The organism is Glycomyces amatae (assembly GCF_020991375.1).
In the GTDB taxonomy this organism is placed as follows: domain Bacteria; phylum Actinomycetota; class Actinomycetes; order Mycobacteriales; family Micromonosporaceae; genus Glycomyces; species Glycomyces amatae.
On record NZ_JAJLQZ010000025.1, the window covers coordinates 1 to 55,748 of the forward strand.

General features: G+C 72.4%; 52 protein-coding genes (1 of these 52 running past the window's edge). 23 read left to right on the plus strand and 29 right to left on the minus strand.

Translation table 11 applies throughout. The features are described from left to right. The first annotated feature begins 663 nt into the window (after positions 1-663). Both LO763_RS24890 and LO763_RS24895 read left to right on the plus strand, forming a co-directional pair. Positions 664-1,089, plus strand: a complete 426-nt coding sequence (locus tag LO763_RS24890; protein ID WP_230790439.1) for an OsmC family peroxiredoxin — start codon at positions 664-666, stop codon at positions 1,087-1,089. Positions 1,090-1,294: 205 nt separating this feature from the next. Beyond that, positions 1,295-2,587, plus strand: coding sequence for a KamA family radical SAM protein (locus LO763_RS24895; protein ID WP_230790441.1), 1,293 nt, complete (start codon positions 1,295-1,297; stop codon positions 2,585-2,587). 69 nt (positions 2,588-2,656) lie between these two features. On the opposite strand, the gene LO763_RS24900 is transcribed toward LO763_RS24895, so the two are convergent. Further along, positions 2,657-3,400, minus strand: coding sequence for an NAD(P)H-dependent oxidoreductase (locus tag LO763_RS24900; RefSeq protein ID WP_230790443.1), 744 nt, complete (start codon positions 3,398-3,400; stop codon positions 2,657-2,659). 131 nt (positions 3,401-3,531) lie between these two features. Between LO763_RS24900 and LO763_RS24905 the strand changes: the two genes are divergently transcribed. Further along, positions 3,532-4,383: a helix-turn-helix transcriptional regulator gene (locus tag LO763_RS24905; protein ID WP_230790445.1), complete on the plus strand. Its 852-nt coding sequence runs from the start codon at positions 3,532-3,534 to the stop codon at positions 4,381-4,383. 21 nt (positions 4,384-4,404) lie between these two features. Here LO763_RS24905 and LO763_RS24910 read toward each other — a convergent pair whose 3' ends face one another. Beyond that, the gene (locus LO763_RS24910) at positions 4,405-5,418 is read right to left on the minus strand and encodes an NAD(P)-dependent oxidoreductase (protein ID WP_255672994.1); all 1,014 of its coding nucleotides are present in this window, start codon (positions 5,416-5,418) and stop codon (positions 4,405-4,407) included. Between the two features lie 9 nt (positions 5,419-5,427). Beyond that, positions 5,428-6,294: an NAD(P)-dependent oxidoreductase gene (locus LO763_RS24915; protein ID WP_230790449.1), complete on the minus strand. Its 867-nt coding sequence runs from the start codon at positions 6,292-6,294 to the stop codon at positions 5,428-5,430. Positions 6,295-6,434: 140 nt separating this feature from the next. Between LO763_RS24915 and LO763_RS24920 the strand changes: the two genes are divergently transcribed. Then, positions 6,435-6,788: a winged helix-turn-helix transcriptional regulator gene (locus LO763_RS24920; RefSeq protein WP_369432082.1), complete on the plus strand. Its 354-nt coding sequence runs from the start codon at positions 6,435-6,437 to the stop codon at positions 6,786-6,788. A 7-nt stretch (positions 6,789-6,795) separates the two neighbouring features. On the opposite strand, the gene LO763_RS24925 is transcribed toward LO763_RS24920, so the two are convergent. From LO763_RS24925 to LO763_RS24945, 5 genes are all read right to left on the minus strand, one after another. Continuing rightward, positions 6,796-7,335 (minus strand): DUF2087 domain-containing protein, encoded by a 540-nt coding sequence (locus LO763_RS24925; protein ID WP_230790453.1) that lies wholly within the window; start codon positions 7,333-7,335, stop codon positions 6,796-6,798. Between the two features lie 40 nt (positions 7,336-7,375). Beyond that, the gene (locus LO763_RS24930) at positions 7,376-8,050 is read right to left on the minus strand and encodes an HAD family hydrolase (protein WP_230790456.1); all 675 of its coding nucleotides are present in this window, start codon (positions 8,048-8,050) and stop codon (positions 7,376-7,378) included. Positions 8,051-8,259: 209 nt separating this feature from the next. Continuing rightward, positions 8,260-8,817, minus strand: coding sequence for a thymidine kinase (locus tag LO763_RS24935; protein ID WP_230790458.1), 558 nt, complete (start codon positions 8,815-8,817; stop codon positions 8,260-8,262). A 90-nt stretch (positions 8,818-8,907) separates the two neighbouring features. Next, entirely contained in the window at positions 8,908-12,498 is a 3,591-nt protein-coding gene (metH, locus tag LO763_RS24940) for a methionine synthase (protein WP_439650319.1), read from the minus strand. Beyond that, positions 12,495-13,166 (minus strand): TetR/AcrR family transcriptional regulator, encoded by a 672-nt coding sequence (locus LO763_RS24945; protein ID WP_230790462.1) that lies wholly within the window; start codon positions 13,164-13,166, stop codon positions 12,495-12,497. Before LO763_RS24945 ends, metH begins: the two co-directional genes overlap by 4 nt. A gap of 243 nt (positions 13,167-13,409) precedes the next feature. Here LO763_RS24945 and LO763_RS29475 point away from each other — a divergent pair, with 243 nt between their 5' ends. Genes LO763_RS29475 through LO763_RS24960 form a run of 3 tightly spaced genes read left to right on the plus strand, consistent with a single transcriptional unit; the run spans position 13,410 to position 14,879 of the window. Beyond that, positions 13,410-14,015, plus strand: a complete 606-nt coding sequence (locus tag LO763_RS29475) for a GNAT family N-acetyltransferase (protein WP_304608878.1) — start codon at positions 13,410-13,412, stop codon at positions 14,013-14,015. A 52-nt stretch (positions 14,016-14,067) separates the two neighbouring features. After that, the gene (locus tag LO763_RS24955) at positions 14,068-14,214 is read left to right on the plus strand and encodes a hypothetical protein (protein WP_230790464.1); all 147 of its coding nucleotides are present in this window, start codon (positions 14,068-14,070) and stop codon (positions 14,212-14,214) included. A 26-nt stretch (positions 14,215-14,240) separates the two neighbouring features. After that, positions 14,241-14,879, plus strand: coding sequence for a pyridoxamine 5'-phosphate oxidase family protein (locus tag LO763_RS24960; RefSeq protein ID WP_230790466.1), 639 nt, complete (start codon positions 14,241-14,243; stop codon positions 14,877-14,879). A 165-nt stretch (positions 14,880-15,044) separates the two neighbouring features. On the opposite strand, the gene LO763_RS24965 is transcribed toward LO763_RS24960, so the two are convergent. From LO763_RS24965 to mshC, 3 genes are all read right to left on the minus strand, one after another. Continuing rightward, the gene (locus LO763_RS24965) at positions 15,045-15,932 is read right to left on the minus strand and encodes a phenylalanine 4-monooxygenase (RefSeq protein WP_230790468.1); all 888 of its coding nucleotides are present in this window, start codon (positions 15,930-15,932) and stop codon (positions 15,045-15,047) included. 72 nt (positions 15,933-16,004) lie between these two features. Next, positions 16,005-17,660 carry an enoyl-CoA hydratase-related protein gene (locus tag LO763_RS24970; protein ID WP_230790470.1) on the minus strand — a complete coding sequence of 552 codons (1,656 nt, stop codon included), beginning with the start codon at positions 17,658-17,660 and terminating at the stop codon, positions 16,005-16,007. A 70-nt stretch (positions 17,661-17,730) separates the two neighbouring features. Next, positions 17,731-18,972, minus strand: coding sequence for a cysteine--1-D-myo-inosityl 2-amino-2-deoxy-alpha-D-glucopyranoside ligase (gene mshC / locus LO763_RS24975; RefSeq protein ID WP_230790472.1), 1,242 nt, complete (start codon positions 18,970-18,972; stop codon positions 17,731-17,733). A gap of 116 nt (positions 18,973-19,088) precedes the next feature. Between mshC and LO763_RS24980 the strand changes: the two genes are divergently transcribed. Next, on the plus strand, positions 19,089-20,063 hold the full coding sequence (locus tag LO763_RS24980; RefSeq protein ID WP_230790474.1) for an aldo/keto reductase: 975 nt from the start codon (positions 19,089-19,091) through the stop codon (positions 20,061-20,063). Between the two features lie 34 nt (positions 20,064-20,097). Here LO763_RS24980 and LO763_RS24985 read toward each other — a convergent pair whose 3' ends face one another. Continuing rightward, positions 20,098-20,592 carry a VOC family protein gene (locus LO763_RS24985; protein WP_230790475.1) on the minus strand — a complete coding sequence of 165 codons (495 nt, stop codon included), beginning with the start codon at positions 20,590-20,592 and terminating at the stop codon, positions 20,098-20,100. Between the two features lie 73 nt (positions 20,593-20,665). Between LO763_RS24985 and LO763_RS30145 the strand changes: the two genes are divergently transcribed. Then, positions 20,666-21,502 carry an AraC family transcriptional regulator gene (locus tag LO763_RS30145; RefSeq protein WP_230790476.1) on the plus strand — a complete coding sequence of 279 codons (837 nt, stop codon included), beginning with the start codon at positions 20,666-20,668 and terminating at the stop codon, positions 21,500-21,502. Here the strand turns inward: LO763_RS30145 and abc-f are convergent. The 10 genes from abc-f to kdd form a co-directional block, all read right to left on the minus strand. Beyond that, positions 21,486-23,090, minus strand: a complete 1,605-nt coding sequence (gene abc-f / locus LO763_RS24995) for a ribosomal protection-like ABC-F family protein (RefSeq protein WP_369432083.1) — start codon at positions 23,088-23,090, stop codon at positions 21,486-21,488. The two genes, LO763_RS30145 and abc-f, sit on opposite strands and share 17 nt — an antisense overlap. 263 nt (positions 23,091-23,353) lie before the next feature. Then, positions 23,354-24,676, minus strand: coding sequence for a M20/M25/M40 family metallo-hydrolase (locus tag LO763_RS25000; protein ID WP_230790479.1), 1,323 nt, complete (start codon positions 24,674-24,676; stop codon positions 23,354-23,356). 202 nt (positions 24,677-24,878) lie between these two features. Further along, positions 24,879-26,069, minus strand: coding sequence for a cation:proton antiporter (locus tag LO763_RS25005; RefSeq protein WP_230790481.1), 1,191 nt, complete (start codon positions 26,067-26,069; stop codon positions 24,879-24,881). After that, on the minus strand, positions 26,069-26,554 hold the full coding sequence (locus LO763_RS25010; protein WP_230790482.1) for a cation:proton antiporter regulatory subunit: 486 nt from the start codon (positions 26,552-26,554) through the stop codon (positions 26,069-26,071). The genes LO763_RS25005 and LO763_RS25010 overlap by 1 nt, the downstream gene beginning before the upstream one ends. Positions 26,555-26,692: 138 nt before the next feature. After that, entirely contained in the window at positions 26,693-27,697 is a 1,005-nt protein-coding gene (locus LO763_RS25015; protein ID WP_230790484.1) for a serine hydrolase, read from the minus strand. 77 nt (positions 27,698-27,774) lie between these two features. Beyond that, complete coding sequence (locus LO763_RS25020) at positions 27,775-29,121, minus strand: glutamate mutase L (RefSeq protein WP_369432084.1); 1,347 nt, start codon at positions 29,119-29,121, stop codon at positions 27,775-27,777. Between the two features lie 19 nt (positions 29,122-29,140). Next, positions 29,141-29,521: a 3-aminobutyryl-CoA ammonia lyase gene (gene kal, locus LO763_RS25025; RefSeq protein WP_230790489.1), complete on the minus strand. Its 381-nt coding sequence runs from the start codon at positions 29,519-29,521 to the stop codon at positions 29,141-29,143. Further along, a complete protein-coding gene (kamE, locus tag LO763_RS25030) occupies positions 29,518-30,276 on the minus strand; it encodes a lysine 5,6-aminomutase subunit beta (protein WP_230790492.1) in 759 nt (252 codons plus the stop codon). The genes kal and kamE overlap by 4 nt, the downstream gene beginning before the upstream one ends. Then, positions 30,273-31,862 carry a lysine 5,6-aminomutase subunit alpha gene (gene kamD / locus LO763_RS25035; RefSeq protein ID WP_230790494.1) on the minus strand — a complete coding sequence of 530 codons (1,590 nt, stop codon included), beginning with the start codon at positions 31,860-31,862 and terminating at the stop codon, positions 30,273-30,275. Before kamD ends, kamE begins: the two co-directional genes overlap by 4 nt. Next, on the minus strand, positions 31,859-32,935 hold the full coding sequence (kdd, locus tag LO763_RS25040) for an L-erythro-3,5-diaminohexanoate dehydrogenase (RefSeq protein WP_230790495.1): 1,077 nt from the start codon (positions 32,933-32,935) through the stop codon (positions 31,859-31,861). The genes kamD and kdd overlap by 4 nt, the downstream gene beginning before the upstream one ends. Before the next feature lie 189 nt (positions 32,936-33,124). Here kdd and LO763_RS25045 point away from each other — a divergent pair, with 189 nt between their 5' ends. Together LO763_RS25045 and LO763_RS25050 are read left to right on the plus strand one after the other, a co-directional pair. Continuing rightward, positions 33,125-34,576, plus strand: coding sequence for a KamA family radical SAM protein (locus LO763_RS25045; protein WP_255673002.1), 1,452 nt, complete (start codon positions 33,125-33,127; stop codon positions 34,574-34,576). Continuing rightward, complete coding sequence (locus LO763_RS25050; RefSeq protein WP_230790497.1) at positions 34,573-35,412, plus strand: beta-keto acid cleavage family enzyme; 840 nt, start codon at positions 34,573-34,575, stop codon at positions 35,410-35,412. The genes LO763_RS25045 and LO763_RS25050 overlap by 4 nt, the downstream gene beginning before the upstream one ends. Positions 35,413-35,458: 46 nt before the next feature. Here the strand turns inward: LO763_RS25050 and LO763_RS25055 are convergent, their stop codons facing one another. From LO763_RS25055 to LO763_RS25070, 4 genes are all read right to left on the minus strand, one after another. Further along, positions 35,459-35,845, minus strand: coding sequence for a type II toxin-antitoxin system death-on-curing family toxin (locus LO763_RS25055; RefSeq protein ID WP_230790498.1), 387 nt, complete (start codon positions 35,843-35,845; stop codon positions 35,459-35,461). Continuing rightward, positions 35,842-36,039 (minus strand): hypothetical protein, encoded by a 198-nt coding sequence (locus LO763_RS25060; protein WP_230790499.1) that lies wholly within the window; start codon positions 36,037-36,039, stop codon positions 35,842-35,844. The genes LO763_RS25055 and LO763_RS25060 overlap by 4 nt, the downstream gene beginning before the upstream one ends. A gap of 45 nt (positions 36,040-36,084) precedes the next feature. After that, entirely contained in the window at positions 36,085-36,540 is a 456-nt protein-coding gene (locus tag LO763_RS25065) for an SRPBCC family protein (RefSeq protein ID WP_230790500.1), read from the minus strand. A 99-nt stretch (positions 36,541-36,639) separates the two neighbouring features. Continuing rightward, the gene (locus LO763_RS25070; RefSeq protein WP_230790502.1) at positions 36,640-36,942 is read right to left on the minus strand and encodes a hypothetical protein; all 303 of its coding nucleotides are present in this window, start codon (positions 36,940-36,942) and stop codon (positions 36,640-36,642) included. A gap of 158 nt (positions 36,943-37,100) precedes the next feature. On the opposite strand from LO763_RS25070, the gene LO763_RS25075 reads away from it, so the two are divergent. From LO763_RS25075 to LO763_RS25095, 5 genes are all read left to right on the plus strand, one after another. Next, positions 37,101-38,756, plus strand: a complete 1,656-nt coding sequence (locus LO763_RS25075; protein WP_230790504.1) for an ABC transporter transmembrane domain-containing protein — start codon at positions 37,101-37,103, stop codon at positions 38,754-38,756. A gap of 61 nt (positions 38,757-38,817) precedes the next feature. Beyond that, the gene (locus LO763_RS25080; RefSeq protein WP_230790506.1) at positions 38,818-40,557 is read left to right on the plus strand and encodes an ABC transporter ATP-binding protein; all 1,740 of its coding nucleotides are present in this window, start codon (positions 38,818-38,820) and stop codon (positions 40,555-40,557) included. A gap of 41 nt (positions 40,558-40,598) precedes the next feature. Then, the gene (locus tag LO763_RS25085) at positions 40,599-41,237 is read left to right on the plus strand and encodes a hypothetical protein (RefSeq protein WP_230790508.1); all 639 of its coding nucleotides are present in this window, start codon (positions 40,599-40,601) and stop codon (positions 41,235-41,237) included. A 236-nt stretch (positions 41,238-41,473) separates the two neighbouring features. Beyond that, positions 41,474-41,878, plus strand: coding sequence for a hypothetical protein (locus LO763_RS25090; protein WP_230790510.1), 405 nt, complete (start codon positions 41,474-41,476; stop codon positions 41,876-41,878). A gap of 74 nt (positions 41,879-41,952) precedes the next feature. Further along, entirely contained in the window at positions 41,953-42,879 is a 927-nt protein-coding gene (locus LO763_RS25095; protein WP_230790512.1) for a hypothetical protein, read from the plus strand. 685 nt (positions 42,880-43,564) lie between these two features. Here LO763_RS25095 and LO763_RS25100 read toward each other — a convergent pair. From LO763_RS25100 to LO763_RS25110, 3 genes are all read right to left on the minus strand, one after another. Further along, positions 43,565-43,966, minus strand: coding sequence for a hypothetical protein (locus LO763_RS25100; RefSeq protein ID WP_230790515.1), 402 nt, complete (start codon positions 43,964-43,966; stop codon positions 43,565-43,567). A gap of 1,239 nt (positions 43,967-45,205) precedes the next feature. Next, positions 45,206-46,408 carry a serpin family protein gene (locus tag LO763_RS25105; protein WP_230790517.1) on the minus strand — a complete coding sequence of 401 codons (1,203 nt, stop codon included), beginning with the start codon at positions 46,406-46,408 and terminating at the stop codon, positions 45,206-45,208. 125 nt (positions 46,409-46,533) lie between these two features. Continuing rightward, positions 46,534-47,736: a serpin family protein gene (locus LO763_RS25110; protein ID WP_230790519.1), complete on the minus strand. Its 1,203-nt coding sequence runs from the start codon at positions 47,734-47,736 to the stop codon at positions 46,534-46,536. A 212-nt stretch (positions 47,737-47,948) separates the two neighbouring features. On the opposite strand from LO763_RS25110, the gene LO763_RS25115 reads away from it, so the two are divergent. From LO763_RS25115 to LO763_RS25145, 7 genes are all read left to right on the plus strand, one after another. Further along, on the plus strand, positions 47,949-49,871 hold the full coding sequence (locus LO763_RS25115) for an elongation factor G (RefSeq protein ID WP_230790521.1): 1,923 nt from the start codon (positions 47,949-47,951) through the stop codon (positions 49,869-49,871). Positions 49,872-49,882: 11 nt separating this feature from the next. After that, a complete protein-coding gene (locus tag LO763_RS25120) occupies positions 49,883-50,215 on the plus strand; it encodes a hypothetical protein (RefSeq protein ID WP_230790522.1) in 333 nt (110 codons plus the stop codon). Between the two features lie 130 nt (positions 50,216-50,345). Beyond that, on the plus strand, positions 50,346-51,431 hold the full coding sequence (locus LO763_RS25125; RefSeq protein WP_230790523.1) for a LacI family DNA-binding transcriptional regulator: 1,086 nt from the start codon (positions 50,346-50,348) through the stop codon (positions 51,429-51,431). Further along, the gene (locus tag LO763_RS25130) at positions 51,428-52,780 is read left to right on the plus strand and encodes an ABC transporter substrate-binding protein (RefSeq protein WP_230790524.1); all 1,353 of its coding nucleotides are present in this window, start codon (positions 51,428-51,430) and stop codon (positions 52,778-52,780) included. The genes LO763_RS25125 and LO763_RS25130 overlap by 4 nt, the downstream gene beginning before the upstream one ends. After that, a complete protein-coding gene (locus LO763_RS25135) occupies positions 52,777-53,697 on the plus strand; it encodes a carbohydrate ABC transporter permease (RefSeq protein WP_230790525.1) in 921 nt (306 codons plus the stop codon). The genes LO763_RS25130 and LO763_RS25135 overlap by 4 nt, the downstream gene beginning before the upstream one ends. Beyond that, on the plus strand, positions 53,694-54,575 hold the full coding sequence (locus LO763_RS25140; protein ID WP_230790526.1) for a carbohydrate ABC transporter permease: 882 nt from the start codon (positions 53,694-53,696) through the stop codon (positions 54,573-54,575). The genes LO763_RS25135 and LO763_RS25140 overlap by 4 nt, the downstream gene beginning before the upstream one ends. A gap of 51 nt (positions 54,576-54,626) precedes the next feature. Beyond that, a protein-coding gene (locus LO763_RS25145; RefSeq protein ID WP_230790527.1) for a beta-galactosidase crosses the window boundary here: on the plus strand, positions 54,627-55,748 show its 5' portion. Its footprint extends 987 nt past the window's final position; only the first 1,122 of its 2,109 coding nucleotides appear in the window; its start codon is at positions 54,627-54,629; the stop codon falls past the right edge of the window.

A 55,748-nucleotide genomic window follows, 5' to 3' on the forward strand; every position in this document is an offset into this window, starting at 1 on the left:
CTTGTTGCGCACCAGACCCCAAAAGGACCCAGCGACTTCGGTATGTGTCGAAGCATGTCCTGACCGATTTTCTACGGGACACCGAAGTGCCCCAAGGAAAAGACAGTCAAAAACAGTACCGATCAACTACCACCAGGACCTAGCCCAGCCAATAGCGATCAGCCCGCACGCTGACCATCCAAACACCCTGTTGAGTTCTCAAACAACACGCCAACAGAAGCAACCATCCATATCAGGATTCGACCTCAGTCGGAGCAACCCGAACAACGTTACTCGTCTCGAACCGCGCTGTCTAACCCGGGTCGATTGACCCTCGTCACAAGCGATTGAGCCTCTATAAAGTCTCAGGTGATCCCCGCGCTTCGATCCGGGCCGCGCCATGGCTTCAAGCCTGTCGCGTACTTCCGTGATCTCCGGACCGGCTTCGTTTTCCTCGGCCGTTCCGTTCCCCCGCGGGCAGAGACAAATATACACACCCTCGAGGGGGCCGAAACCAGGGGGGTCACCCGAGTTCTGACGATACGCCTGACCTGGGAAGACGTCAAGGAACCCTCAGCGGAGCGGCCTCCGCGCCACGGACCGGACCCTCGCCGCGGACGCTCTGCCGGGGCCCGCTCCGACTGTTAGCCTGCGAGCGAAGGAACTCCGATCAAAGGAGAAGGCATGTCAGTCACTCGCAATGCACGCACCCGCTGGACCGGCGGACTCCAGGACGGCGGGGGTGTCACCAGCTTCGTGTCGTCCGGCCTGCCGGACACTCCGGTGACCTGGGCGTCGCGCGCGAACGACCCGGAGGGCAAGACCAGCCCCGAGGAGCTCATCGCCGCGGCCCACGCCTCCTGCTACTCCATGGCGCTGTCGGCCGGCCTGGGCAAGGCCGGTTACACCGCGGAGGAGATCGTCACCGAGGCCGGCGTGGACTTCAAGCCGGGCACCGGGATCACCGGCATCGCGCTCACCGTGCGGGCCGTGATCCCCGGGATCGAGAAGGACGAGTTCGACCGGCTCGCGGCGGAGACCAAGGACGCCTGCCCCGTGAGCCAGGCGCTCAAGGCGGTCCCGATCTCGCTCGAGGCGACCCTGGGCTAGGGTCCTCAACAAACGCTGAGAATTTCATATTCACGCACAGTGTGCGCGAAAGCATCGGATGCACCATCCGTGGCCGCAGGGCCACGGTCCGAACGCGGGCGGTCCGTTCGCGAGCGGCGCGGTGGACGTTGGTTTCGCGCACTTGTTTGTAGCCAGGCCTGCCTGCCCAGTTGCAAACCGATATCGCGAAGAGGAGGGAGTTCTCGTGACTGCTCCTGACAGCACTGGTAGGCGGTTCACCGCCTACACCATCCGGCATCTCGACGAGTTGCTCCAACGAGCGCCGCTGACCGAGGAGCAGCGGCTCCGAACGAGGGCCGTGGCGTCGGTCCTCCCGTTCCGTACGAACGCCTACGTGGTCGATGAGCTCATCGACTGGGACCACCCCTTCGACGACCCGATGTTCCGGCTGGTCTTCCCGCAGGAGGACATGCTTCCGGAGGCGGACGTCGACCACATCGCCGGCCTGCTCAAGGCGGACGCCCCGAGGGCGGAGGTGACGGCCGCCGCCAACGGGATCCGGTACAAGCTCAACCCCCACCCCGCGGGGCAGCTGGCGCTGAACGTCCCCAAGGCCGGCGCGGAGCCGATCCCCGGGCTCCAGCACAAGTACCGCGAGACGGTGCTGTTCTTCCCGCAGCAGGGCCAGACCTGCCACGCGTACTGCACGTACTGCTTCCGCTGGGCGCAGTTCGTGGGGATCGCCGACCTGAAGATGGCGAACAACGACGTGGACCAGCTGGCCGGCTACGTGCGGGACCACCCCGAGGTGAGCAGTGTGCTGCTGACCGGCGGCGACCCGATGATCATGGGCGAGCCGGTGCTGCGGCGGTACATCGACCCGCTGCTGGAGATCGACCACGTCGAGTCGATCCGGATCGGGTCGAAGGCGCTGGCCTACTGGCCGCAGCGGTTCGTGTCGGACCCCGACGCGGACGACACGCTGCGGCTGTTCGAGCGCGTGGTGGCGTCCGGGCGGAACCTGGCGTTCATGGCGCACTTCTCCCATGAGAAGGAGCTCGAGTCGGAGGTCGTGCGGGAGGCGGTGCGCCGCATCCGGTCCACCGGCGCGGTGATCCGGACGCAGGCGCCGCTGATCCGGACGATCAACGACGACGCGGAGCAGTGGGAGGGGATGTGGCGGACCCAGCACAAGCTGGGGATGGTCCCTTACTACATGTTCGTGGAGCGGGACACCGGTCCGCGTGACTACTTCTCGGTGCCGCTGTGGCGGGCCTGGGAGATCTACCGCGACGCGTTCAGCCGGGTCTCGGGCCTGTGCCGGACGGTGCGGGGCCCGTCGATGTCGGCCACGCCGGGCAAGGTCACGGTGGACGGGGTCGTGCAGATCGGCGACGAGAAGGTGTTCGCGCTGCGGATGCTCCAGGCGCGGGACCCCGCGATCGTGGGGGTTCCGTTCTACGCGAAGTTCGATGAGACCGCCGTGTGGGTGGACGATCTGAAGCCCGCGTTCGCGGACAGGTTCCCGTTCGAGTAGACCCGTCCTTCGTCGGCTGGACGTGTCTGTGAGCCGGAGCGGCCTCGCGCCGCTCCGGCTCTTCGCGTGTCAGGCGGTGTGGAGGGCGAAGCCGGTGGTGCCTTCGGGTTCGAGGCCGGGCTTGAGGCGCTTGTGCTCGTCGTAGTCGTCGGTCTGCCTGCGGTAGGCGATCGGTTCGGTCTCGGCGAGGGTCTCGAGGCGTTCTTTGAGCTGTTTGACCGTGTCGGCGTAGTCGGACTGCCAGCCGGCGCCGGTGATCACCGTCGGCGGGAGGACCTGCATGCCGGTGTAGAAGAGGACGCCGTGCTGGATCGGGAAGAGCAGGTCGTTGATGTCGCCGTTGACGCCGCGGTCGGAGAGGTGGGCATCGGCGGCGCCGGTGGTCACGACGATCATGGCGCGTTTGCCGGCGAGGACGCCGTCGCCGTAGCGCTTCCAGGTCCGGGAGGAGCCGTAGCCGAAGCCGTGGGTGAAGACCCGGTCCATCCAGCCCTTCATGATGGCGGGGACGGTGAACCACCAGAGGGGGAACTGGAGGATGACGGCGTCGGCGGCGAGGAGGCGTTCCTGCTCGGCCTTGATGTCGGAGGCCAGGGTGCCCTTCTCCCACGCCTCGGCCGTGGCGGCCATGAAGTGCTCGTTCTCGGTGGGGCCGAAGTCGTCGAAGTCGGCGACGGCCTTCCAGTTCATGGCGTAGAGGTCGGAGACGGTGACGGTGTGGCCGAGGCCTTCGAGGGTGCCGACGGCTTCGTCGCGCAGGGCGGCGTTGAACGAGGCGCGGTGGGGGTGGGCGTAGACGATGTGGATGTTCATGCGGACCATCGTGCGGCGGATGCGCGGGGGCTGCCAGACGTCTGTTCGACCTGGGGTCGTTCGACCCTAGGACTGACAGACCTAGGCATCGGGGCTTCGCGGCGGCGATACTTGCCGCGGAGGTTCGAGTGATGTCATCTGATGCGACCGGGGTCCACAGGCTCGAGGACGTCGTGGACTTGGGGAAGTTCCTACAGGCGCGGCGCGCTCGCGTGAACCCGGCCGAGGTGGGGTTGCCCGACAACGACCGGCGGCGGGTGCCGGGGCTGCGCCGGGAGGAGCTGGCGCTGCTGGCCGGGGTGAGCGTGGACTACTACACGCGCCTGGAGCAGGGGCGGGCGAAGCGGCCGTCGGAGCAGGTGCTGGACGCGGTGGCGCGGGCGCTGCGGTTGGACGAGACGACGCGGGCGCATCTGCACCGGCTGGCGGGGAACGTGCGGCTGGGTCCGCGGCGGATCGGCGCCAAGGTGCGGCCGTCGCTGGAGACGATGCTGGCCGCGGTGGAGCACTTCCCGGCGCTGATCATGAACCACCGGCAGGACGTGCTGGCCTCGAACCGGCTGGCGCGTCTGCTGTACGGCGGGTTCGGGTGGGATCTGGAGTGCGGGCCGAACTTCGTGCGGATGCTGTTCGACGAGGACACGCACCCGTTCTTCCCGGACTGGGAGACGGTGTGCGCGCCGGAGGCGGTGGCGCAGCTGCGGAAGATGTCGGCGCTGTTCCCCGACGATCCGGAGCTGGTGGCGCTGATCGGCGGGCTGTCGGTGGAGCACCGGTACTTCGCGGAGCTGTGGGCGCGGGCCGAGGTGATGGACTGCAACATCGGGACGGTGCGGTTCGACCATCCGATGGTGGGTCCGTTCGAGCTGTACAAGGACCAGTTCCGGGTGGCCGACGGGTCGGGCCAGATGCTGGTGACGCTGACGGCGGCGCCGGGGACGGACGGGTACGAGAAGCTGGCGCTGCTGGGGGCGGGCGGGTAGCCTCCCGCCCCCGGCGGCGCGTCAGGCGATGGGCAGCTGGTCGGCGACGCTGATCCAGTCGGCGGTGCCGCGGCCGGTGGCGGCGAGCTCGTCGAGGTGCCGCATGAGCGGTTCGAGGAGGTCCGCGCCGACCCCCTGCTCGCGGGCGGCCGTGATGAGCGCTCCGACCGCGGCCCGGGCGAAGTCGACGTCCTGGCCGCGGGCGGGGTCGTGGTCGCCGCTGTTGTGGGCGGCTCTGTCGAGTTCGGCGCCGAAGCGGCCCAGGTGCGGCAGGATCGCGCCGAGCCAGCCGCCGACCTCGCCGGCGGTGTCGGCCGCGGTGGCGCCGACGGTGCGCATCATGGCGACGGCCTGGAAGAGCCCGCCGAACATCTGGTACATCGCGGTCAGGAGCGCCATGTCCTTGAGCGAGGCGAGTCCGGCGTCCTCCCCCTGGTAGTCGGCGGCGCCGAGGGTCTCCAGCAGGGCGCGGGCGGTGTCGTAGGCGGACCGGTCCCCGGAGTAGAGGAGCCGGGAGGCGGGGGTGCCGATCATGTCCGGGGTCGCCATGATCGCGCCGTCGAGGTAGGTCAGGCCGTGCTCGGCGGCCCAGGCGGCGGTGGCGCGGGCCTGGTTGGGCGTGGTCGTGGTGAGGTTGACCAGGGTCCGGCCCTTGAGTTCGGCGGCGACCGGTTCGAGGTGCTCGCGGACGCTGGCGTGGTCGAAGAGGACGACCAGGACGACGTCGGCGGCGGTGACGGCTTCGGCGACCGTGGCGGCGGCGCGGGATCCGGCTTCGGCGTGGGGTTCGGTCTTGGCGGCGGTGCGGTTCCACACGACGGTGGCGTGGCCGGTGTCGCGGAGGCAGGCGGTGATGGCGGAGCCCATGGCGCCGAGGCCGAGGACTGCTGCGGTCGGGTTCGTCATGACGTGGTTCCTTACGGGTTGATGGTGAGTCGGTCGATGATGCGGTTCCAGACGGTCGTCGCATAACCGCGCCGGCGCAGGCGCGCGGCGATCGCCGAGGCCGAGGACGGTGAGGCTGCCTTGCGGCATGGCGTGCTCCTATGCGGCGTCGCCGCGGAAGACGCGGTAGACCGGGACGGTCTCCCCGGCCTTCTCGCTGGCGTCGAGCGCGCGCTGGTAGTAGTCCTGGATGGTCCTGGTGAGGGCGGCGTCCACCCCCGCGTCCTCGCTGGCGTCGATGACGTGCTGGGCGCCGGCGTGCATCATCCTGAGGCTCGCGAGGTCGTCCCAGCCGCCCTGCTTGGCGGCTCCGGCGAAGTAGCGGGTGAAGTCGCGCCGGCTGCCGGCGTCGTCCTCGCTGAGCGCGACGAACGTGTCGATGTCGCCGCCGGAGCGCTCGATCATGGCCAGCGCCTGCTGGAGGGAGGCGAGGTAGGCGTGGAACATGGCGAGCTCCGCCTGGTAGTACAGCTGGGCGAGCCCGTAGTCGGCGCCGAGGTACTCGTTCGCGCAGAGCAGTTCGAGCAGGGGGCGGAGGGACTCGTGGAGGTCCCGGGGGCCGCTGACGTACAGGTGCGACGCGGGGTGCCGGATGTCGTCGCTCTGGGTCATGTAGGCGCCGGTGAGGAAGCGGGCGCCGCGGTCGAGGACCCATCCGGCGCCCTTGGCGGTGTTGGCCGGGGAGTCGGAGGAGAGGTTGACGACGGTCCTGCCGGCGAGGTCGCCCTGCTCGAGGACGCCGTACATGGCGTCGTAGTGGATGAGGGAGAGCAGGATCGTGTCGTTGGCGGCGATGGCCTCGGCGGCGGTGGCGGCGGGCCTGGCGCCGAGTTCGGCGAGGGCCTCGGTCTTGCCGGGGCTGCGGTTCCAGACGGTGACGTCGACGCCGGCCTCCAGGAGGACGCGGGCGGTGGCGCGGCCCATGGGGCCGAGCCCCATGACGGTGACGGACTTGTGATCGGACATGTTGCGCCCCTTAGGAAGTGGTGGGTTCTTGGTCGCCTCGGCGGTCTCCATGGTCGGTCGCCGCGGGTAGGCTTCGCAAGACCGCACCTCCAGGTGGGGTTGCTTACGTCGAGGTTCGGAATATGGCCGGGAGGGGTCCGATGCAGGCAGCGAGTGACGTAGATCAAACCTGCGGCATGTCGATCGCGATCGACGTCGTCGGCGGGAAGTGGAAGATGCACCTGATGTGGGTGCTCGCCGAGGGGCCGGTCCGGTTCGGGCGGATCAGGCGCAAGCTCGACGGGGTGAGCGAGAAGGTGCTCGCGGAGAACCTGCGGCAGCTGGAGGCGAGCGGGATCGTGCACCGGGAGCTGTACGCGGAGGTGCCGCCGCGCGTGGAGTACTCGCTGACGCCGCTGGGCGTGTCGCTGAGCGAGGCGCTCGAGCCGCTGGAGGTGTGGGGGGACGCGAACCGCGACGCGCTGGCGCCGCGGTCCGGTGTCGCCGCCTGCTAGAGGCGGCTCAGATCGGGGGCGCCTCGCGGCGGCGGTACTCCCCGCCGTCGTCGGTGCGTTCGAGGAGGAGCTCGTCGATCATGTCGCGGCGCAGCTGGAGCGGGTCGTCGTACTCGGCCGCCAGCGCCTCGGTGATCTCGCGCTCGGTGTAGACGCGGTCGAACGCGAAGAGGCGCCCGGCGAGGTCCTTGAGCAGCGCGACGCGGGTGCGGCGGTTGACCGGGCGGGCGCTGATGCGGCCGTTCGAGTACAGCTGGGCGATCTCGGGGGCGACGCCGGGGGGCGCGTCGGGCCTGGCGGCGCGGGCGGCCGCGGCGGCGTCGCGGAACGCGTCGGGGGCGGCGCGGACCCTGCCGTCCTCGCGGACCACCAGGCCCGCCTCGAACAGGCGCATGAGGGCGCGTTCGGCGCGGGGGTGGCGGGCGTTCAGCTCGGCGACGCCGAGCCCCGGGTCGGCGAGGACGATCTCGGCGAAGACCCGGAGCCGCTCGGGGTCGGCGAGGGCTTTGACGATGGCGTGGCTCGGTTCTGCGGAAGCTGCTGGCATCCGGACAGACTGGTGCAGCCGGGCCGGGCGGTCAACGGGTTTAGGCGTCGGCGAGGGTGCGCAGGTAGGCGAGGTCGACGCCTTCGAGCGTGTCCAGGCGCAGGACCTCGAGGTCGGCGGGCAGTTCGACCTCGCTGGGGACGGCGAGGGTGACCGCGCCCGAGGCGAGGCCCGAGCCGACGCCGGAGACCGAGTCCTCGACGACGACCGAGCGCCTGATGTCGACGCCGAGCTTCTCTGCGGCGGTCTGGTAGGGCTCGGGGTGGGGTTTGCGCTGGTCGACCTCGTCGCCGCAGATGGTGATGTCGAAGTTGCCGGGGCCGAGCTGGTCGATGATGATCTCGGCCAGTTCGCGCGGGGTCGAGGTGACCAGGGCGGTGGGGACGTCGGCTGCGCGGGCCTCGAGGAGGAGCTCCTGCGCGCCGGGCTTCCAGTCGACGCCCTCGGCGAAGAGCTCCTTCATGCGCCTGCGCAGCCACAGCAGCCGCGCGGGGGCCTCGCTGAGGGGGAGGCCGAGGCTCTCGAGGAGCATGAGGACCGAGGCGTCCTCGTTGGTGCCGACCATGCGGGCGCGGACGGCCGGGTCGAGCCTGCCGCCGAGGAGTTCGGCGAGCTCCTCGATGCCGGTGTCCCAGACCCGCTCGGAGTCGACGAGGGTGCCGTCCATGTCGAAGAGCACGGCTTGCGGGAACGCAGGCGTAGGTCGATCAGTCACGCCGTCAACAGTACGGGCGTCGCGGTTGCCGGAGCCCGGTTCGCGGCGGAGCCGCGGGGCAGCTCACACCGTGCGGCGGAGCTGCGGGGCGGCCCGCAAGGCGAGGTGCGGTCGCGGGACGGCTCACGGGGCGGGGCGGCTCGCGCAGTGGGACGGAGCCGCCGGGCGGGCCCGCACGGCGCGGCGGGCTCGCACGGCGGAGCGCGGCCTCAGGCGAGTCCGGCGCGGTGGTGGCGGCGGCACAGGACGGTGTAGGAGTCCATGTCGCCGACTTCCACGACGTCGCCGGAGAAGACCATGACGCCCTCGCGCACGCGCGCGTTGTGCGTGCCGCGACCGCCGCACCAGCAGTTGACGCGCACCGGCAGCTCCTCGACGCGGTCGGCGAGCTCGATGAGCCGCTGCGCGGCCGGGAAGAGCCTGCCGAGGAAGTCGGTCTTGAGGCCGAAGGCGTACACGTCGAGGTCGAGGCCGTCGACGGCGTCGGCGAGGTGGTTGATCTGCTTGGGGGCCTCGAGGAACTGGACCTCGTCGACGACGACGTACGGGGGCTTGATCGCGGCGAGGTCGTCGTAGATGTCGAAGCCGGGCTTGACCTCCTTGGCCTCGTGGCTGAGCCCGAGGCGGCTGGAGACGACGCCTTCGCCGCCGCGGTCCATCGAGGTGTAGACGACGCCCTCGCCGCCGAGCGAGTGGTGGTACTGGAGGGCCAGGGTGGACTTACCGGCGTCCATGACGCCGAGATAGGCGACGAGTTCGTGCGACATGGCCCTATGGTGCCGGGCGGGCGGCGGGCCGGTGAACGCGGCCGCGGGTTCGGTGCCCGGCGCCCCAACGGCACCGGGCACCGCCCGGGGTCACTTCGCGTTGAAGTAGCTCGCCTCCGGGTGGTGGAGGACGATCGCGTCGGTGGACTGCTCCGGGTGGAGCTGGTCCCCTTCGGACAGTTCGACGCCGATGCGGTCGGCGCCCAGGAGGTCGACGAGGGTCGCGCGGTCGGCGAGCTCGGGGCAGGCCGGGTAGCCGAAGGAGTAGCGGCAGCCGCGGAAGTCGACGTCGAGGAGGCCCTTGAGGTCGCCGGGGTCGGCGTCGCCGACGGTGCCGCCGCCGGGCAGGACCCACTCGCGGCGCATGCGGCGGTGCCAGTACTCGGCGAGCGACTCGGTCAGCTGCACGGTGAGCCCGTGGACCTCGAGGTAGTCGCGGTAGGCGTTGGCCTTGAACAGTTCGCCGGTGTACTCGGAGACCTTGGCGCCCAAGGTGACCAGCTGCATGCCGAGCACGTCGAGGCGTCCGCCGTCCTTGGCGCGGAAGAAGTCGGCGAGGCACAGGCGCCGCCCCTGCCGCTGGCGCGGGAAGGTGAAGCGGGCGCGCTCGGCGTGGCCGTTCTCGTCCAGGACGACGAGGGTGTTGCCCTCGGCGTAGGCCGGGAAGTACGCGTAGGCGACCTTGGCCTCGATGACGTTGTCGGTGGCGAGGCGGTCGAGCCAGTAGCGCAGGCGCGGGCGGCCCTCGGTCTCGACCAGCTCCTCGTAGGAGGGCCCGTCGTCGCCGCGCGTGGGTTTGAGGCCCCACTGGCCGAGGAAGGTCGCGCGCTCGTCGAGCAGCGGCGCGTACTCGGCCAGCGCGACGCCCTTGACGACGCGGGAGCCGAAGAACGGCGGGACGGGGACCTCGACGTCGGCGGCCACGTCGGAGCGCACGGAGGTGTCGTCCAGGTCCGGGAGGGACTCGGCGACCATCGTGGCCTGCTTGGCGCGGCGCTGGCGGCGCAGGGCGATCTTCGCCTCCTTCTCGGGGTCGGTGATCGGCACGCCGGTGCGGCGGGCGGTCATGACCCGGTTCATGAGGTCGAGGCCCTCGAAGGCGTCGCGGGCGTAGTGGACCTGGCCGCCTTCGAACATCTCGCGCAGGTCGTCCTCGACGTAGGCGCGGGTGAGCGCGGCGCCGCCGAGGAGGACGGGCCAGCGCCGGTGGAGGCTGCGGGCCATCATCTCGGCGAGGTTGTCCTTCATGATCACGGTGGACTTGACGAGCAGGCCGCTCATGCCGATGACGTCGGCGCCGTGCTCCTCGGCGGCGTCGAGGATGGCGTTGATGGGCTGCTTGATGCCGAGGTTGACGACGGTGTAGCCGTTGTTGGACAGGATGATGTCGACGAGGTTCTTGCCGATGTCGTGGACGTCGCCGCGGACGGTGGCCAGGACGATGGTGCCCTTGTCGGTGCTGTCGGCCTTGTCCATGTGGGGTTCGAGGTGGGCGACGGCGAACTTCATGGCCTCGGCGGACTGGAGGACGAACGGCAGCTGCATCTCCCCCGCGCCGAAGCGGTCGCCGACGACCTTCATGCCCTCGAGGAGGTGGTCGTTGATGATGTCGAGGGGGCGCCGGCCTCCGGTGAGGGCCTCGTCGAGGTCGGCGTCCATGCCGTTCTTGTCGCCGTCGATGATGCGCTGGGCGAGGCGCTCGCCGAGCGGGAGGGCGGCGAGGGCCTCGGCGCGGGCCTCCTTGGAGCCGGCGAGGCTGACGCCGTCGAAGATCTCGATGAGCCTCTGGAGCGGGTCGTAGTCCTCGGCTCGGCGGTCGTAGACCATGTCGAGGGCGACCTGCTTGTGCTCCTCGGGGATCGAGGCCATCGGCAGGACCTTGGAGGAGTGGACGATGGCGCTGGTCATCCCGGCCTCGACGCATTCGTGGAGGAACACGGAGTTGAGGACCTGGCGGGCGGCCGGGTTGAGGCCGAAGGAGATGTTGGAGACGCCGAGGGTGAAGTTGACGCCCGGGTACAGGCGGGCGATCTCGCGGATGGCGGCGATGGTCTCGAGGCCGTCGCGGCGGGTCTCCTCCTGGCCGGTGGAGATGGGGAAGGTGAGGGCGTCGACGAAGATGTCCTCGATCCTCATGCCCCAGGTTCCGGTGAGGTCGTCGATGAGGCGGGCGGCGACCCGCACCTTCCAGTCGCGGTCGCGGGCCTGGCCCTCCTCGTCGATGCACAGGGCGACGACGCCCGCGCCGTGCTCGACCACGAGCGGCATCATCCGCTGGTAGCGGGAGGTCGGGCCGTCGCCGTCCTCGAAGTTGACGGAGTTGACGACGCACTTGCCGCCGAGGGCCTCGAGGCCGGCTTCGACGACGTTCGGCTCGGTGGAGTCGAGCATGATCGGGAGCGTGGAGGCGGTGGCGAAGCGGGAGGCGAGGACCCGCATGTCCTCGGCGCCGTCGCGGCCGACGTAGTCGACGCACAGGTCGAGCAGGTGGGAGCCGCCGCCGGCCTGCTCGCGGGCGATCTCGACGCAGCGGTCGTAGTCGGCGGCGAGCATGGCGTCGCGGAAGGCCTTGGAGCCGTTGGCGTTGGTGCGCTCGCCGATGTTGAGGATCGAGGCGTCCTGCCGGAACGGGACGTGGTGGTAGGAGGAGGAGACGCCCGCTTCGAGGACCGGCGTGCGCTCCCGGGGCGCGGCGAGGTCCTGAGGAGCGCCGCCGAGGCGGGCGCGGACGGCCCGGATGTGGTCGGGGGTGGTGCCGCAGCAGCCGCCGACGAGGCTCACCCCGAAGTTGCCGACGAACTCCTCGTGGGCGTCGGCGAGCTCCTCGGGGGTGAGCGGGTAGACCGCGCCGTTCGGGCCGAGGACGGGCAGGCCGGCGTTGGGCATGACCGAGATCGGGACGGGCGAGTGGCGCGAGAGGTAGCGGATGCTCTCGCTCATCTCGTCCGGGCCGGTGGCGCAGTTGAGGCCGATGACGTCGATGCCGAGCGCGGTGAGGCTGGTCAGGGCCGCGCCGATCTCGCCGCCGACGAGCATGGTGCCGGTGGTCTCGACGGTGACCTGGGCGATGACCGGCACGTTCGTGCCGAGGTCGGCGTTGGCGCGCTTGGCGCCGATGACGGCGGCCTTGGCCTGGAGGAGGTCCTGGGCGGTCTCGACGAGGAGGGCGTCGGCGCCGCCTTCGATGAGGCCGGCGGAGCACTCCTGGTAGTGGTCCCTCAGGAGCGCGAAGGGCGCGTGCCCGAGGGTGGGCAGGCGGGTGCCGCCGCCCATGGAGCCGAGGACGAAGCGGGGCCACTCGGGGGTCGCGTACTCGTCGGCCTTCCGCCGGGCGAGGCTCGCGGCGGCGCGGGCGATCTCGCGGGCGCGGTCCTCGATGCCGTACTCGACGAGGCCGCCGTAGTTGGCGTTGAAGCTGTTGGTCTCGACGCAGTCGGACCCGGCGGCGAGGTAGGCGTCGTGGATGCCCAGGACGATGTCGGGCCGGGTCAGGGAGAGGATGTCGGAGAGGCCCTCGTGGCCGTCGTAGTCCTCCATCGTGGGGTCGAAGGCCTGGAGCATCGTCCCCATGCCTCCGTCGGCGATCACGACGCGGCGGCTCAGGACATCGAGGAACAGGCTCTTCTCAGACACGTGGTCAAGGGTACTGGCGGGTGCCGACAAGTGGGAAGGAGGTTTCATTTGTTGGGAGGTGTGACTTGCGCTGCGACGCCGTCGAGGAGGGTCGCCAGCGCGGACTCGAACAGGGCGTCGAACTCGACGAAGGGCGCGGCGGGGAACTGGTCCGACAGGTGCGGGAGGCCGCCCGCCTCGGCGAGCGCCGCCACGGCGCCGGCGGCCTCGCGGCGCCACCACTCCTCGATGGTCGGGCCCGAGTCCGCGGCGGCGAGCTCGGCCGCGGGCAGCAGGGCGAGGCCCTGGACCAGGCCGGAGACGGCCAGGTAGGCGGCCATGGCCCGCGAGGCGGGGAGGCCGGCGTCGCGGGCGGCGGCGATGGACCGCTCGGCCCCGGCGAGGACGCCGGGCTCCAGGGGCGGGCGGGTGGTCGCCAGGACGCGGAGGAGCCACGGGTGGCGGCGGTACAGGCGCCACTCCTCGCGGGCCTCGTGCTCGAGGCGGGCGCGCCACCCGGTGACGGCGGCGGGCGGCGGCCGCGAGGCTCCGGCGGCGGTGTCGGCCATCGCGGCGACGAGGGCGGTGCGGCTGGAGAAGTGCCGGTAGAGGCCGGCCGTGGCGACACCGAGGGCGGTGGCCAGGCGCCGCATGGTGACCGCTTCGAGGCCCTCGGCGTCGGCGAGGGCGATCGCGGCGGCGGTGATCCGGGCTGGCGTGAGGGGACCGGTGCGCACCGGGCGTGGTTCGGGGGCGGCCCGCCTGCGGGCGCGGTAGGCGCGGGCCTGGCAGGCCCGGGAGCAGTAGCGGCGGGGGCGGCCGCGCCCGGTGGGGGCGATCGCGGTCCCGCAGACGGCGCACGCGGCGATGGCGGCCTCGTTTCGTCACGCGTGGAAGGTGTGACGTAATAATAGTGCTTCTACTCTTCCGCAGCTAGGTTCGTCTCGTTCGGAACGGGGTTCACGCGGAAGGGGAACGGCATGGGGACGGTGACGGTGCGCAGGGCCGGGGCGGGCGACGCGGCGGCGGTGACGGCGGCGTACGCGGCCGCCACGGCGGACGAGGCGGTCAACGCCTGGGTCATGGGGTCCGGGGAGGTGCCGCCGGAGCTGCTCGAGGCGCATTTCTCCGCGTACGTCGCGGCGGCGATCGAGCGGGACGAAGTGTGGCTCGCGGGCGGGGGCGGGGAGGTCTGGACCGTGTCGGTGTGGGTCCGGGTGGACTCGGCCGAGCGGATCGAGGCCGACGCCGAGGAGTTGGCCGCGGCCGCGGAGGAGCACGGCCTGGCGGTGCTGGAGCGGGCGGCGCTGGTCGCCCGGACGGTGGCGGCGGCGCACCCGCGGGACTTCCCGCACCTGCACCTGCATTCGATCGCCACGGTGCCCTGGCTGCGCGGCGAGGGGGCGGGTGGGGCGCTGCTGGCCGAGCGGCTGCGGCTCGCGGACGAGGAGGGGCTGCCGGTGTACCTGGAGGCGAGCACGGCGCGTTCGGCGCGGCTGTACGAGCGGGCCGGGTTCGCCGCCGCGGGCGCGCCGATCGCGCTGCCCGGGGGCGGGCCGGAGCTGGTCCCGATGTGGCGGCGCTGAGCGGCGGCGCTCGTGTCGCGCGGCGGCCCGCGCGGCCGCCTAGGATGCGCGTATGGACACCCTCCTTCTGCTGTTCCTCGCCGCCGTCGGCTTCTACGTCCTGTACTGGACCGTCCGCTACGCGGTGCGGCACGCGCTTGCGGACGCCGACGAGCGACGGTCGGGATCCGGCGCCGACGGGGGTAGCATCGAGTCGTAACGGCCGTCTCTCCCGAAGGGGCCCATATGGATACAGTCGACAATCGCCTGTGGACCGAAGTGACCGATCCCGCGAGGCTGCGGGAGATCGTCGGCGAGGTGATGCCTCAGGCGGCGCAGAAGGAGCGGGCGACGCTCCACGAGCACGACCGGGCCTGGCTGGCGGCCTCCCCCTACTGCGTGATCGCGACCTCGGACGCCGAGGGCAACTGCGACGCCTCCCCCAAGGGCGACCCGGCCGGGAAGCTCGTCCACGTGCTCGACGACGCCACGGTCGCCATCCCCGAGCGCAAGGGCAACCACCGGGTCGACGGCTACCGGAACGTGCTGGCGAACCCGCGCGTCGGGCTGCTCTCGCTGCTGCCGGGCCGCCGGGAGACGCTGCGGATCAACGGGCGCGCCCGGGTGGTCTCGGACGCGCCCTTCTTCGAGGACATGGTCGTCAAGGGCCACCGGCCGGTGCTCGCGCTGGTGGTGGAGATCGAGACGATCTTCTTCCACTGCGGCAAGGCGTCCATGCGCTCGGGGATCTGGAAGCCCGAGACATGGACGCCCGAAGCCCTGCCCCCGCACGCGCGGATGGTCAAGGACACGCAGGTGATCGAGCAGACCTACGAGGAGCTGGTCGACAAGTACGGGCCCAAGTACGAGCAGGGCTTGTACTGAAAGGCTCAGCCGAGCAGGGTTTGTACTAGGAGGCTCAGCCGAACAGGGTTTGCACTAGAAGGCCCGGCCGAGCAGGGTTTGCGCCGAGGGGCTCGGCCGAGCGCGGTTCGCGCTCGGGAGCCCGCTCGGGCGGGGCCGGTGCCGAGCGGTGCTCGGACCGGCTCCTTACCGGCCCTCGGCCAAGAGGCGTTCGATCGACTCGTCGTCGCAGGTCTCCCAGAACTCCCCCACCACGTCCTCCAGCTGCTCCATCGATCCCGCGTCGAAGAGCTTGTCCTGGTAGTGCGTGATGTCGTAGTCGATGGTGCCCATCGCGTAGAGGTCGAGCGGCATGATCGTCATGTCGCGGAACTCGTCGATCTCGCCGTACGAGGAGAGGATGCCCGCCCCGTAGGCCTTGAGGCCGTCCTTCTCGCTCATGACCCCGAACTCGAGGGTGAACCAGAAGACGCGGGAGACGAACTCGAGCGCGTCCTCGGAGTGGACGCGGCGGGCCGCCTCGCCCGCGGCCCGGTAGAGGGCGGCGAAGCGCGGTGAGGCCAGCGCGTTGGCGTGGCCGATGACCTCGTGGACGACGTCCGGTTCGGGCGTGTAGAGCGGCACCGAGTGGTGCCGGATGTACTGGGTCGCGTGGAACCTCCCGTCGGAGAGCACCCCGTAGAACTCGCGCAGCGGCACCAGCCCGGCCGCGGGCAGGTAGCTGAACCCGGTGAGCGGTTCGAGGGCCTCGGAGACCTCGTGGAGCTGCGGGATGTGGTCGGCGGGGAGTTTGAGCCGCTCGCCGCCCTCCAGGTACTCGCGGGCGGCCAGGGCCTGGTGCTTGACCGCGAGTTCGGCGCTGACCAGGCGCCAGATCTCGTGTTCGGTGTCGGTGTAGGAGACCTCGGGCATGGGTAGGCCCGGCTCCCACTTCATTGCGAGTCCCGCGATGGCGTTGCGCCGCTCGCGGTACTCGGGGTCGGCGAAGCCCGGGTGGTTCTCACCCAGTTCCACGACGACCGTGCCGTCGGCGTCGGTGTTGACCGGCGCGAAGTACTGTCCTTCTTCGAACATGAGAACAGTCCATCAGGTGGGACGCCGCCTGTCAACGCAGTCGCGGGACTGGCAAGCCCTGTCCCCCGCCGGTCAGGCGAAACGCAGCCTCCCGGGGGTCTCGGTCGGCGCGGCCTTGGCGAGGAAGGCGCGGCGCTGGGCGTCGAAGCCGTGGCGGTCGTCGAAGAAGTCCCGGGCCATCTCGGCGAGCTCGAGGGTCTGGTAGTACGACAGGGGCTTGGCATCGGCGCGGCGGCGGGCCTTGGCGGCGTACATGCGCCCGCGGGTGACCGGCTCGTTGTAGCCGATGGCGACGGCGCGGAGCCAGCGCTGGAACTCGTTCCAGTCGCGGGGGCCGACCGCGCCGATGAGGCCGATCTGGGCGGCGTGGGCGGCGGAGATCGGGAGGTTGTCGTTCAGGAGCCGGGCGGCGGTGTCCTCGCCGACGCGGTCGGCGACCGACCAGGTGTGCAGCTCCGAGCCGAAGATGCCCATGTCGTAGTACGGGTTGAGGACGGTGCCGTCGCGGGCGACGGTGACGTCGGCGCAGAGGGCGGTCATGACGCCGCCGGCGCCGGCGTTCGCGGAGAACGCGGCGACGGTGAGCTGGTCGGCCTCGGCGATCGCCAGGCACAGCTCGTCGATGGCGTTGATGTTGTCCCAGGCCTCGGCGGCGGGGTCCTCCGCGGCGTCGATGACGCCGAGGTGGATGCCGTTGGAGAAGGCGTGCTCGGTGCCGGTGATGACGAGGATGCGGGTGTCCTCGGTGAGGGCCTTCTCGACCGCTCCGGTGAGGCGGCGGCACTGCTCGGTGTGCATGGCGCCGTTGTAGGAGCGGAGGGTGAGGTAGCCGATGTCGCCTTCGCGGCGGTAGGCGGTCTCGCTGATGGCCGCGGGCGCGGGCTTGAACGCGGCGTGGCGGGCGTCGAGGACCATGGCGGCCGGGAGCTTGGGGCCGCGCCGCTTCTCGAGGAGGGCGGCGTAGCCGACCCAGAGGGTGCCGCGGCCGGTGGCGAAGGCGAGGGCCTCGCAGTCGCGGCCGACGATGGTGCCGGGTTCGGCACCGGTGTGCTCCTCGGTGGCGGCGGCGTCGAAGAGGCAGTAGGTGCGGCCGTTGATCTCGGCGGGGGCGCCGGGGGCGCCGTCGGCGGCGGCGATGCGCCGGGCCAGGTCGGTCGCTGGAGCGCGCCAGTCGAGGGCGAAGGCGGGGCGGCGCAGGAGCGGGAGCTCGCCGGTGCCGGGCACCGCGCGGGGCTGCCGGTCGACGGGCACGGGCCGCTCCCCGGCGGCGACCTTGCGGACGGTGGCCGCGACGCAGTCCATGGCGGCGTCGGCGACGCGGCTGTTGTAGAGGGCGCTCTTGGTGACGCCTTCGGGGACGTCGAAGGTGAAGGAGGCCCAGACCGGGCCCGCGTCCATCTCCTCGACCGCCGAGAGCGCGGTGACGCCCCAGCGGGGGCTCCGGCCGAGCAGGGCGTGGTCGAGGGAGGAGGGTCCGCGGTCGCCCACGGGGCCGGGGTGGACGATCACGGTCGTCCAGCGACGCCAGACCTCTTCGGGGACCCGGTGCTTCAGGAACGGGCACAGGATGAGGTCGGGGTCGATCCGCTCGACCGCGGCGGTCATCGACTCCGGCGTCGGGTGGGCCGGGGCCAGTTCCACGCCGACGTCGTGCCCCTGCTCTCGCAGGGTGCACCACACGCGCTGGGTGAGACCGTTGAAAGCGGACGCAAGCAGCAGGATCTTCAATTCGACTCCAGGAGGATGGGGAGTCGGCCACGCTCTGTCACAGCGTACCGATACTCGGCATTTCGCACAATCAGCGCGTGCAGTGTATGCCGAGCAATCCTCCGATCGTGTCGCGGGCGAGGGCGGAAGCTGAGGGATCCTCCCCACCTGCGGCAAGAGTCGCGTTCGCCCACTCATCGACCGCCGCGAGGGCCCCGGCGGTGTCGAGGTCGTCGGCGAGGCGCTCGCGCACGGCGGTGAGCATCGCCCCGGCCGGGACGGCCAGCTCGCGGGAGACGGCCTCGCGCCAGCGGCCCAGGCGCAGCTCGGCCTCGGCCAGCGCGGTCGCGCTCCACTGCCGGTCGGAGCGGTAGTGGTCGGCGAGCAGGGCCAGGCGCACCGCGGCGGGGTCGACGCCCTCGGCGCGGAGCTTGGAGACGAACACGAGGTTGCCGAGGGACTTGGACATCTTCTCGCCGTCCAGGCCGATCATGCCGGTGTGGACGTAGGCGCGGGCGAAGGGGCGCTCGCCGGTGAGGGACTGGGCGTGCGCGGCGGACATCTCGTGGTGGGGGTAGATGAGGTCGTTGCCCCCGCCCTGGACGTCGATGCGGGCGCCGAGGTGGTCGAGGGCGATGCAGGCGCACTCGATGTGCCAGCCGGGGCGGCCGGGGCCGACCTCGCTGGGCCAGGAGGGCTCCCCGTCGCGGGGGGCGTTCCACAGGATCGGGTCGAGCGGGTCGCGCTTGCCGTCGCGGTCGGGGTCGCCGCCGCGCTCGCGGGCGAACGCGAGCATGGTGTCGCGGTCGTAGTTCGACTCGCCGCCGAAGTCGGCGTCGGCCGCGACGGCGTAGTAGACGTCGCCGCTCTCGTGGCGGTAGGCCGCGCCCTTCTCGAGCAGGTCGGCGACGGCCCGGCCGACGGAGGGGATCGACTCGACGGCGCCGATGAAGTGGCGGGGCGGGAGGACCTGGAGGGCCTCCATGTCCTCGCGGTAGAGGGCGGTCTCGCGCAGGCCCAGGACCTGCCAGTCGGTGCCGTCGCGCTCGGCGCGCTCGAAGAGCGGCTCGTCGACGTCGGTGACGTTCTGGGCGTAGTGGACGTCGAGCCCCTGGTCGAGCCAGTAGCGGTGGACCAGGTCGAAGGTGATCATGGTCGCGGCGTGGCCCAGGTGCGTCGCGTCGTAGGGAGTGATGCCGCACACGTACATCGAGGCGCGCTCGGCGCCGGGCTTGACCGTCTCGCGCGGCGCGCCCGAGGCGGTGTCGTGCAGGCGCAGGGCCGGTCCGTGGCCGGGCAGGGCGGGTACGGGCGGTGAGCTCCAGGAATCCATGCCCGCGATCGTATTCCGAACACCGGCCGTCCGGCCAGTGGCGACCGGTCCGGCCCGTCCGCTCAAGCGCACCTGAGGCTTTCACGCGAACGTTGTTCGATGTAACTTCAGTGACCATGGAACGCCGACCACTTGGACGCAGCGGCATCGAAGTCTCCTCGTTGGGCCTGGGGACGATGACGTGGACCACCGACGAGGCCGGCCTCGAGGACGCGGCCGCCCAGCTGCAGACCTTCGTAGAGGCCGGCGGCACGCTCGTGGACACCGCCGACGTGTTCGGGCAGGGCGCGGCCGAGGCGGTGATCGGGCAGCTCATGGGCAAGGTCGTGGCGCGCTCGGAGCTGCACATCGCCACGAAGGCCGGAGTGCGCACGGACGGGGCGCCGCGCAAGCGGGACACGTCGCGCGGGTGGCTCATGCGGTCCCTGGAAGGGTCCCTGCGGCGCCTGGGGACCGACTACATCGACTTGTGGATCCTGCACGTGTACGACCCGGACACGCCGCTGGAGGAGACGATGTCGGTGCTCGACGCGGCCGTCTCGAGCGGCAAGGTCCGCTATGTCGGGCTGTCCAACCACACCGGTTGGCAGACGGCGCGGGCGTTCGCGTGGCAGTCGGCGTGGCCGGGCCGGACCCCGATCTCGGCGAGCCAGGTCGAGTACTCGCTGCTCCAGCGGGGCGTCGAGCGGGAGGTGCTGCCGGCGTGCCTGGCGCTGGAGATGGGCGTGCTGGCGTGGTCGCCGCTGGGCCGGGGGGTGCTGACGGGCAAGTACCGGTTCGGGCGCCCGGCCGACTCGCGGGCGGTCTCGTCGCAGTGGTCGCGGTTCGCCGGGGTGTACCTGGACGAGCGCTCGGCCGGGATCGTGGAGGCGTGCGCGACGGCGGCCGAGGGGCTGGGGGTGAGCCCGCTGGAGGTCGCGCTAGCGTGGGTGCGGGACCAGCCGGGCGTCGCCTCGGCGATCGTGGGAGCGCGGAACTCGACGCAGCTGCGGGCCTCGCTCGCGGCCGAGCAGCTGTTCCTGCCGCCGGAGATCCGGCTGGCGCTCGACGACGTGTCGGCGCCGACCGTGGGGTACCCGGAGAGCTACTGAGCCGCGGGCGGTCGCCCGCCCGCGGCCGCGGCGGCTACTCCTGGGCCATGGAGGCCATCCACTCGTCGACGCGGCGCTCGCCCTCTTCGCGGGAGACGTCCTCGACGCGGGTCATGATCGACCAGCGGCGCCCGAACGGGTCGGCGATCGAGGCGTACCGGTCGCCGGTGAGGAACACCGAGGGCTCCTCGCGGACGCGTGCGCCCGCCTCGACGGCCTTGGCGTAGACGGCGTCGCAGTCCTCGACGTAGAGGGTGAAGGACGCGGTGATGTTCTCGGGGTCGGGCTCGGCCATGCCGAACGCGGGGTTGGCGTCGCCGAGCTGGATGATCGAGTTCCCGATGAGGACCTCGGCGTGCGCGACCGTGCCGTCGGGCATGTCGTTGCGGGAGAGGACCTTCGCGCCGTAGACCTCGGCGTACCAGTCGAGGGCCTTCGCCGCGTCCTTGACGACGATGAACGGCGTGATGGAGTGGTAGCCGTCCGGGATCGGGTTCACCTTGCTGCTGCTGGTCTGCTCAGTGCTCATGGGGCCAGTCTGGTCGAGGGGCCGGGGCGCCGCTTGTAAAAAAACGACGCACCCCGGGGATAGCATCCGAGGCGTGAACGGACCTACCGCCAGCGACAAGGGGATACTGCGGCCGCAGGAGGCGGTGCGCTTCATCGACCTGCGGCGGTACCCGCAGACGGGCCCGCTCGGGCGGTACGTGGAGCGGTACTGGTCGGTCCGGTGGGACCTGCCGGAGGGGGCCTCGTACGAGTCGGTGGTGATCCCCCATCCGTGCGTGAACCTCAGTTTCATGCCGGTGATCGGCGCCGAGCTGCACGGGCCGGGGGTCGCGGTCTCGCGGCACCCGCTCACCGGTGCGGGCCGGGTGTTCGGGGCGAAGTTCCGCCCCGGCGGGTTCACCGCGTTCAGCGGGGTCGAGGCGGCGGCGCTCGCGGACTGGTCGGCGGGCGCGGCGAACCTCCTCGGCCCCGAGGCCGACGAGCTCAACGCGATCGTCATGAACGGGACCGACGAGGCGGCCGTGCGGGTGGTCTCCCGGTTCCTGGAGGAGCGGCTGCCGGAGGGGTCCGACCCGCGCTACGGGCGGCTGCTGGAGGTCGTGGCGGCGATGCTGGAGGACCGCGGCGTCACCAGGGTGGACCAGGTGGCCGCACGGTTCTTCATGTCCCCCAAGACGTTGCAACGGTTGTTCCAGGACTACGTGGGCCTGGGGCCGAAGGCGCTGATCCGCCGCTACCGGCTCCACGACGCGGCCGACCGCCTCGCCGAGGACCCCGGGGCGGACCTGGCCCGGCTCGCCGCCGAGCTCGGATGGTCGGACCAGGCCCACTTCACGCACGACTTCAAGGACGTCATCGGGTTCCCCCCGGCCGAGTACGCCGCCCAGTGCGCCTCGGCCGGAAGGGAGCTCGTCATCGCTCGCCGGTGACGGACCCGGCGTCCATCTCCAGGCGCCGGCCCTGGAACGACGCGCGCAGCCGGCGGTCGTGGCTGACCAGGACCACCGTGCCGGTGTAGGAGGCCAAGGCCTCCTGGAGCTCCTCGGCGAGCACCGGCGAGAGGTGGTTGGTCGGCTCGTCCAGCAGCAGCACGTCCACCGGGCGGGTCACCAGGCGGGCCAGTTCGAGCCGGCGGCGCTGCCCGGTCGAGAGGGCCGCCACGGGCTTCCCGAACTGGTCGGGTTCGAACAGCCCCAGCCGCAGGAGCGCTTCGGCGTGCTCCTCGATCGTGCCGACGCGCCCGGCCGCGAAGACCCGCAGCACCGACTGGCGCCCCGAGCCGGGGCCGGACAGCTGGCGCAGGTGGCCCACGGCGCCGGTGCGCTCGGCCGTGCCCTCGTCGGGGGCGAGCTCGCCGGCGAGGACCCGCATGAGCGTGGTCTTGCCCGCGCCGTTCGGCCCGGTGATCAGGACGCGCTCGCCGTGGGCGACCTCCAGGTCGCCGACCTTGAGGCGGTCGCCGACACGGACGCCGCGCAGCCGCAGGGCCGGGGCCTGCGTGTCCGCTCCCGTGGTGGTGAGGCCGGACTCGAAGCGCATCGGCTCGGGCGGCGGGGCGACCGGGGCCGCCTGGAGCCGTTCGAGTTGCTGCTTGGCGATCTTGATGCGGCTGGACGCGCCGTGGTTGCGGCTGCGCTGCCGGAACGCGCCGGTGGACATGTTGGCCATCGGGAGCTTGCGCGGAATCGCGTCCATGCGGCCCGCGTTGTGCTCGACGATGCCCTCCTGGCGCTGGACCTCGGCGGTCCACCGCTCGTACGCGGCCTGGGCCTGCTGGCGCTCGACCGCCTTCGCGGTGAGGTAGCCGGCGTAGCCGTCGCCGTAGCGGCGGACGCCGCGGCCCTCGACCTCGACCATGGCGGTGGTGACGGCCTCCAGGAAGGCGCGGTCGTGGGTGACGGCCACGACCGTGCCCTTCCAGTCGCGCAGCTGCGCCTCGAGCCAGGCCACCGCCGCGTCGTCGAGGTCGTTGGACGGCTCGTCGAGCAGCAGGAGCGCGGGCCGCGACGCGAGGGTCGCGGCCAGCATCAGGCGCGAGCGCTCGCCGCCCGAGAGCGTCCCGAGGGCGCGCCCGCGGTCGAGCCCGGGCAGGCCGAGCGCGTTCAGGGCCAGGTCGACCCGCAGGTCCGCGTCCCAGCCCTCGCGGGCCTCGAAGCGGGCCATGAGGTCGGCGTAGGCCTCGGCGGCACCCGGCTCGTCGGCGAGGGCGCGTTCGGTCTCGCGCATGGCGGCCTCGATCTCGCGCAGGTCGGCGAGGGCGAGGTTGATCGCGTCGGCGACGGTGCGGTCCTCGGGCAGGTCGAGCTGCTGCGGCAGGTAGCCGACGCCGCCGGGGGCGATGACGGTGAGCTCGCCGTTGTCGGGCTCCTCGACGCGGGCGAGGAGCCTGAGCAGGGTGGACTTGCCGGAGCCGTTGTCGCCGATGACGCCGAGCCGCTCGCCCGGTTTGACGGTGAAGCCGACCCGGTCGAGCACGAGGTGGTCGCCGTAGCGCTTGGTGATGTCCACAAGGGAGATATGGGAATGGCGGAGCACTGGCGCCTCCAGAATGCAGTCGATGGCGGTGGAAGGTGAAGGCGCGCGGGAGCGAGGCGGAATGCCTCATGGAATGGGATGCGCGCCGTGCGGTCCTCGCGGAGCGGTGCTCGACGCGGGACCTGACTGCTTCTAAAGGAAAATCAACATCGCGGAGAAGCATAAGCCCCTCCGGGACCGGTTGTCCAGAGGGGCGCGGCCTCCGGGGCGGTGAGCGCGCTCACCGCCCCGGAGCCGCCCGGACGCTAGGAGCGGGCGACGAACCGGTCCATGACGTCGACGCCGAACTGGAGGCCCGAGACCGGGACCCGCTCGTCGATGCCGTGGAACAGGGCGGTGAAGTCGAGGTCGGCGGGGAGCTTGAGCGGCGCGAACCCGAAGCAGCGGATGCCGAGGGTCGCGAAGGCCTTGGCGTCGGTGCCGCCCGAGAGCATGTAGGGGACGGTGCGGGCGCCGGAGTCGGCGAGGCGGATGGCGTCGGCCATGGCGTCCACGAGCGCCCCGTCGAAGGAGGTCTCGTAGCCGGGCTGGCGGATCTCGTACTCGAAGTCGATCCCCGCGCCCGCGAGCTCCTTGAGGGTGGCCTCGAGTTCGTCGTTGCGGCCGGGCAGGGACCGGCAGTCGAGGACGGCCTCGGCGGTGGAGGGGATGACGTTGGTCTTGTACCCGGCGTCGAGGCGGGTCGGGTTGGCGGTGTTGCGCAGGGTCGCGCCGACCAGGCGGGCGATGGGGCCGAGTTTCGCGACGGCCTCGTCGGGGTTCGACGGGTCGAACTCGACGCCGGTGAGTTCGGAGACCGATTCCAGGAACTGGCGCACCGTGGGGGTCATCTCGACGGGGAACTCGTGCTGGCCGATGTTCGCGACCGCGCGGGTGAGGCGGGTGACGGCGTTGTCGTCGTGGAGCATCGAGCCGTGGCCGGGGCGCCCGGTGGCGCGCAGGCGCAGCCAGTCGAGGCCCTTCTCGGCGGTCTGGACCACGTAGACGCGCAGGTCGTTCGGGAGGGTCATGGAGAAGCCGCCGACCTCGCCGACCGCTTCGGTGACGCCTTCGAAGACCTCGGGGTGGCGCTCGACCATGAAGCGGGCGCCGTAGTCGGAGCCGGCCTCCTCGTCGGCGGTGAAGAGCAGGACCAGGTCGCGCGGGGGGACCTTGCCCTCGCGGCGCCAGTCGCGGACGAGCGCCAGGAGCATGGCGTCGAAGTCCTTCATGTCGACCGCGCCGCGGCCGAAGAGGTAGCCGTCCTTGATCTCGCCCGAGAAGGGGTGCACGGACCACTCCGCGGCCTCGGCGGGCACGACGTCGAGGTGGCCGTGGAGCAGGAGCGCCCCGCGGGAGGCGTCGGCGCCGGGGTAGCGGCAGGCGACGGAGGCGCGGCCGGGCGCGGACTCGTAGATCTTCGGTTCGAGTCCGACTTCGGCGAGCTTCTCGGCCACGTACTCGGCGGCGGCGCGCTCGCCCTTGGCGGTCGCGTTGTCGCCGGTGTTGGTGGTGTCGATGCGGATGAGGTCGCGGGCGATGTCGACGACCTCGTCTTGTGGGCGGGGCGGGTTCGCGGATTCAGCCATCCCTGAGTTGTATCAAGCGCCGATAACGCACCGCACGGCGCTGTGGCCCCTGTCGCAGTCTTCACTCCCGTCGCAGCGGACGCGGGCGTCCCGGCGCGCGGGTGCGACGAGGGCGGGGCCTCGCGGCGGTCGTGTCGCCCGAAACGCGCGATGAGGGCCGTCCGGGCGCCGCGGCGCGAACCGCGGCACCCGGAACACGCCGTCAGGCCTGTGCGTCGGCCAGGCGCCTCGCGCGGGCCTTCTTGCGGCGCTTGTGCACGATCGGGCCCGCCAGGCGCGGGGCCATCGGGCCGAGCGCGGCCAGGATGAGCACGTACGCCGCCGCCATGGAGCCGAGCTGCGGGTCGAGTCCGGCCGCGACGCCGAGCCCGGCGATGACGATCGAGAACTCGCCGCGCGGGATCAGCACGAGCCCCGCCCGCAGCCGGCCGGTGAACATCGAGCCGCCCTGCCCGGCGGCCCACCAGCCGGTGGCGAACTTCGTCGCGATGGTGCACACGGCCAGCGTGATCGCGATCGGCAGCACCGGCGGCAGCGCCGTCGGGTCCGTCTGCAAGCCGAAGTTGACGAAGAAGATGGCCGCGAACAGGTTCTTGAGCGGCTCCAGCGTCTCCTCGGCCTGGTGCGAGACCTCGCCGGAGAGGGCGATGCCGACGAAGAACGCGCCGACGGCGGCTGAGACGTGGACCTGCTCGGCGAGCCCGGCCACGACCAGGATGATGCCCATCACCTTGAGCATCAGGATCTCGTTCGAGGGCGAGGCGAGGAACCGCGAGAGCAGGTGCCCGCAGCGGGAGGCGACCACGAAGGCGGCCGCGACGGCGAGCAGCGCGATGGCGAGCCCCCAGGCGGCCTGCGCGAACGCGAGCCCGGCCAGGATCGTGGTGACGATCGGCAGGTACAGGGCCATCACCAGGTCCTCGGCGACCAGGAGCGCGAGCACGGTGGGCGTCTCGCGGTTGCCGAGCCAGCCGAGGTCGGAGAGGACCTTCGCGATGATGCCGGAGGAGGACACGTAGGTGACGCCGCCGAAGACGACGGCCGCGACCGGGCCCCAGCCGAGCAGGAGCGCGCAGACCACGCCCGGGGTGGCGTTGAGGACCAGGTCGACGACGGCGCCCGTCCACGAGGTCTTCATGGTGCCGAGCAGTTCGCGCGGCGTGTACTCCAGGCCGAGGGTGAACAGGAGGAGCACCACGCCGACCTGGGCGCCGACCTCGAGGAAGCCGGTGATGGCGTGCAGTTCGTAGATGCCGCCGTGCCCGAAGGCGAGGCCGGCGAGGAGGTAGAGCGGGATGGCGGAGATCGCGAACCGCCCCGCGAGCGCCCCGAGGAGGCCGAGGGCGCCGATGAGGATGCCGAGTTCGAGGAGGAGCTCAACGGTTCCGTGCACTACTCAAGCCCCCTGAGGATTCTCTCGACCGCATCGACCGCCTCCTGCGTTCCGATCGTCACGAGCCGGTCGCCGACGTGCAGCGTCGCGGAGGGCGCGGGGCCGGTCTCGACCCCGTCGGCGCGGACGATCGCGACGATGGAGGCGCCGGTGCGGGTGCGGGCGCGGGTGTCGCCGAGCGGGCGTTCGGCGTAGGGGCTGGTCGCGTCGACCTTCAACTGGCGGGAGACGAGGTTGTCGATCTCGTGGTGGAGCCGGTTGAGCTTCTCGACGATGCGGGCGCCGCCGAGGAGCTCGCCGATCGCGGCCGACTCGTCGGCCGAGAAGACGATGCAGTCGAGCATCGAGTCGGGGTCGTCGGGGTCGTAGATGATGAAGTCGCGGCGGCCTTCTCGGTGGGCGACGATGCCGAGGCGGACATGCCGTTTCGTCTCGAACTCGAACCGCACTCCGATACCGGGCAACTCGGTGCGCTCCACGTCCACGATTGATCACTCCTCTGAGGTTGGATTATGACGCACCGAACCGTACATCACTCCTGCCTGGGAGGGTTCCCGGCGGGAGGGCCGCCGGGACGCGGCGGGGCCCCGGCCGCGGTGGCGACCGGGGCCCCGCACCGGCCGCTACCGGGTGAGTCCCGCGTCGAGGGACTCCTGCTCGACGTCGAGCCCGACCGCGTCGGAGGCGGCGAGGCCCGCGGCGTCGACGATGTCGAGCATCTTGCGGCCCATGGCCGCGTGGGCCTGGACGGCGGGGTGGGTGGCGCCGTAGTTTCCCCAGTGGTCGTCGAACTGGGACATGAACGCGTAGACGAGCGCAGGGGCGCCGGCGGCGTTGTAGACGACGCCGGCCTCGTTGCGGTTGGCGTCGTCGGCGCCGTACTTCATGGCGATGCGCGAGCGCTCGACCGAGGACATGTTGCGGCGGAACCCGTCGTGGTAGCCGCTGAGGCCCTTGAGGACGTTGAGGAGGAAGCGGGTGCCGCCGGTCGACAGGAGCTCGCCCTTGGCGAGGCGGCGGAGGAGGTCGTTCGTCTCCGCGGTGGTGGTGTCGCCGAGCCACATGCGGCTGGGGTTGGCCGGGTTGGGGACCACGCGGGTGTCGGTGAAGCCCTTGGCCTCCAGGACCTCGTTGATCTCGGCGGGCGGGCAGACCAGGCCGCACAGGCGCACCGAGGTGTTGTCGGAGGTCAGGAGCATGGCGACCAGGACGTTGGCGACGGTGATCTCGTCGCCGTAGGCGGTCTGGTGGAAGTAGAAGCCCGAGCCGGTGAGGATGATGTCCTCGGTGAGGGTGACCCGGTCGTCGAGCGCCAGTTCGCCGCGGTCGATCTTGTCGAGGACGCCGAGGGCGATGCCGAGCTTGTTGGTGCTGGCGGCGGTCTGGACGCTCGTGGCGTTGTGGTCGACCGCGACGACGGGCGCGGCGGCGCCGTCGAGGAGGGTGACGGTGCCCTGCCAGGTGCCCCCGGCCTTGGCGGTCTCGGTGTCGAAGACCCGTTTGATCTTGGTCGCGGTGGAGACGACCTGCGCGGAGGCCTGTTCGGCGTGCGCGGTGGTGGCGGTGCCGAGGACGGCGCCGGCGGCGGTGATCCCGGCGCCGAGTTTGATCGCATCGCGTCGTTGCATGATGGCCTTTCGTTGGGTCGCAACAGGAATCCGAGGGGGCTCGTCTCAAGGACGCCTGTGGCGCCGCGTGAGGTTGCCTACGGTCCGGAACGAGTCGACCACGGGCCGAGGAGGAGTGGCGCGAGGAGGCGTTCGGCCAGGTCGCGGCGGTCTCGGGCCGCGAGGAGGCCCGCGGGCGCCAGCCGGTAGTCGGCGTCGATCGCGAAGCGGGCGTCCTGCGGCGGGCGGACGCCGCCGGAGGTGTCGGCGCCGACCGCTTCGCGCAGCAGCGCCGCGGCGCCGGGACGGCGGCGCAGGACGCCGCCGGAGCCGATGACGAGGCCGACGGCGGCGAGGTCCTTGCCGCCGCGCAGCGGCTCGGTGGGGCCGCCGACGCGTTCGCCGCGGGCGTGGCGGCGCACGGCGATCCGGGCGGCGAGCGCGGTGAGCCCGGCGTCGTCGGCGAGGTCGTCGGCGCGCAGGCCGGGGTCGGCGGCGCGCAGGCGGGCGGCGTCGCGGAGGCGGGGGGAGGCCGGGAGGTCCTCCTCGTCGGCGGCCTCGATGACGCCGGCGGCGGTGTGGCGGACGCCGAGGTCGCCTTCGACGGTGCGCGAGCGCCAGGCGGTCCCGGCGACTTCGGCGCGGGGGCCCTGGAGTTCGGCGTCGGGGGTGAGCACGGAGTAGACGTCGGTGGTGGCGCCGCCGACGTCGACCACGAGGAGGTCCTCGCCGGCGAGGTCGGCCAGCGCCTCGACGCCGGTGAGGACGGCGTCGGGGGTGGCGGCCGCGACCATGCGGGCGAAGTCGGGGCCGGCGGAGAGGTGCTTGCCGGCGATGACGTGGCGCAGGAAGACCTCGCGCAGGGCGGTCCTGGCGGGGGCGGGGTCGAGGACGCCGATGCGCGGGAGGACGTTGGCGACGCCGGTGACGGGGACGCCCGCCGCGGTGAGGAGGGCGGTGACCTCGTCGCGGGCGTGCCGGTTGCCGGCGAAGACGACCGGGGTGCGCAGGCCGGAGGCGGCGAGGCCGGCGGCGTGGGCGCGCAGGACGGTGTCGTCGCCGCCGTCGGTGCCGCCGGCCAGGAGGATCACGTCGGGGCGGGCGGCGGCGAGGCCGGTGTAGTCGGCGGCGGTGAGGCTCCCGGCGCGCACGTCGACGACGCGGGCGCCGGCGCTGAGCCCGGCCCGGTAGGCGGCCCGGGCGGTGACCAGGGGCTCGTTGCCGATGACGGCGAGGCGCAGGCCGCCGCCGGCGGAGGAGCAGACGAGGGTGTCGGCCACGGCGGCGCCTCGGGGGGTCGCGGCGTCGGCGGCGGCGCGCAGGCCGTCCATGACGTCGGAGGCGAGCGTGGTCGGGTGCGAGGCGGTGCCGAGGAGGTCCCCGGTGTCCGCGTCGACGGCGGCGGCCTTGGTGTAGGTGGAGCCGACGTCGACGCAGACGAGCACCGCGTTCACGGGGCGGTCCTCACGGGACGACCACCGTCCCGGTGGCGGTGGTGGCGACGATGGGCTCGTCGAGGACGCGGGCGGCCGACTCGCCGCGGTCGGGGTCGGCGCGGCAGACGACGGTGAGGGTGAACTCGACGGTGCGGCTGCGCCTGCCGGTGCGGACCACGGTGGCGGTGGCCTCGACGACGTCGCCCGCCTTCACGGGGGCCTTGAACTGGACGTCCGTGTAGGAGGCGAAGAGGCCCTCGTCGCCGTCGGTGCGGATGCACAGCTCGGTGGCGACGTCGCCGAACATGCCGAGGCCGTAGGCGCCGTCGACGAGGTTCCCGCCGTAGTGGGCGTGGCTGTAGGGGATGTAGCGGCGGTGGGTCACGGCGGTGCCGTCGTGGCTGGTCATGCGGTCTCCACTTCGGTTGCGGGCCTGGCGGTGACGAGTCGGTGGACGAGGTAGGAGGCGACGTCGGAGGGGGTGGTGCCGCGGGTGAAGACGCGGTCGACGCCGAGGTCGGCGGCGGCGCCCTCGTCGAAGCGGGGGCCGCCGACGACGAGCAGGGGGCGCCTCCCCGGCGGCAGGGCCTCGCGGAAGGCGGCGGCCATCTCGCGGGTGTTGTGCAGGTGGGCGTCCTTCTGGGTGACGACCTGGCTGACGAGGACCGCGTCGGCGGCCTCGTCGACGGCGCGGTTCACGAGGTCGGGGACGGCCACCTGGGCGCCGAGGTTGACCACGCGCAGCTCGCGGTAGTACTCCAGGCCCTTCTCCCCCGCGACGCCCTTGATGTTGAGGATCGCGTCGATGCCGACGGTGTGCGCGTCGGTGCCGATGCAGGCGCCGACGACGCAGAGCTTGCGGCCGAGCGTCCCGCGGACGGCGTCGTTGACCTCCTTGGGGCTCAAGTGCGGGTAGTCGCGCTCGACCACCTTGACCTCGTCGAGGTTGACGAGGTGGGTGGAGGCGCCGTAGACGACGAAGAACGTGTAGGACTCGCCGATGGCCTTGGCGTGCACGAGCATCGCGCCGTCGAGGCCCATCTTCGCGGCGAGCTGGAGGGCCGCGCCCTCGGCGCGCTTGTCGTGCGGGACGGGCAGGGTGAACGAGAGCTGCACCATGCCGTCGCCGGTGGTGTCCCCGTAGGGGCGGACGATGCGGCTCATCGGGCGGCCTCCTCGCGAGCGGGCGTGAACTCGCCGTCGAGGTCCAGGACCTCCGATGCGGGGTTCCAGTAGTCCTCGGCGCGCTCGGCGACGCCGTCGAGGCCGCGGCCGCCGTCGGCGGGGCGCCTCATGATGCCGAAGGTGCCGTCGGCGATGGCGTTGAGCAGGCCGTCGTCGACGATGCGGCCGAGGAGGTCGACGGCCTCGCCGAGGACCTCGTTCGCGCGGCGGGCGATGAAGCCGTCGGCGGGCGGGTGGAAGTCCTCGGCGAGCCCGGCGCAGGCGGAGAGGACGTAGCGCACGTTCTGGAGCGCGATGTCGCGGTCGGAGAGCCAGGGGGTGACGACCGCCTCGGTCATCATGCCCACCAGGAGGATCGACTGGCCGGTCATGACCCCGGCGAGGTTGAAGAACCCGTCGAGGAGGTTGCCGCGGAAGACGTCGCCGGTCATGTGCTTCGTGGGCGGCATCCACTTCAGCGGCGCGTCGGGGAACAACTGGCGGGCCAGGAGGGCGTGGGCGAGCTCGAGCCGGAAGGACTCGGGCACTTCGGGGTTGATCTCGAAGGCGTGGCCCAGGCCCAGGAGCGGGTCGGGGAGCCCGGCCTCGTGGGCGAAGCGCTCGTTGAGCAGCTGCGACACGGTGACGGTGTGGGCGGCCTCGACGGCGTCGGCGGTGGTCAGGTAGTTGTCCTCGCCGGTGTTGATGATGATCCCGGCGCGGGCGTGGACCTGGCGGCTGAAGCGCTGGTCGACGAAGGTGCGGACCGGGTTGATGTCGCGGAAGAGGATGCCGTACATGGAGTCGTTGAGCATCATGTCGAGCCGGTGCATCCCGGCGAGCGCGGCGATCTCGGGCATGCACAGCCCGGAGGCGTAGTTGGTGAGGCGGATGTAGCGGCCGACCTCGCGGGAGGTCTCGTCGAGGGCGGCGCGCATGAGCCGGAAGTTCTCGCCGGTGGCGTAGGTCCCGGCGAAGCCCTCGCGGGTGGCGCCCTCGGGGACGTAGTCCAGGAGGGACTGGCCGGTGGAGCGGATGACGGCGATGACGTCGGCGCCGGCCTTGGCGGCGGCCTGGGCCTGGGGGATGTCCTCGTAGATGTCGCCGGTGGCGACGATGAGGTAGATCCAGGGCCGCTGGGGCGGGTCGCCGATCTCGGCGACGAGGGCGTCGCGTTCGCGTCGTTTTTCAGCGATCCGCGTGAATCCGGCGCCGACGGCGCGGCGGGCGCGCGTTCGGGCGTGCCCGGCGGCGTCGCCGACGGGGAGCTCGAAGCGGACCCCTCCGGCCGCGGCGGCGTGGGCGAGGCGGGTGAGGTCGGGGTGGTCCTGGAGGGCGTGGAAGACCGGGAGGGCGATGCCGTGCTCGAGGCCGGTCTGCTCGGCGACGGCGTCGGCGAGGCGGTTGACCCAGGGGATGCCGTCGGGGTCGGCGCCGGTGAGCCCGGCGAGGCGGAGGGTGGCGCGCTCGACGGAGACGGTGGTGCGGCTGCGGGCGAGGTCGACCACGGGCTGGGCGGCGCGGGCGGCGAGGGCGCGGGCGCGCGCGACGAGCGCGGGGTCGAGCGGCAGGTGCGGTCCGGTCACCGGGCGGCCTCCTCGGTGTCGCAGATGCGGGCGGTGAAGAGGTCCTTCAGCGCGGGGTTCGCGTTGACCAGGCCGAGGGCGTAGTCGGCGTGGCCGGGGACGTAGCCGTTGCCGATGAGCATCTCGACGTCGGCGGCGAGGCCCTCGGCGCCGAGGGCGGCGGCCGGGAAGGAGGTGGCCATGGAGAAGAAGACGACGGTGCCGCCGGTGGCGGTGGCGAGGACGGCGCCGTGCTCGCAGCCGGGGACGTCGACGCAGACGACGGTGACGTCGGCACCGCGGCCGTCGAGGGCTTCAGTGACGGCGCCGGCGAGTGCGAGCGGGTCGGTGGCGTCGGCGACGGCGATGCGGTCGGCCAGGCCGGTGCCGCGCAGCCGCGCGGCCTCGGCCTCGTCGCGGACGACGGCCAGGACGGTGGCGGCGCCGGCGTCGCGGGCGGCGGCGAGGGAGAGCGACCCGGACTTCCCGGCGGCGCCGAGGACGGCGACGGTGGTCGCGGCGCGGGGCCTCAGGGCGGCGGTCTTTCCGAGCACCGTGCGGCGGACGAGGGCGGGGGCGCCGCAGACGTCGAGGACGGCGAGCGCGAGGCGTTCGGGGAGGTCCTCGGGGAGGACCGCGGCGATGGAGCGGCCGAAGAGGACGGCGTGCCCGGCCGCGGGGACCTGCTCGGAGAGGCCGTCCCAGCGGGCCAGGCCGTCGGTGATGCGCAGCGGGGTGAGGGTGAGGGAGACGAGGGTGGCGATCTTCTGGCCGGGCCGCAGGCCGAGGGGCGAGCGGGGGCCGACGGCGTCGACGGTGCCGATGAGCATCCCGCCGGAGCCGGTGACGGGGTTGTGCATCTTGCCGCGGGCCTCGACGATCGCGAGGACCTCGGCTCGGATCGCGGCGCCGTCGCCGCCGTGGGCGGTGCGGAGCTGCCGGTAGGAGGCCGCGTCGAGGTTGAGGCGCTCGACGCTGACGCGCACCTCGTCCTCGGCGATCTCGGGGTCGGGGTCGAGCCGGTCGGCCGCTTGTGGCAGCGCTCCGGCGGGGCTGACGACCCGGTGCGATCCGACTGGTGAGCCTGTCGACATCGTCGCCGTCCTTCCTGGTTGCGGGGCTTGATCGAATCTCAATATGCGGGACCTAGCGAGCAACTGTAACGGAAGGTTATCCTCGTCACAAGGCGGTCATCCCCGCCTGCAAAGTTTCCCCCGGGGCGACAACCCGGGCATGGAGGTGAGAAAGTGGCCGATCGACCGCTCGAGGCGCAAAAGCCCGTGATGATCGAGCAGCCCTACCAGTACCGGCGCCGCGAGCTGGTGGAGCCGGACTGGACCCGGTTCCCCGGCTGGCGGGACGTGACCGAGGCCGACTGGGCCTCGGCGCAGTGGCAGCGCGTGCACTGCGTCAAGAACGTCAAGCAGCTGCGGGAGGTGGTCGGCGACCGGCTCGACGAGTCGTTCTTCGACGACCTGGCCGCGGACATGGAGCGTTCGGCGACCATGTCGATGCTGCTGCCGCCGCAGATGCTCAACACGATGGTCCCGGCGATCGAGGCGACCGCGCCCGGCTCGTGGACCGACGCGTTCAAGGCCGACCCCGTGCGCCGCTACATGCTGCCGGTGGCCTCGGACCGGCGCACCGACTGGCCCTCGCACCCGTTCGCGGCGCGCGACTCCCTCCACGAGCACGACATGTGGGCGGTCGAGGGCCTGACCCACCGCTACCCCACGAAGGTCCTCGCCGAGCTCCTGTCCACCTGCCCCCAGTACTGCGGGCACTGCACCCGCATGGACCTGGTCGGCAACTCCACGCCGACGGTGGACAAGCGGCGGCTCGCGCTCAAGCCCGTCGACCGGCAGTCCGCGATCCTGGAGTACCTCCAGACCCACCCGGGGGTCCGCGACGTCGTGGTCTCCGGCGGCGACGTCGCGAACCTGCCGTGGCGCCAGCTCGAGTCGTTCCTGGAGCGGCTCCTCGAAGTCGAGACGATCCGCGACATCCGCCTGGCGACGAAGGCGCTCATGGGGCTGCCGCAGCACTGGCTCCAGGACGAGATCGTCGACGGCATGGGCCGCATCGCCAAGACCGCGGCCGAGCGCGGCGTGAACCTGGCGATCCACACGCACATCAACCACGTCAACTCGGTGACCCCGGCCGTGGCGAAGGCGGCGGCGGCGATGCTGGACGCGGGCGTGCGGGACGTGCGCAACCAGGGCGTGCTCATGCGCGGCATCAACGACACGCAGGCCGACCTGCTCGACCTGTGCTTCGCGATGCAGGGCGAGGCGAACATCCTGCCGTACTACTTCTACATGTGCGACATGATCCCCAACGCCGAGCACTGGCGGACCTCCGTGGCGCAGGCCCAGGAGCTCCAGACCGCGATCATGGGGTACCTGCCCGGGTACGCGACCCCGCGGATCATCTGCGACGTGCCGATGGTCGGCAAGCGCTGGGTCCACCAGCTGTCCGAGTACGACCGGGAGCTGGGGATCTCGTACTGGACCAAGAACTACCGGACCTCGATCGAGGCCGACGACCCGGACGCGCTGACGCGCCGGTACCCGTTCTACGACCCGATCGACACGCTCTCCAAGGCCGGGCAGCAGTGGTGGGGCAACATGCACCCGCCGGGCGCGGTGAAGGAGGCCGGGGACGCGGCGGCCGCGCGCTCGCGGGAGGCCGCGGAGCGCGAGAAGGCCGCGGACGAGGCGGCGGAGGCCCGGTGACCGGGACGCTGATCACGGTGGCCCCCACGGGGGCCGAGGTCGACAAGCGCGAGGTCCCGGCCCTGCCGGTGACGCTGGAGGAGCTGGTCGGCACGGCCGTGGCGTGCGAGCGCGCCGGGGCCTCGATCGTCCACGTGCACCTGCGGGACGACGAGGCGACGCCGACGCTGGACCCGGTGCGGTTGCGCGACGCCGTCGCGGCCCTGCGGGAGTCGACCGACCTGATCGTGCAGCTGTCCACCGGCGGCTCGGTGCGCGACCCGGAGGGGGCCCGGCTCGCGGTGCTCGACGCGGAGCCGGACATGGCCTCGTGCACGATGGGCACGGTGAACTTCGGCGGCGACGTGTTCATGAACCGCTGGGAGTTCATCGTGGAGCTGCACGAGCGGATGGTCGAGCGGCGCGTGGTGCCCGAGTACGAGCTGTTCGACCTGGGGCACGTGGCGTCGCTGGAGCGGCTGCTGGGTGAGCGCGGACTGCCGTTCGGCGGGCACGTGCACGTGGACTTCGTGCTGGGCGTCCCGGGAGGGGCGCCCGGGGACGCCTCGACGGTGACGGCCTTCGCGGAGGCGGTGCGCCGCCGCCTGCCGGAGGGGACCACGTTCTCCGCCACGGGCATCGGCCGGACCACGCTGCCGGTCATGCTCGCGTCGCTGGCGCACGGCGGGCACCTGCGGGTCGGGATGGAGGACACCGTTTCGTTCGCGAGGCGGCGGCCGGTGACCGGGAACGAGGAGCTGGTGGCCCGCGCGGCGGAGGCGGCGGCGCTGGCGCAGCGCCCGGCGGTCGCCGCGGCGGAGGCGAGGAGGGTCCTGGGGATCCGCGACGCCGGTTGAGCGGTGGCGAAGGGCCCGGACGCTCGCGTCCGGGCCCTTCGTTCGCTCACTGGAGCGGGGTGGTCCAGTCCGCCATGGTCTTCGCGATCTCGGGGACGTCGTGGTCGCCTTGCGCGATCGCTCGGATGAACACGTCGCCCTCTTCCGGCGAGGGGACTCGCAGATGGAGTCCGTTGAGTCCGAACATCAGCTTCACCGCCAGGTAGGCGAGGCGCTTGTTGCCGTCGACCAGCGCGTGGTTGCGCGCGAGCGAGTGGAGCAGGGCCGCCGCCTTCTCGTGCAGCGACTCGTAGGCCTCGACGCCGAACGCCTCGGCCCGCGGGCGGGCGAGCGCCGATTCCAGCAGGCCCCAGTCGCGCACCGGCGGCCGCTGCCGGCCGGTGACCGCGACGGCGATCTTGATCAGGTCGTCGAGGTCGAGGTAGTCGGTCACTCGGCGAGCCGGTCGAGGAGTTCGCGGTCTTCTTCCAGGGCGTTCGCGAGGAGGTCGTCGAAGCGGCGCTCGCGCTCGGTGAGGAAGGTGTGGATCGCCTCGACCGCGAGATCGTGCTTGGAGCGGTGCTCCTTGGCGGCGCGCTCGGTGAGGAGGCGGTCGTCGTCTTCGGAGAGTCGCAGCGTCATGGCCATGCGGCAATGCTACCGCCTGATATCAGGTGGTGGCAATTGTCGCGGTCACCGTTCGAGGTAGGCGGCGAGGTTCGCGAGGGACGAGGCCAGGCCCGCGGCGTGGTCTTCGGGGGTGATGCCGACGGGGACGTCGGTCGCGGTGATCTCGACCCGCGAGCCGTCGCCCACCGGCGCGACGCTCCAGTTCATGGTCATGGTGCCGGTGAAGTCCGGGTCGTCGGAGACGAAGTCGATCTCCTGCACGACCCGCTCGCCGGGGTCGAGGCCGACGAAGCGGGCGTCGACGACGTCGGAGTCCGCGGTCGACTTGCCACCGGTGCCCTCCGCGTAGGTCAGGACGAGGCGGTAGGAGCCGCCGGGGCCGGCGTCGAACCACTCGAAGTAGCCGCTCATGCCTTCCGGCGGCAGCCATTGGATGAGCGCGTCGGGGTCGACCAGCGCCGCGTAGGCGCGTTCGGTCGGCACCGCGATGTCCCTGGACGCCTTGTCGATCCTCGTCATCGGCGAACCGTAGCACCGCCGGCCGACGCCGCGGGGGCGTGCGCGGCGGCGGGGCCCGGACGCGTCGCGTCCGGGCCCCGCCTTCCCTGCCCGCTGAGGTCAGTCGTGCCAGCGGCGGCGTCCGAGTCCGCCGATGGCGCCGCCGATGGCGAGGTAGACCAGGGCGGCGAGCCCGTAGTTGACGACGGCCCGGACCTTGGGGTCGTCGATCGTGAACATGTCGCGGAAGAGCCAGGAGAACCAGTTGGCGAGGTCGGCGATGAAGTTCACGAGGGGGTTGCCCTGGTTGGCTTCCAGCAGCACGAAGGCGAGGTGCAGCAGGATGATCAGGGCGATGAGCCCGAAGATGATCGTGATGATGTGGACGATCCACGGGTTGTGACGCGAGGCGCTGTAGGGCATGACCACTCCTTCCACAACATCGTTGCTGTCGATGTTGGACCGAATGAATGCCCTTCGCATTGCAGGTCAAACCAGTTTCGCGGGGATTGGGGCGGGAAGGGCCTCGCGCCCGATTTGGAGGTGCGCGTGCGACCGGTCGGCAGGTAAGCTTCCTCCCCATGCCCCTCGCTCCCCCGCCGACGGCCTGGCGCCTGCTCGTCGGCCTCGTACGGCCCCATGGGCGCCGCGTCGTCGTCGGCATCCTCATGTACCTCCTGGCGGGCGCGGCGTCGATGGCCCAGCTGTGGATGATCAGCCGGATCATCGACGAGGGGTTCATCGCCCGCGACGGCGGCGCCCTCCTCTTCTGGCTCGCGCTCGCCACCGCCGCCGTGATCGCCCAGCCGATCTTCTGGACCTCGGGCTTCCGCCAGTTCGCGGGCGCCGAGGCCGCCAACCAGCGCGCGATCGTCCGCCGCCTCACCGACCACCTCAACGGCGCCGGGACGGGGGTGCGCGGGAAGGTGTCCGCCGGGGAGCTGGTGAACCTCCCGAGCGAGGACACCCGCCGGGCGGCCCGGGTGGCCGCCGACCTCGGGTTCTTGTGCAACAACCTCTCGATGTTCACCGTCGGCTCGGCGCTGGTGTGGTCGATCCACCCGCTGCTCGGCACGGTGGTCATCGCGGGCAGCATCGTCACCGCCCTCATCGCCGGGCCGCTCCTGAGCCGGCTCCAGCGCAACCAGGCCGAGTACCGGGCGATGATCGGCGGCCTCACCGCGCAGGCCGCCGACGTCGTCGGCGGCCTGCGGGTGCTGCGCGGCGTCGGCGGCGACCTGCTGTTCGCCGCGCGCTACCGCGAGCACTCGGCCGCCTTGCAGCGCACGGGATACGAGGTGGCGAACTCGAGTTCGTGGATTTACGCGCTGCGGTACTCGATGCCGATCGTGTTCGTCGCCGCGATCACCTGGACCGGTGCGCTCCTGGCCGCCGACGGCGCGATCACCATCGGCGGCCTGGCCTCGGCGTTCAGCTTCGCGACCGTGTTCATCGCCGTCTCCGGCAACTTCATCGGCACCGCGAACTTCCTCATCGCCGCGTGGGTGGGGGCCAAGCGCATCGCCCGGCTCCTCTCGATCGAGACCGATGTGGACGATGAGGGGACGCTGCGCGGCGCGGGCGGCGAGCTGCGCGACCCCGACTCGGGACTGGTCGTGCCGCCCGGCGGCCTCACGGTGGTCGTCACCGCCGAGACCGCCCCCGCGCTCCAAGCGTGCGAACGCCTGGCCCGCTACCGCGGCTCCGACGCGACCTGGGGCGCGAAGCCCCTGGAGGCGTACGCCCTCGGCGAGGTCCGCGAGCGGATCATGCTGCTGACCGACGAGGACCACCTGTTCGCCGGGACGCTCGCCGAGACCATGCGGGTCGAGCCGAACACGGCGCTCGCGGCGCTCGAGACCGCCTGCGCCCACGACGTGTACACGGGCCTGGGCTCGACGCTGGACGCGCCGATCGCCGAGGGCGGGCGGAACCTCTCGGGCGGCCAGCGCCAGCGCCTGCGTCTGGCCCGGGCGCTCGCGGCCGCGCCGGAGACGCTGCTCGCGGTGGAGCCGACCTCGGCGGTGGACTCGCACACCGAGTCGCTCATCGCCGAGCGGGTCGCCGCGACCCGCGCCCTGGCGGCGACGCTGGTCGTCACGGCATCGCCGCTGTGGCTGGCGCACGCCGACCGCGTGGTGTGGATGGTCGAGGGCAAGGTCCACGCCGCCGGGTCGCACGCCGAACTGCTGGACGACCCGGCCTACCGGGCCCTCGCCTCGCACGGCGCCGACTGATGGGCGGCGGGTTTCACCGGGGCCGGTCCGCGGACCCCGGGCTTCGCCGAGAGGAGCGCACATGAGCGCCGACGAGACCCTGAACCGGCTGCCGGTCGCGGGACCGGCCGAGGTCCGGCGGGCCTTCATACGGCTGTTCGCCGCCGACAAGGGGCGGGCCCTCCAGGTCCTCGTGCTGTACACGCTCGCGGCCGTCTTCAGCGTCTCGGTGCCGATCCTGCTGGGCCGCGTGGTCGACGGCATCGGCGCGGGCTGGAGCATCGGGCGCATCAACCTGGTGTGCGGCCTCATCGTCGCGTGCGTCGCGGCCCAGTTCGTGCTCAGCAGGCTGGGGCGGCGCGCGGGGTACCGGTTCGGGGAGCGGGCCGCGGCCCGGCTGCGCGAAGGCGTGGTGGGCCGGGTGCTCGGGCTGCCGCTGGACCGGGTGGAGCAGGCCGGGCGCGGCGACCTCGGCACCCGCACCGCCTCGGACGTCAACATCGTCGCCGACCTGCTGCGCGACTCCGGACCCACGATCGCGACCGCGTTCATCGAAGTGCTGGTCCTGTACATCGCCACATTCGTGATCGACCCGCTGCTGGGCCTGTGCTCGCTGGTGACGCTGCCGCCGCTGCTGCTGGCGGCCAGGCGGTACCTGCGCCGGTCGGGCGGGGCGTTCCTGGCGCAGCGCGCGGCCATGAGCGAGGCGGCCGAGACGCTCACCGCCTCGGGAATGGGCGCCAGGACGGTGGCCGCCCTCGCACTGCAAGAGGAGCGGCGCGAGGCGGGGTACCGGCGCGCCGAGGCGATGCGCGAGCGGTTCCTGCGCGTGATGCGCCTCCAGATCGAGTTCTTCCTGCTCCTGCTGTGGCTCAACCGGCTCCAGCTGGTGCTGGTGGTGGCCGCGGCCGGGCTCTGGTACTTCCAGGACGGCCTGAGCCTGGGCACGGCGATCGCGGCGATCACCGTGGCCGTCCGCATCGCCAACCCGACCAACACGGTCATGGTGCAGCTCAACGAGTTCCAACAGGGTTCGGCTGCCTTGGCGCGCATCGAGGGCGTCAACCTCATCGAGCCGGAACCGCGCGAGGCGGTGCCGGACGGGACGGAGCTGCGCCTGGACGCGGTGACGTTCGGGTACGGCGACGGGCCCGACGTGCTCCACGGGTTGAGCCTGCGTCCCGGGGCCGGGGAGCGGCTCGTCGTCGTCGGACCGTCGGGAGCCGGGAAGTCCACGATCGCGAGGCTCCTGGCGGGCATCGACCGGCCCCGGACCGGGACGGCGACGCTCGGCGGGGTCCCGGTGTGCGACATCGGCGTCGAGGAGCTGCGCCGCCACGTCGTACTGGTGACCCAGGAGCACTACGTGTTCACCGCCAGCCTGCGTGACAACCTGGTCCTCGCCGCGCCCGACGCGGACGACGCGGTCCTGGAGGCGGCGCTGCGGCGGGTGGAGGCGGGCTGGGCCCTGACCGAAGGCCTCGACACGGTGCTCGGCGACGAGCACCGGAAGCTCAGCACCGCCGAGGCGCAGCAGATCGCGCTCGCCCGCGTCATCGTCGCCGACCCCGACATCGTGATCCTCGACGAGGCCACGGCCGGGATCGACCCCGCCAATGCGGGCAGAGTGGAGGTCGCCCTGGCGGCGGCCCTGGAGGGCCGCACCGTCATCGCGATCGCGCACCAGTTGCAGGCGGCGGCGTCCGCGGACCGGATCGCGGTCGTCGAGGACGGGCGGATCGCCGAGGAGGGCACGCACGACGAGCTGCTGACCGCGGGCGGGGTGTACGCGGGGCTCTGGCACGCGTGGCGCGGCGAGTGAACGGGGTTGCCCGGGGCGGCCCGCCGCATTAGGGTCCGATCATGGAGCGAACCCCTGTGACCGGTGCCCATGTCGAACGGGCCGTGGCCGTCACCGCGGCGGCGCTGCGCGCCGCGCCCGCCGAGGCCTGGGGGAACCGGGCCGGGCCGATGGACTGCGACTGCTGGGACGCGTTGGAGCACTTGAACAACGGCGTGTTCTCGTACGCGCTGCGGATGGCCCCGACCGTGCCGTACACGCTGGGTCGTCCCACGATCATGTGGCAGCGGCCCGGCGAGCGGCCGCTGCCGATCGTCACCGACCGCGCGGAGGGCCCGGAGGCCGGGATCGAAGCCCTGATCATGATGGGCGGGCTCGTCGCGGCGGTGGTGGACGCCCGGCCGGCGTCGGCGCGGGCCTGGCACGTCTGGGGCACCGGGGACCCCGAGGGCTTCGCGGCGATGGGCGTGGTGGAGACGCTCGCGCACGCCTTCGACCTGACGCAGGGGCTGGGAGTGCCCTTCGAGCCGCCGGGCGACCTGGCCGCGGCGGGGCTGGCCCGGCTGTTCCCGGAGGCGCCGACGGACACCGACCCGTGGGCGACGCTGCTGTGGGCCACGGGCAGGGGCGAACTGGAGGGGCATGAGAAGCGCGGCCCGGACTGGTCGTGGCACACCGCCCCGCTCGACGAAGACGCATAGGAGAGTCCCCCCGACGGTCGCGGTCCGGACTGAGGGCTTTTCCGGCATCGTTGCGGCGCAAGGGGGCGGCGATGCCTTCAGGAAGCAGAGCTTCATGGACGCGCCGTACGGCGTGAATCGGCACGATCACCGCCGCGGAGGGGAACGCGCACCGAGCGCGTGGAAGAGCGGGCTCCGACGTGATGCGCGGCACTCGGTCCTGGACACCGTTTCCGAGGGCCGTGGAGAATGCGGTGATGGCGACACCGGAACACCCCTGGGCGGGAATGTCCTCCGCCGGCAGCGGACTGCTCGGCGTCCTCGCGGCGCTGTCGACCACGGCGGCCCTGGTGGTCACGGTCCAGACCCCCGACGACATGGTGCAGATCGGTCTGCTCTACCTCGTCGCGCTCGCCGCCGGAGCCGCCGCGGTCCGGCTCCGCCGGGGAGCGTCGACGAACGGCCTCAAGCTGCTCGTCGGCACCACTGTGCTGGCATGCCTGGTCACGCTCACCCTGTGGACCGTGCTGGACATGTGGTCCACGATGGGCCGCTGCGAACGGCGCGAGCAGGGGTCGTTTCTGACGAGCTCCCGCGAAGCCTGGTACGAGGGCAGTGCCTGCACCGATGAGCAGCGCGAACACTTCTACGTGAACATGTAGCCCGCCGCCCGGACCCTCCCGCGCCGATACGATCACCCCCGTCGCCGGGGCGGGATCTCGGTAGCCTGGCGGGCGTGTCCCTCTTCCCTCTGACCCGGCGCGGCTGGAGCACGATCGCCGTCGGCGCGGTCCAGACCGTCGTCGCCACTGTCGCCGCCTTCCGGTGGCTCGACTCCGGCGGCATGACCCCCGCGGTGGTCCTCTTCGGCTCCTGGGCGGCCCTCGCCTTGGCGGGCATGATCACCGGCGGTGCGGCCCAGGACATCGCGCAGGTGTCCGCGGGTCCGGTCGGCGACCGGGTGCCGCCCGAGCCCGACCCCCGGGACGCCCGCCTCCTGAAGTGGGGCGCCTTGCTGCCGCTGTGCCAGGTCGCGGTCGGCGCGGCGGTCGCCGCCCTGGCGGGCCTGGGCGGTTTCGCGGTGTCGGAGAGCGCCTTGGCCGGGCCCGGCGTCGGCGGGGCCTTCGGGACCGCGGCGATGGTCGCCCTCGGCGCCTATCTGGCACTGCTGTGCGGGGTGATCCTGGTGCTGGTCACCGTGGTGCCGGGCCTGATGCTCTGGCGGGCGGCACGCCGCCGCGACCGGTCGCGGGTGACGGTCGCGGCCTCGGCGGTCATCCTCCTGGCCGTGTTCCCCTCGGCCATCGGCGCCGTGCAGGGCGTCGCGGTGCCGGACGGCGCGAGCTCGCGCGGAGCGGCGCTGCCGCTGATGCTGACGGTGCTCGGGTTCGACCTCTCGGATCGGGGCTACACGGTCGAGCACTGGGGGTGGCTGTGGACCGCGCGGATCTTCGGGGCGCTGATCCTGCTGGGCCTCGCGGCGGCCGTCCTGGCAGGGCGGGCCAAGCGCACTGCCGCGCGCGCTGCCGCCGATGCCGGGCGCCGTCCTCGCCGATCGGCGGACCGGGACCGGCGGGCGACTCCGTCGCCCCGCCCGCGGCGCCGCGCAGGCGACCGGCCTTCCACCCGAAAGAAGCGCAAGAAGCGCAAGAACCGGCGCTGAGCGCCGCTCGCACCGCGCCCGTTCAACGGCGGGGGCCCGTGAAGCCGCTCCTGACCGGAATGTGAGCAGGGACCTGGCGGTCGGCGCCGGACCTCTCCTCGACCCCACCGATGAACCCGGTCGACCCCAATGCCGTTCAGGCAAGGGAGGCGGTCTCCGGCCGGTGTTCGGCGCTCAGCGATGGAGTTGCGAGGGGATGCGCTGGGGTGCGTTGCCGGGCCGGGCCGGTTCGCGGCCGGGGTTCGGGCGGGCGGCGACGGCGTGAGAAGGATTCGCCCCGGGCGTGCCTCCGAAGCCGGGCCGATTCATGGCCGGTGTTCAGGCGAGCGGCGACGGCGTGGCGGCGGAGCCGATTCGGGGAGGTGCCGCCGGGGCCAGGCCGGTTGGTGGCCGGTGTTCGGACGGTCAGCGACGGCGTGGCGGCGGGGTCGGTTCGGGGAGGTGTTGCCGGGGCCGGGACGGTTCATGGCCAGGGTTCAAGCTGTCGGCGACGGTGTGGCGGGGGCTGAGGCCGGGGCTGGTCGCCGGGGCCGGGTGGGATCGTGTTCGGGCGGGCGGGCGGCGACGGTGTGCGGGAGTGGCCGGGTCTGGGTGGCCTGCCGGGGCCGGGGTGGTGTGGGTGGCGCCGGGAACGAACGACGGTGTTCCGGTGGTGGTCGCCGGTGCGGTGCGGTCGCTGCCGGTCCTAGCTGCGGTGGCGGGGCCGGTGGGGCCGGTGGCCCGCGGTGCGGCGGAGTAGCTGCCGGGGCCGGGCCGGTCGGTGGCCGATGTTCGGACGGTCGGCGACGGTGCTGTGGAGGCCGGGCCCCGGGTGGGTTGCCGGGGCCGGGGTTCGAGCAGTCGGCGACGGCGCCATGGAGACCGGGACCGGGACGGCGTGGATGGTGGCAGGGCCGAGCGACGGCGAAGCGGCAGCAGCAACGGGGCCGTTCATGGTCGATGCGGCGATGGCGCTGCCGGCCGTCGGCGGTACGGCGGGGTCGGTGACGGTCGGGCTCGTCGCAGCGGCCTGCCGCCGGGCGGCCTGGCGCGCGGTGGGTGCCGCGGGAGTCGCGGCGTAGGGCATCGTGGTGGTCGTGGTGGTCATGGTGGGTTCACCTCCTCCCGGTGGGTGTGGTCGCGTCCTGGCGGATACGCGGTGGTGGTCGCGATGGCGGTCGCGTCGCCTGGCGGCACCGTCTCGCGGCGGGCTCTCGCGGCCGGGTCTCGCATCGCCGTCGAGTAGTAGTCGCCGTGGCCTGCCGGTCCTCCCTGGTGTGTCGGACCTATCGGCCTACCGGGCGTGGTGGGCCTGTCGGGTCTTCCTGTCCTTCCTGTGGTGGTGGTCGGGTGGGTGTGCTGGATACGCCCGGGGTGTGTGCGGGACTCCGACTGTGCTGGCCGGCGGTACCTCCTCAAGGAGGCCGCACTCCCGTCACATGCCCGTAGACCGCGGTGACGGTGGTACCAGCGCAGGACCGGAACGCGGGACAAACAACCCCCGTCCTAGCTGCGAGGGCGGCCCCGACACCAGTGGGCGGTACGAGCGGCCAGAGGCTGTCGTAGTCTGCATTAAATGAACACATCTCGTTCGCTTGCACTGATTCCGTAACCCTGTACGTACCACCAATCATCCCCCCGATAACCCCAGGCCGGCAACACCCACACGGGTACAGAACCCTCATGTTTCCACCGGACCCCATGCTCCGCAACAACATCGCCCTCCGGTGCCGCACTTCCGCCCCGCCCACCCGACCCACACCAGCCCCCGAGCCCCGCACACCGACCCCGGGCCCGCCGACGGACACCAGCCCTCCACGCGCCCCTCCGTCGCTGCCGCCGTAACCGCTCCCCCGGCGCCACCGGCACCCGACCACCCCACCCCGACACCACCCCGCCTTTCCGTCGCCGCCGCCTGAAGCGCGAGCCCCGCCGCCCCGGCCCCGCCAACCGGCCCCAGCCCCGCACCCACCCCACCGTCGCCGCCGCCTTTATGGACCTTGACCCTCCACCAACCTCAGGCCGCCAACGGACACCAGCCTCGCACCCACCCCCGCATCGCCGCCGCCTGAAGGCGATCCCGGCCCCCTACCAGCATCGACCCCAGACACAAGACCTCTCACCACGCCGAGGTCAGACCCGTCGGCGGCGCGGGCGCCGGTGACGCCCGCGGCGGCGAGCTGTTCTTCCCTGGTCTCCCCGCCGCGCCGTCGGTGAGCATCGCAAGGAGCGACCAGGCGCCTAGTCCTGAAGCGGCCGAAGGGATCTCATCTCGGGCGGCGGGACAGGTCGTTGGCGGCCGCGACATCGGCGGGCGTCGTGCAGGGCGGGGCCCATGCGACGGGTGCTACCGGGCCTGTTGCGGTTCGGCGACCCATCCGGCGAGGAGGAAGAGCCCTGTGGGGCGGTGGCGGACGAGGTAGCCGAAAGGCCGGTCGAAGGTGACCACGGCCTTGACGTGCCGGTGGGGCCGCGGCGGCTCCGGCGGCAGGCCGCCCATGTAGGCCATGCCGACAGCGGTGACGGCCGCGGCCTCGAAGCCGGTGGCGCTGAAGACGGCGGTGCAGGACTGCCTGGCCTGGCTGACGAAGAGCCGCTGCGCGGCAAGGCGGTCGAACTGGGCCAGATCGCCGTCCGCGGCGAGTTCGAGGCCGAGCGCTTCGGCGTCCTCGAGCAGGTCGAGGTCGGCGGCGACGGTGAAGGCCACCGTGCGGGCGGTGACCTCCGGGGCGGACTGGGGTTGCTCCTCGAAGGACTCGACGATCCTGACGCCGGGGCCGCGGCGGCCCGGTTCCAGTTCGGCCGGCGAGCGGCCCCAGGCGGGGTTCTTCGCGGCGGCGAAGAGCCGGGCCATGACCGCTCCGGGCGCGATGTCGTCGAGGCCGATCGCGAGGAGGACGTCGATGTCGTCCTCGCCGCGGACGGTGAGGACGGAGGCGTTGGCGCCGATGCGGAGCACGTCCTCGTGGTAGGTGACCGTGAGGATCTCGCAGGGGCCGGGCCTCGCCCACGGGCCGGTGGTGAAGGACGCGTAGGCGTCCTGGAACGGCACGGTCCAGGCGGTGCGCACCGACAGGGCGCTCGCGAGGACGAGGCGGATCTGCTCGTCGAGGTCGAGGGGCATCCGGTCGATGAGGCCGTCGGTGTGCTCGCGGGCCCAGGCGTCGAGGGCGGCCTCGTCGGCGGCGGGGTCGCCGGTGAGCGAGCCGACGGTGCCCACGGGCAGGGCGGCGGTCCAGTCGGGGTCGAGGGCGGCGCCCGCTCCGGCCCAGACGCCGAGGGCGAGGCGGATCGCGCGGGAGTTTCGCGCGCCTTCGAGCAGGAGCCCCGGCACGGCGGCGGCCCGGTCGGCGTCGAGTCCGGCCGCGGCGAGCAGTTCCTCCAGGGTGTCCTCGACCGCGCCCGCGGCGAGCATCGCGAGAAGCGGCCAGACGCCGGGTCCTGAAGCGGCGGCAGGGACTTCGGTGCGGGCGGCGAACCAGCGGCGGGTCAGGTCGTTGGCGGCCGCGACGTCGGCGGGCGTCAGGGCGTCGTGCAGGGCGGGGTCCATGCGGCGGATATTAGGAGGCGCCCACCACCCTGCGGCGGGGCGGTGTCCCGCCATGCGGGTTCAACGGCTCGGTACCGGTGCCGCGTCGGACAGGAGGGCGGCGGTGAGAGGGCCGCCCACCGGGTTCACCGGCCCCGTTGCGGTTCGGCGACCCATCCGGCGACGAGCACGAGTCCGGTGGGGCGGTGGCGCGCGAGGTAGGCGAAGGGCCGGTCGAAGGCGATCGAGGCCTTCTTGCGGCGGTGGTCGAACTTCGGGATGCTGCCGGCGCGGGCCATGGCGATCGCGGTGACGGCGGCGGCCTCGAAGCCGGTGGCGCTGAACTCGGCCGTGCAGGACTGGCGGGCCTGGCTGACGTAGACCGGTTCGGCGGCGAGGCGGTCGAAGCGGGCGCGGTCCTCGTCGGCGGCGAGTTCGAGGCCGAGCGCTTCGGCGTCCTCGCCGAGGTCGAGGTCGGCGTCGAGTTTGAACCGGACGGTCTGGACGTCGGTCTCGGGGGCGGTCTGGGGCCGCGTGCCCCGGTACTCGGCGACGGTGACGCCGACGGCGCTCGCCCCGGGGTCCAGTCCGGCGGCGGAGCGGCCCCAAGCGGGGTCGGCCGCGGCGTCGAGGAGGGCGTCCATGACCGCGTGGGGCGCGAGGTCGTCGCGGCCGAGGCCGAGGAGGACGTCGATGTCGCCGTCGCCTTCCAGAGTGAGCACCGAGGCGTTCTCGGCGACGCGCAGGACGTCGCCGTGGATCGTGGCGTCGAGGGTGTGGCAGCGGCCGAGCCCGGACCAGGGTCCGGTCGCGAAGGCGCGGCTGTGATCGGTGAACGGCGTGGCCCAGGCGGTGCGCACGGCGAGGGCGCTGGCCAGGACGAGGTCGATGGGCTGCGTGAAGTCGAGCGGCATCTCCGGGATGAGGCCCCGGGTGTGGCGGGAGGCCCAGGCGTCGAGGGCGGCCTTGTCGGCGGCGGGGTCGCCGGTGAGCGAGCCGACCGCTTCGGCGGGGAGTCCCGCGACCCAGTCGGGGTCGAGGGTGACGCGCTCTCCGGCCCAGACGCCGAGGGCGAGGCTGATCGCGGGGGCGTTCGCGGCGGCGGCCAGGAGGGCCGCGGGGACCCGGGCGGCGCGGTCGGCGTCGAGGCCGGCCGCGGTGAGCAGCTCGTCCCGGGTCGCGGCCTCCGCTCCGGTGGCGAGGACGGCCAGGAGCGGCCATACGCCGAGGCCCGAGGCGGCGGCCGGGATCTCGGATCGGGCGGCGAGCCAGCGGCGGGTGAGGTCGTTGGCGGCGTCGACGTCGGCGGCCGTCAAGGCCTGCTGGAAGGTGCCTTCACTGGTGCCCATGACGCGGATGCTACCGCGCCGGTGCGAGGCGGAGTCCGGCTGCGCGGGCGAAGCGCCCGGTGAAATTCGGTTGCGGAGGGAAGGCGGCCCCCTTAGCCTCGGGCGCATCGTCGAACCGACGTGCCAGTCCTCATCGAAGCAGGAGATCGACATGCGCCGAACCTCGGAGTGCTCCATCCGTTTCCAGCCGATCTCGCCTCTGAGGAATGTCAATGTCGTATCTGAACCTGGGGATTCTGGCCCATGTCGACGCCGGTAAGACCAGCCTGACCGAGCGGCTGCTGTACGACGCGGGGATCATCGACCGCGTCGGCAGCGTCGACTCCGGCAGCACCCAGACCGACTCCATGGACCTGGAGCGGCGCCGCGGGATCACCATCCAGTCGGCGGTCGTCGCGTTCCGGTTGGGCGGCCTCACCGTCAACCTCATCGACACGCCCGGGCACACCGACTTCATCGCCGAGGTGGAGCGGGCGCTGCGCGTGCTCGACGGCGCGGTGCTGGTCGTCTCCGCCGTCGAGGGCGTCCAGGCCCAGACGCGGGTCCTGTTCCGCACGCTGGAGCGGCTCGGCGTGCCGACGCTCCTGTTCGTCAACAAGATCGACCGCCGCGGCGCCCGCGAGGCGGACCTGCTCGAGGACCTCGCCGCGAAGCTGAGTCCGCGGCTGCTGCCGATGGGCGCGGTGCGCGGCATCGGCGGCGGGGAGGCCTCGGTCGAGGCGTTCTCGTTCGCGCAGCCCGGGTTCGCCGAGCGGGCCGCGGAGATGCTGGCGGAGGGCTCGGACGCGTTCCTGGAGGCGTACCTCGAGCGCCCGGAGGCGCTGGACTGCGACGGCGAGCTCGCCGCGCAGGTGCGCTCGGGGAGGGCGCACCCGGTCTACTTCGGATCGGCGGTGACCGGCGCGGGGGTCGCGGCCCTGACCGAGGGCGTCCGCCGGTACCTGCCCGCGCCCGTCCGCGACGCGGGCGGGGAGCCGCGCGGCACGGTGTTCAAGGTGGAGCACGCCGCGGCGGGCCAGAAGATCGCCTACATCCGGCTGCGCGGCGGCCGGATCGCCCCGCGCGGGCACCTGACGGTGCACCGCCGGGGCGAGCGCGGCGTGGTGGAGTCGTTCGAGGGCAAGGCGACCGGGGTCGAGGTGTACGCGACCGGCACGGCCACCGTGCCCGCGGTCGCCGAACCCGGCAGCATCGCGAAGGTGCGGGGCCTGGCCGACGTGCGCATCGGCGACGCGATCGGCTCGCCGGACGAGCTGGGCGGCGGCGGGTTCTTCACGCCGCCGACGCTGGAGACGGTGGTGCGCCCCGAGCGGCCGGCCGACCGCGTCCCGCTGAACCGGGCCCTGCTGAGCCTGGCCGAGCGCGACCCGCTGGTCGACCCGCACCTGGACGAGCTGTCCGAGGAGACGGCGATCCGGCTCTACGGGGAGGTCCAGAAGGAGGTCGTGGCCTCGCTCCTGCTGGAGGAGTTCGGCATCGGCGTGGAGTTCGAGGAGACGCGGGCGATCCACACGGAGCGTCCGAACGCGGTCGTCTCGGCGCTGCACGAGATGGGGCCGTGGCAGCAGACGCCGCACATCGCCACGGTGGGGCTGCGGCTGGAGCCCGGCGAGCCGGGCTCGGGCCTGGAGTACGGGCTGGAGGTCGAGCGGGGGTCGCTGACGCGGGCGCTGCGCAACGCCGTCGAGGAGACCGTGCACGAGGTGATGCGGCGGGGCCTGTACGGCTGGGCGGTGACCGACTGCCGGGTGCTCCTGACCGCGACCGGCTACATCGGGCGGGCGAGCACCGCGGGCGACTTCCGGGAGGTCGTGAAGTTCCTGCTGGACGGGATGCTGAAGGAGGCGGGCACCACGGTCTGCGAACCGGTCAGCCGCTTCGACGTGGAGTTCCCGGCCGGGACGGGCAACGCGGTCCTCAAGGCGCTGGGCGAGGGCCGTGCGGACATCAAGGGCCAGTTCTCGACCGAGACCACCGGGTACGTGTCGGGCTTCCTGCCGACCGAGGCGGTGCACGGCCTGGAGCGGCGGCTGCCGGGCCTCACGGAGGGCCTGGCGCTGTTCACGACCGAGTTCGCCGAGTACCGCCCGGTGCACGGGCCCCCGCCGCGGCGCGGCGGCGGGGACGGCGCGTGATCATAGGGGGCATGGGAAACGGCATCAGGCGGATCACACTGCGCTCCGAGAAGGGCCCCGGGCAGCGGCACTGGCTGTGGGCGTACGTCGACGGGGAGGGCGCGCTCCACGTCGACGGCCACGACATCGACCCGGCGCTGGAGGCGGTGGTCGGCGGCGACGAGGCCGAGACGTTCCACATCGTGCGGCCCGAGCACCTCGAGGCGCTCGTGGGGGTGCTCGGCGGCGAACCGGGGGCGGACGTGCTCGACGTGCTCGCCGAGCGGTGCACCGGGAAGGGCTCGTACGAGCTGGTGGCGGTGCTGCGCAGCGGGGTGATCCCGGTGGAGGTCGGCCTGCGCTGACCGGCGGGGCGCCGGGCCCGCCGAATGCGGGGAGGTTTTTCCGAAAGCGGTCGAAGCGGGCGCCTTGACAACGCTTGCGGTGTGGCCTACGTTGCACATGACAACGTAGTCAGAACCTGGCAGGAGCCCTATGTCCCCGCCTCTCTCCGGCGAGACCCCGCGCCGCCGCCCGCCCGGCATGACCGACGTGGCGCGCCTCGCGGGCGTGTCGCAGAAGACCGTCTCGCGCGTGGTCAACAACGAGCGCTACGTCTCCGACGAGGTCCGCGAGAAGGTCCTGCGCGCCGCCCGCGAACTGGGGTTCCGGCCCAACACCGCCGCGCGGGCGCTCATCACCGGCCGCTTCCGGCGCATCGGCGTCGTCTCCCTCGGCACCGCGCTCTACGGCCCGGCCTCGCTCCAGGTGGCGCTGGAGCGCGCCACCCGGGCCGCGGGCGTCTCGGTGACCGTGGCCAACACGGCCGAGGGCCAGCCCGGCGCGGTCGCCGAGGCGATCGAGTGGCTGCTCCAGCAGGGCGTGGACGCCGTGGTGATCTCCGAGCCCATCGACGAGGGCGAGCCGGTCGACGTCGACACCGACGTCCCGATCTACAGCCTCGGGCAGGGGCAGGGCCTGCCCGAGGCGCGGAACCTCCTCCCCGGCGAGTTCAACCGCCACGCCTCCCGCGAGGCCGTCGAGCACCTCCTGGACCTCGGGCACGCCCGCGTCCGGCACCTCGCCGGGCCCGGCAAGTGGTACGCCGCAAGGGAACGCGCCCAGGGCTGGCGCGACGCCCACGAGGCGCGCGGCATCGAGCCGCCGCCGCTCCTGGAGGGCGACTGGTCCCCCGCCGCCGGGTACCGTGCGGGCCTGGAGCTGCTGCGCGACCCGGACGTGACCGCCGTGGCCTGCGCCAACGACGACATGGCGATCGGGCTCGTCCGCGCGTTCGCCGAGGCGGGCCGGGCCGTCCCGGAGCAGGTGAGCGTCACCGGCTTCGACGACATCCCCGCCGCCGCCTACCTCACCCCGCCCCTGACCACCGTCCGCCAGCAGTTCGAGGCCGACGCGGTCCGCGCCCTCGGCGCGGTCCTGCGGCGGCTCCCCGGCGCGCCCGCCGACGCTCCGGAGGCCGAGCCGCGAACGGACGGGCGCGCGCGCAGCCTCGTCGTGCGCGCGTCGACCGCTCCGCCCCCGAACCGGCTCAAAGGAGAGCCAGGAAAGGACGCACGATGAACCCCCGCTTCAGACGCAGGACGGGGCTCGCCGCCGCGCTCGCGAGTCCGCTCGCGTTCAGCGCATGCGCCCGCGAGCGAGCCCAGCACCAGTCGCACTACAGCCAGGCCGAGATCGACGAGGCGATGCGCACGCCCACCGAGATCGACTTCTGGACCTGGGTGCCCGGCATCGAGAAGGAGGTGGCGCTCTTCGAGGAGGCCTACCCGGCCGTGAAGGTCGACATCGTCAACGCGGGCCAGGGCGCGGCCCACTACACGAAGCTGCGGACCGCCCTGCGGGCCCGGAACGGCGCGCCCGACGTGGCCCAGCTGGAGTACCAGATGATCCCGTCGTTCGCGATCACCGAGGACCTGCTCGACCTGCGGCCCTTCGGCGCCGCCGACCTCGCCGACGCGTACGTCGAGTTCGCCTGGTCCCAGGTCACCGGCACCGACGGCCAGATCTGGGCGATCCCGCAGGACACCGGCCCCATGGGGATGCTGTACCGCGACGACATCTTCGAGGCCCACGGCATCGGGGTGCCCGCGACCTGGGACGAGTTCGCCGATGCCGCCGGGCGCCTGCGCGAGGCCGACCCGGAGGTGTACCTGACGAACCTGGCGCCCGGCCAGGGCGCGTTCTTCGCCGCGATGCTGTGGCAGGCCGGGGCCGACCCGTTCGCCGGGACCTCCGGGGGCGACCTGCGCGTCGACTTGGCCGGCGAGGCCGCGACGCGGGTGGCCCGGTACTGGGGCGACCTGGCCGAGCAGGGCCTCGTCTCCGTCGACGCCGACTTCAACGACCAGTGGTACCAGGCGCTCAACAAGGGCAAGTACGCCACCTGGATCGCCCCCGCGTGGGCCCCGACGTTTCTGGAGTCCGCCGCGGCGTCCACCTCGGGCAAGTGGCGGTGCGCGCCGCTGCCGCAGTGGGACGCCGGCTCCGAGCCGGTCTCCTCCAACTGGGGCGGCTCGACCTCCGCGGTCATGTCCACCACCGCGAACCCGGTGGCGGCGGCCGTGTTCGCGCAGTTCATCAACTCCGACCGCGAGTCCACCGAGACGATGGCGTTCGAGCAGTTCCTCTACCCGCCCGCGAAGGCGGTCCTGGAGGACCCGGCCTTCGCCGGGCAGGAGCTCGAGTTCTACGGCGGCCAGCAGGTCAACGGCCTGTTCGCCGAAATCGGCGCGACCGTCGCGCCCGACTTCCAGTGGGCGCCCTTCCAGGACCAGGTCTACGCCGACTTCACCGAGACGGTGGGCACCGCGTTCACGGAGCGGACCGACGCCGTGGCCGCCATGGAGGCGTGGCAGGCCGCCGTCGAGGAGTACGCCGAGTACCAGGGATTCACGGTGAACCGGTCATGACCGCCACCGCAGAGGCGCCGCGCGCCGCCGCGCGCCGACCCGAGGGGACCCGCCGCCGCGCCCTGGCCGGGTACCTGTTCGTCGCCCCCTTCATGATCGTGTTCGCCGCGATGTTCGCGGTGCCGCTGATCTACGCCGCCTACTTCAGTCTCTTCCGGGAGCAGCTGGTGGGCGGCAACGTCTTCGTCGGCCTCGACAACTACGCCCGGGCCTTCACCGACCCCGCCGTGTGGGAGGGGCTCGGCCGCGTCGGCGCGTTCTTCCTCCTCCAGGTGCCCGCCATGCTCGTGGTGGCGCTCGCCCTGGCGCTCGCGCTCGACACGGGCCTGACCAGGCTCTCCCGGTTCGCGCGGCTGGGGGTCTTCGTCCCCTACGCCGTGCCCGGCGTCATCGCGACCCTCATGTGGGGCTTCATGTACGGGCCCCAGTTCGGGCCGTTCGCGCAGCTGGCCGAGAAGATCGGCGTCGGGGTGCCGGACTTCCTCGGCGCCGACCTCATGCTCGGCTCCCTCGCGAACATCGTGTTCTGGGAGTTCACCGGCTACAACATGGTGATCCTGTACGCCGCGCTGCGGGCCGTGCCGGGCGAGCTGTACGAGGCCGCCGCCGTCGACGGGGCCGGGCAGTGGCGCACCGCCTGGTCGATCAAGATCCCCGCGCTGCGCTCGGCGCTGGTGGTCTGCATGGTGTTCTCGATCATCGGGTCCTTCCAGCTGTTCAACGAGCCCAACCTGATGCAGCCGCTGGCGCCCACCGTCATCGACAGCTCGTACACGCCCAACCTGTACGCCTACCACCTCGCGTTCACGGGCCAGGAGTACAACTACGCCGCCGCGGTGTCGTTCGTGCTCGGCCTGATCATCCTGGTCGGCTCGTACGCGTTCATGCTCGCCACCAACCGCAGGAGCCGGTCATGACCGCGATCGCGCGCAATGTCAAGCGCCGCAGGCCGAAGCGCAGCACGATCCTCACCGTCGGCGTCCTCGCCGCCGCCGCGTACTTCCTGCTGCCGCTGTTCTGGCTCGTCGTGGCCTCCACCAAGACCAGCGAGGACCTGTTCTCGACCTTCGGGCTCTGGTTCTCCGGCGACAACGCGTTCTTCGCGAACGTGCGGGAGACGGTCACGTACGACAACGGCGTGTTCCTGCGCTGGATGGGCAACACGCTCCTCTACGCGGTCGCCGCCGCCGGGGGCGGGGCGCTGCTGGCGGCCCTGGCCGGGTACGGGTTCGCCAAGTACCGGTTCCGCGGCAACCGCGCCATGTTCATGGGCGTGCTCGGCGCGATCATGGTCCCCGCGACCGCGCTCGCGATCCCCACGTACCTGCTGTTCGCGCAGATCGGCCTGGCCGACACCGTGTGGGCGATCATCCTGCCCTCGCTCGTGAACCCGTTCGGGCTGTTCCTGATGCGGGTCTACGTCGAGGCCGCGGTGCCCGACACGCTCCTGGAGGCCGCGCGCATCGACGGGGCGAGCGAGGCCCGGATCTTCTTCCAGGTCGTGCTGCGGCTCCTCGCGCCCGGCTTCGCGACGGTGCTGCTGTTCGCGCTCGTGCAGACGTGGAACAACTACTTCCTGCCGCTGATCATGCTCAACGACCCCGACCTGTACCCGATCACGGTGGGCCTGGCCCGCTGGCAGGGGCAGGCCGCGGCCGCGGGCGGCGCGAGCGGCGACCTGATCCCGCTGGTCGTCACCGGCTCGCTCCTGTCGATCGTCCCGCTGGTGATCGCGTTCCTGTTCCTCCAGCGGTACTGGCAGTCCGGGCTGGTCTCGGGCGCCGTCAAGCAGTGAGACCCGGGCCGGGCGCCGCCGCGCCCGGCCCGCCACCCGAAGGGAGACCGCATGTCCGAGTCCGAGCCGATCCTGTTCGGCGCCGCCTACTACTACGAGTACCAGCCCGCCGCCGCCGACGGCCTCGGCGCCGAGGCCGGGCTCCAGCGGTTGAAGACCGACCTCGACCTGATGGCCGAGGCCGGGTTCTCCGTGATCCGCGTCGGCGAGTCCGTCTGGAGCACCTGGGAGCCCGAGAACGGCCGCTTCGACCTGGACTGGCTCGAACCGGTCCTGGACGGGGCGCGCGAGCGCGGCATCGGCGTCATCGTCGGCACCCCGACCTACGCCGTCCCGCCGTGGCTCGCGCGCCTCTACCCCGAGATCGCCGGCGAGCACCGCACCGGGCGGCGCATCGGCTGGGGCGGGCGCCAGGAGGTCGACTACACGCACCCGGCGTTCCGGTTCCACGCCGAGCGGGTCGTCAGGAAGATCCTGGCGCGCTACGCCGACCACCCGGCCGTGATCGGCTACCAGGTCGACAACGAGCCGGGCCTCCAGATCTTCCACAACGAGGGCGTGTTCCAGCGGTTCGCCGACCACCTGCGCCACCGCTACGGCGACGTCGAGGCCCTCAACCGCGAATGGGGCCTGGTGTACTGGTCGCACCGCCTGTCCACCTGGGCCGACCTGTGGCGGCCCGACGGGAACGCGCAGCCGCAGTACGCGCAGGCGTGGCGGCGGTTCCAGACCGAGCTGACCACCGAGTTCATCGGCTGGCAGGCCGACATCGCCCGCGAGTACGCGCGCGGGGACCAGTTCGTGACCACGTGCATCTCCTACCCGCGGCCCGCCGTGGACGACCGGGCGCTCGCCGCGCGCCTCGACGTCACGGCCGGGAACCCGTACTACCGGATGCAGGACGGCCTGGCGCTGCCGAGCGCGGACGGGACCGCCGCGGACTGGAAGACCCGCGGCACGTGGGGGCTGTACCACTCGGCCGACCGGATGTACTCCTCCCGGCAGGAGCCGTTCCTGGTCACCGAGACGAACGCGCAGGCCATCGGCGAGCCGTGGCGCAACGAGCCGGCCTACGACGGGCAGTGGCGCCAGGCCGCGTGGGCGCTGGTCTCGCGCGGCGCCAAGATGATCGAGTACTGGCACTGGCACACGCTCCACTTCGGCACCGAGACC

Excerpts from the sequence above, each read along its gene's own strand:
- LO763_RS25130 (WP_230790524.1), top strand. The coding sequence starts at position 51,428 with ATGAACCCCCGCTTCAGACGCAGGACGGGGCTCGCCGCCGCGCTCGCG.
- LO763_RS24985 (WP_230790475.1), bottom strand. The coding sequence starts at position 20,592 with ATGAGCACTGAGCAGACCAGCAGCAGCAAGGTGAACCCGATCCCGGAC.
- LO763_RS25000 (WP_230790479.1), bottom strand. The coding sequence starts at position 24,676 with ATGGCTGAATCCGCGAACCCGCCCCGCCCACAAGACGAGGTCGTCGAC.
- LO763_RS24925 (WP_230790453.1), bottom strand. The coding sequence starts at position 7,335 with ATGCCAGCAGCTTCCGCAGAACCGAGCCACGCCATCGTCAAAGCCCTC.
- LO763_RS25140 (WP_230790526.1), top strand. The coding sequence starts at position 53,694 with ATGACCGCGATCGCGCGCAATGTCAAGCGCCGCAGGCCGAAGCGCAGC.
- LO763_RS25105 (WP_230790517.1), bottom strand. The coding sequence starts at position 46,408 with ATGGACCCCGCCCTGCACGACGCCCTGACGCCCGCCGACGTCGCGGCC.
- LO763_RS24920 (WP_369432082.1), top strand. The coding sequence starts at position 6,435 with ATGCAGGCAGCGAGTGACGTAGATCAAACCTGCGGCATGTCGATCGCG.
- LO763_RS24955 (WP_230790464.1), top strand. The coding sequence starts at position 14,068 with ATGGACACCCTCCTTCTGCTGTTCCTCGCCGCCGTCGGCTTCTACGTC.
- kal (WP_230790489.1), bottom strand. The coding sequence starts at position 29,521 with ATGACCAGCCACGACGGCACCGCCGTGACCCACCGCCGCTACATCCCC.
- LO763_RS24935 (WP_230790458.1), bottom strand. The coding sequence starts at position 8,817 with ATGTCGCACGAACTCGTCGCCTATCTCGGCGTCATGGACGCCGGTAAG.
- LO763_RS25060 (WP_230790499.1), bottom strand. The coding sequence starts at position 36,039 with ATGGCCATGACGCTGCGACTCTCCGAAGACGACGACCGCCTCCTCACC.
- LO763_RS24960 (WP_230790466.1), top strand. The coding sequence starts at position 14,241 with ATGGATACAGTCGACAATCGCCTGTGGACCGAAGTGACCGATCCCGCG.
- metH (WP_439650319.1), bottom strand. The coding sequence starts at position 12,498 with ATGAAACCTCCTTCCCACTTGTCGGCACCCGCCAGTACCCTTGACCAC.
- LO763_RS25075 (WP_230790504.1), top strand. The coding sequence starts at position 37,101 with ATGCCCCTCGCTCCCCCGCCGACGGCCTGGCGCCTGCTCGTCGGCCTC.
- LO763_RS24890 (WP_230790439.1), top strand. The coding sequence starts at position 664 with ATGTCAGTCACTCGCAATGCACGCACCCGCTGGACCGGCGGACTCCAG.
- LO763_RS24900 (WP_230790443.1), bottom strand. The coding sequence starts at position 3,400 with ATGAACATCCACATCGTCTACGCCCACCCCCACCGCGCCTCGTTCAAC.
- LO763_RS25065 (WP_230790500.1), bottom strand. The coding sequence starts at position 36,540 with ATGACGAGGATCGACAAGGCGTCCAGGGACATCGCGGTGCCGACCGAA.
- LO763_RS24905 (WP_230790445.1), top strand. The coding sequence starts at position 3,532 with ATGTCATCTGATGCGACCGGGGTCCACAGGCTCGAGGACGTCGTGGAC.
- LO763_RS25135 (WP_230790525.1), top strand. The coding sequence starts at position 52,777 with ATGACCGCCACCGCAGAGGCGCCGCGCGCCGCCGCGCGCCGACCCGAG.
- LO763_RS24915 (WP_230790449.1), bottom strand. The coding sequence starts at position 6,294 with ATGTCCGATCACAAGTCCGTCACCGTCATGGGGCTCGGCCCCATGGGC.
- LO763_RS25100 (WP_230790515.1), bottom strand. The coding sequence starts at position 43,966 with ATGACCACCACGACCACCACGATGCCCTACGCCGCGACTCCCGCGGCA.
- kdd (WP_230790495.1), bottom strand. The coding sequence starts at position 32,935 with ATGTCGACAGGCTCACCAGTCGGATCGCACCGGGTCGTCAGCCCCGCC.
- LO763_RS25110 (WP_230790519.1), bottom strand. The coding sequence starts at position 47,736 with ATGGGCACCAGTGAAGGCACCTTCCAGCAGGCCTTGACGGCCGCCGAC.
- LO763_RS25045 (WP_255673002.1), top strand. The coding sequence starts at position 33,125 with ATGATCGAGCAGCCCTACCAGTACCGGCGCCGCGAGCTGGTGGAGCCG.
- LO763_RS25015 (WP_230790484.1), bottom strand. The coding sequence starts at position 27,697 with ATGCAACGACGCGATGCGATCAAACTCGGCGCCGGGATCACCGCCGCC.
- LO763_RS24980 (WP_230790474.1), top strand. The coding sequence starts at position 19,089 with ATGGAACGCCGACCACTTGGACGCAGCGGCATCGAAGTCTCCTCGTTG.
- LO763_RS24965 (WP_230790468.1), bottom strand. The coding sequence starts at position 15,932 with ATGTTCGAAGAAGGACAGTACTTCGCGCCGGTCAACACCGACGCCGAC.
- LO763_RS25115 (WP_230790521.1), top strand. The coding sequence starts at position 47,949 with ATGTCGTATCTGAACCTGGGGATTCTGGCCCATGTCGACGCCGGTAAG.
- LO763_RS25080 (WP_230790506.1), top strand. The coding sequence starts at position 38,818 with ATGAGCGCCGACGAGACCCTGAACCGGCTGCCGGTCGCGGGACCGGCC.
- LO763_RS25090 (WP_230790510.1), top strand. The coding sequence starts at position 41,474 with ATGGCGACACCGGAACACCCCTGGGCGGGAATGTCCTCCGCCGGCAGC.
- LO763_RS25120 (WP_230790522.1), top strand. The coding sequence starts at position 49,883 with ATGGGAAACGGCATCAGGCGGATCACACTGCGCTCCGAGAAGGGCCCC.
- LO763_RS25085 (WP_230790508.1), top strand. The coding sequence starts at position 40,599 with ATGGAGCGAACCCCTGTGACCGGTGCCCATGTCGAACGGGCCGTGGCC.
- kamE (WP_230790492.1), bottom strand. The coding sequence starts at position 30,276 with ATGAGCCGCATCGTCCGCCCCTACGGGGACACCACCGGCGACGGCATG.
- mshC (WP_230790472.1), bottom strand. The coding sequence starts at position 18,972 with ATGGATTCCTGGAGCTCACCGCCCGTACCCGCCCTGCCCGGCCACGGA.
- LO763_RS25125 (WP_230790523.1), top strand. The coding sequence starts at position 50,346 with ATGTCCCCGCCTCTCTCCGGCGAGACCCCGCGCCGCCGCCCGCCCGGC.
- LO763_RS24910 (WP_255672994.1), bottom strand. The coding sequence starts at position 5,418 with ATGCCGCAAGGCAGCCTCACCGTCCTCGGCCTCGGCGATCGCCGCGCG.
- LO763_RS29475 (WP_304608878.1), top strand. The coding sequence starts at position 13,410 with ATGGGGACGGTGACGGTGCGCAGGGCCGGGGCGGGCGACGCGGCGGCG.
- LO763_RS25070 (WP_230790502.1), bottom strand. The coding sequence starts at position 36,942 with ATGCCCTACAGCGCCTCGCGTCACAACCCGTGGATCGTCCACATCATC.